The organism is Mesobacillus jeotgali, assembly GCF_031759225.1.
GTDB classification, from domain to species: Bacteria; Bacillota; Bacilli; order Bacillales; family Cytobacillaceae; genus Mesobacillus; species Mesobacillus jeotgali_B.
This window is the reverse complement of record NZ_CP134494.1, coordinates 1,743,266-1,800,936: the sequence shown is the minus strand read 5'-3', so window position 1 is coordinate 1,800,936 and position 57,671 is coordinate 1,743,266. Positions and strand designations below refer to the sequence as shown.

Sequence of the window (57,671 nt, the reverse complement as noted above, 5' to 3'; positions counted from 1 at the left end):
TTATGCGCTTGTTGACCATGAAATGTTGGAGATGGAAATCCGCGGCCGTGACCTCGTAACTGGCCTGCCAAAAACCGTGACCCTCAATTCTTATGAAATCAGGGACACACTGAAGGAATCCCTTCTTCATATCATGGAAGCGATCCGTGCTACGCTAGAGGACTGCCCTGCAGAACTAAGCGGTGATATTGTAGACCGCGGCGTGATTCTTTCTGGTGGCGGAGCTTTGCTGAACGGAATGCAGGATTGGCTTGGAGGCGAAATGGTTGTTCCAGTACACATCGCACCCAACCCGCTTGAATCTGTTGCGATTGGAACTGGTAAAGCATTGCAATATATCCATAAACTGCAGCCTGCTGTAAGATAAAATAGAAGTGACTAGAAGATCGCGAAGGAATTCGCGATCTTTTAGTTTATTTTCATCACACACATAATCAGCAAAAAAGTTTCCAACCATATTATTAGCTGCCATTTGATAAATACTTCTCTTTAATAATCTTTAGATGATGAAGTTCATGCCCGGCGATCATATAGGCGATTGTTTCCACCGAAACGTCGAATCCATTCACATTGCCGCGATATGCTAACGAGTGTTGAGGCAGGCCTTTTAACAGACTGATCGTCGCTCTTCTAACATTCTGGTAATCTTCCAAAATATCTGCCATCGTGCGTGCGTAAAAGGAAGCTTCCTTTACAAACTCGTTCTCATCAAATCCCACTAGCGGAGTTGTATCCCCTCTTGCAATACGAAGGATTCTGTAGGACATGATTCTTTCTGTATCTGTTAGGTGGCCGAGCACTTCGGACAGAGTCCATTTTCCTGCATCATAGCGAAATTCAGCTTGCTCTGCGGTGACCTCGGACAATAGTTTAAAAGTAGTCTCAAGTTGTTCATCAAGTATCCCGATAATTTCTCCTTCTGGAATCAGTTTTATATAGCCCCTTGTATACTCAGGAAACATTTCTAAACTCGGCTTTTTGAACATGATAAATCCCCCTTCACTCTTCTCTTATATAGTAATTCGTGCAAGAAGAGATTTTTCCCTTTTTAAAATGCCTCTGTCTGTTTTAACAGTGGCAAAAAAAGGGCACTGCTCTTAACAGTGCCCTCTGGTTCATTCCTTGTATTGTTTCCTCAGCCTATTAAAATACAGGAACACTGGCAAAGGAATGACAATAAAGCCAAGGCTCTTGATAATTTGATTGACTGCCCGGTCTTTTTGCCGACCCTTTTCTTCAGTAACGTACAAATCATAATTGCTGCGAAGTTCTTCCTCAGTAAGATCTGTTTGGGAACCTTCAATTTTTCCATTGTTCACCATTTGCTTGTATTCAGTAAAACTTTGATAATATCCAGTTGGGCTGACAAGATCTGCTGTCGCCATGAAAATCGAAACTCCTCCGCCAATGACCATCATCAATGTAGCAAACAATACTAGATAAGTATATAAATGTCTGACCACTTTCTCTCCCCCTTGCTCCTTATTTTTCACTGCAAAAGCAACTATAAATACCAATAAAGCTACAGGTAATATGAAAAATAATAATGATATTACAACCAATATATCGCCCCCTTTAAAAAGTATAAGAGCCAATAACACATTTAATGATTTTATAATTCTCCTATTAGTGTAATTTTACACCATTATGGACCGATTTTAAAGAATTTTTATCCATCTCAAGTAAATTTTTCATTACACAAAAAAACAGTGTCCCCTTTGGAAACACTGTTTTTTCATATATGAATTTTCACTTAGAGAATTCACCACTAAGCTGACCAATAGACACGCGCTGTTCTTATCACATTACCCTCTTGAACATTTTCTCCATTTCATATGTGGAGTAGTGGACGATAATTGGCCGGCCATGCGGACAGGTGAACGGATCGGATGAACGCCGCAACTCATCCAGCAATGCCTGGATCTCATCGTTTCTCAAATGGTGATTGGCTTTGATTGATGCCTTGCAGCTCATCATGATCGCTGCTTCTTCTCGAAGCTTTTTAAGATCCACTTTCTTCATCATGAGCAGCTGTTCAATCATATCTTCAATCAGGTCTTTTTCCTCCCCGCGAGGAAACCATTGAGGATGAGAACGTACGATGAAGCTGTTGTAACCGAATGGCTCAAGGAATACCCCAACTTTTTCAAGCTCATGCTGGTTCTCATTGATCTTAATGCACTCATCCGCTGAATATTCAAGCGTTATTGGCACGAGCATTTCCTGTAGCTCCGTTGCCACCTCGCCAACCTTGTCCCTGAAGTATTCATACTTGATTCTCTCCTGGGCAGCATGCTGGTCAATGATATATAAACCGCGGTCGTTCTGTGCGAGAATATATGTCCCATGCATTTGTCCTATTGGATAAAGAGGAGGCACTCGAGAAGTCTGTACTTCAGCAAAATCCGAATCGAAAGCTTCCGAGGCAGCAGCAGGAGCAATCACTTCTTTATCATCTTGTAAAGGTTCATCCTCAACCAGTGATCCTGATGTAGCTATAGGCTTCTCTTGAGCGACAAAAGCATTTCTCCAGTCTGGAGCTTCCTGCTGTGGATTATTTGCTAGTTCAGCAGCTTTATAGCTGTTGCTGAGATCAGGAGTTTTATAGCTATTCCCAAGCTCAACAGCCCTCTCCTCAACAAATGGCCTTCCACCATTGGTAGTTGGGACCATGTTGGGCTTATTTTCAGCCTCAGGCAGATGATCGAGATCCATAAAGGTTTGTTCTGACTTTGGTTTTTCTTGCTTCTGAGTGACCATCCCGGCCGGAATCAGTTCCTTCGTTTTAAAAGCACCTTTTATGACACTCGAGACAAGCTCATTCAATTCCTGCTCCTTGCTCAATCGAACTTCCATCTTGGACGGGTGTACATTCACATCAATCAAAAGCGGGTCCATTTCAATATTCAAGAGGACAACCGGATACCTGCCGATTGGGAGTAATGTATGATAGCCTTCCTGAATCGCTTTTACAAGAGCGTAATTTTTGATAAAACGGCCATTGATCATCGTCGAAATATAGTTTCTTGATGCCCTGGTGATTTCCGGCATCGAGATATAGCCGCTAATTTTGTAATCCAATGATTCTCCCAAAATAGGGATCATGGATTTCACCATATTAATGCCATAAATGGCGGCCAACACCTGGCGTACGTCTCCATTTCCTGTCGTCTTTAGAAGCTGGCGGCCATTATGGACAAGCCTGAAAGAAATCTCTGGATTTGCCAGCGCCAGCCGGTTTACGACATCCGTAATATTGCCAAGTTCGGTATGGATTGTCTTCATATATTTAAGCCGTGCCGGAGTATTGAAAAACAGGTCTGAAATGATGATATCCGTTCCTTTTCGGCTGTCTGCCTTCTCTAGCGACTCTATCTTCCCGCCTTCGATGACCACTTTATTGCCTTCGATACCGGTAGATGTTTTCATTTCAAGTCGTGAAACGGACGCGATACTCGGCAGCGCCTCGCCCCTGAACCCTAGAGTCCTGATTCGGAATAAGTCATTTTCATTCTTGATTTTGCTTGTGGCATGCCGCTGGAAGGCGACGAGAACATCGTCTTCCTCTATGCCGTCTCCATTGTCAGTAATCCTGATCCTGGCTAGTCCAGCTTCCTCAAGATCAATCTCAATCACGGTACTATTAGCATCAATTGCGTTCTCCAGCAATTCCTTAACAACCGATGCCGGCCGTTCAACTACCTCACCGGCCGCAATCTTGTTTGATAAGGCATCGTCAAGCTGAATAATTTTCGCCATTCCGTCACCTCCAGCATTTTATTACTCTTATAAACTGCGTTACTTCTTCAGCTTTTTTTGCAGCTCATAAAGCATATTCATGGCCTGCAAAGGAGTCATATCAAGGATTTCCAGGCCGACTAATTGGTCAAGAACTTGTTTTTCCTTCTTGTTTGCAACACTAGCTTTCTTCTGTTCAGGCTCTTCATCAAAAAATGATAGCTGAGCCGCGGCTGCTGTTTCTGCCGCCTGAAGCATGCTTTGTTTCTCTTGCTCATTGTGCAAAGCTTCCCGTACAGAGCTGATACTCTCCTGACGATTAAGTGCTGATGAAACCTGCGTGTCCGTTTGTTCAAGTATTTGCAGGATTTCAGCAGCGCGTTCGATCAGGTCTGCCGGCAATTCAGCAAGCTGGGCAACATGGATGCCGTAACTCTTATCCGCTGCACCTTCCCTGATTTTGTGAAGAAAAACGACCTTTCCATTCTGCTCAACAGCGCTGACATGCACATTCTTCAATTTACCCAAATCATTTTCCAGTGAAGTCATTTCATGATAGTGAGTCGAAAACAGCGTCTTTGCGCTAATTTTATCATGAATATATTCTATCATCGCCTGGGCAAGTGCCATTCCATCGTAAGTGGAGGTGCCGCGGCCGATTTCATCAAAAAGAATCAAGCTGTCCTTCGTCGCATTGGTTATAGCATTCTTTGCCTCTAGCATTTCTACCATGAAAGTACTTTGTCCCGAAACAAGATCATCTGCCGCCCCAATCCTGGTGAAAACCTGGTCGAATATCGGCATAACAGCCTCCGCCGCAGGCACAAAACAGCCGATTTGTGCCATGATCGCCGTCAGGGCAACCTGGCGCATATATGTGCTTTTACCAGACATATTTGGTCCAGTAATAAGCAAAACTTCTCGGTCATTGTCCATAAAGCAATCGTTTGGCACATATTCCTGTGCATCCATCACTTTTTCGACAACTGGGTGGCGGCCATCCTTCAAGACGATTTTCCTATCCGCCGAGAACTCAGGTCTTACATAGTGGCGCTGTTCACTTAGCTCTGCAAAGCCTAGAATGACATCCAGCTCACTCAATGCTCTGGCAAGCCCTTGCAATCTAGGAATAAATTCTTTAATCCTTTCGCGGATTCCGGTAAACAGCTGGTATTCTAGCTCGACGCTTTTTTCCTCGGCCGCAAGGATCAAGTCTTCCTTTTCCTTAAGCTCAGGTGTGATAAAGCGCTCGGCATTCGATAAAGTCTGCTTCCGCTCATATTGGCCTTCCTGAAGAAGATGCAGATTCGCCTTCGTTACTTCGATATAGTAGCCAAACACCCTGTTGTAGCCAACCTTTAAGGACTTTATCCCTGTTTTCTCACGCTCGTCCCGTTCCAGCATGGCAATCCACGTTTTCCCATTCCTGCTGGCATCTCGGTATTGGTCTAGCTGATGATCATAGCCATCCCGGATGATATTCCCTTCCTTCACAGAAATAGGAGGGTTATCTACGATTGCCTGTTCAAGCAGATCGGCTGCCTCCTCGCAAGGGTCAAGTCTATCTGCCATGATGGCAGCCTCTTCATGGGGAAGGCTCTCCAAAATATGTTTTAAAGCTGGTACCTGTAATAAAGATCTTTTTAGCTGCATCAAGTCCCTTGGATTCAAATTTCCAAAAGCAACCCTGCCAGCCAGGCGCTCGAGATCATAAACCTCTTTCAATTTCTCCCTTAGTTCCTGGCGTTCAAAAAACTGTCCGACAAAAAGCTGGACCAATTCCTGGCGGCGGCTGATTTCTCCTTTATCAATCAAAGGCCTGTTAATCCATTGCTTCAGCATCCTGCCGCCCATTGCGGTCATTGTCTCATCAAGCAGCCATAGAAGTGTTCCTTTTTTTGCTGTCGATCGTATTGTCTCTGTCAATTCAAGATTGCGCTTCGAAAAATAATCAATTTTCATATACTGCTGGACCTTGTAGACCGATACCTTTTGCAGATGGTCCAGGCTGCGCTTCTGAGTTCTGTATAAGTAATTGAATAATCTTGAAGCTGTGTTTTTTAACTGTTCATTCTCGAGGTCCGCAAATAGCAACGAGAAATTTTCATTCACTTTGATGTTGTCCTCAATTGAAAGGGCAAGAATAGACCGCTCCTTCAGCTTTTTCTGGATTTCCGGAGAAAGCGAGCTTTCAATGACAACTTCCTTTGCGCCTGAAATTGATAATTCGTTAATAAGATCTTCGATGCTGCCGTTTATGAGCGTAGCCCTGCTTTCCCCTGTGGACAGGTCGCTGCAGGCAAACCCATAAATGTTTCCATCAAAAACCGAGACAGTAGCGATAAAATTATTTTCTTTTTCTAAAAGCCCTCGTCCCTCCATCACTGTTCCCGGAGTGATTAGCTGGACAACTTCCCGCTTAACGACACCTTTTGCCGTCTTGGGATCTTCGGTTTGTTCACATATCGCGACTTTATAGCCTTTGTTGATCAATTGCTCAATATAGTTGGGAGCTGAATGGTAAGGAACACCGCACATCGGAATCCGTTCCTCACCGCCGCCCTCTCTGCTTGTCAGTGTAATCTCAAGCTCCTGGGATGCCTTTAACGCATCCTCGAAGAACATTTCATAAAAATCGCCCAAACGAAAAAATAAAAAGGCATCCTGGTAATCCGCCTTTACTTGCAGGTATTGCTTGATCATAGGGGTATATGTAGCCATATTATCCTCCAAAATTCGCTTTGCTTTATTGTTAAGGTAATGCAGATGTTCTGCTTTTACCGTTTTTCATCTTGTTTCTCTTTTTCGGGCAATGCAGACGCTCTGCTTTTACCATACTTCATGCTTTTGTCCGTTTTCGGGTAATGCAGCGGTTCTGCTTTTACCCAATTAGTCTATTCTTTCTTATTCGGTCAATCCAAGAATCATGTTTCGACTCTTATTCTAAATATCTATTATAACTCGACAAAAAATAATTTTCGATAGAATCCCATTAAAAAGAATTACCAGTCCTCAATAAGGACTGGTAAACATCACTCATATTTCATCCTTCTCAAGCCAATTGTGAAGAACACGAGGCTGAATACAAGCAAGACTGCTGTGGAATTACGGAGCGCAGGGAGATACAGGCTTCCACTGACGATTTCACGGAATCCTGTGATCATCCAGCTTTGAGGCACCGCTTTGGCTATTTGCTGCATGAATTCAGGGACTATCTCAATTGGCCAATAAACTCCTCCCAGCATGCAGGTGCTGACAATTAACACAGCGCTCAATGCACTTGCCTGCTGTCTTGTTTTTACGATGCCTGCCATCATGAGGCCAAATCCGACAATCGTGATGATGACCAGTGCTGCAAATGGGATGAAATAGAATAAATTCCCCCACATGGAACCATAAATTACGTACATAACGATCATGAGGACGGTTAATTGGATTGCTCCCATCAAGAAATAGGAAAATAAATAACCAGTCATCACCTGAGCTTTCGTCGTTGGTGAGGTAAGCAGGCGCTGCCATGTTCCTCCGACCTTTTCATCAAGAATGGCGGAGGCTGCTCCTGAAATTCCGAACATCATGAACATAATTGTAAAGCCGATCGCCAGCATGCCGACGGAACCAGTTTTTGATTCTTCTTTTTGGATGATTTCACTGCTGATATCCAATGGTTCACGAGCTGAAGCTTTCTCGAGTATAGCATTGAAAGCAGCAGGTTCTTGTCCGGGAGACATTTCAAGTGCTGAAGTAACAGTCCTTCCAACACCTTCAACATAACTGCTTAGTGCAAGAAACTCCTGCGTTTTCCTCTGAACCACTATTTGAAAAAGCGGCTTCTTCAGTTCATGATTCTCTGCTACTGATTCTGTAATGATTACCGCTGCCATGGCTTCTTGTTTTTCGACAGCTTCCCGAGCTTTTTTCTCATCCGCCTTAAGCCATTTATACTGGCTGTTTGAAGACATTAAATCGATAATCCTGCTGTTACTTTCATCATTTTTTGCTGCCATCATCACGACCGGTTTATCCCCTGATGTTCCTTCAGAACCAATCCCTCCAAAAATAATACTGAAAAAAATCGGCATGACAAACATCAGAATAATTGCCGATGGCGTTTTAAACATAGTTTTCAAATGTAAGAATGCAATCGGTAAAACTTTACGCATGCGAAGCCCTCCTTCTTGCCGACAGCGATAAAAACGCAATGAGGAGTGACCCAAGACCAATTGCAATTAAAATGCTTGCTTCAAGCCAAACTTTCCCCGCTCCTGCACCTGACATCAACTCCAGGAATGTTTGGAGGGCAAGGGCATTGGGAAGGACTTTCACGACCGTATTGACCCAATCGGGAAAAATATACAAGGGGACCATGCTCCCGCCGACAGCTGCCATTATTTGAGTTGCCAGCATTCCGGCCGCATTGAAGGTTTTCTCCTTTTTGACAAGGGCACCCAGGAGAACCCCTAGCCCGGACACGCTAAAAACAAAAGCAAAGCCGACTATCAAGACACCTGTGATAGAATCTCCCCAACGGACATGATAAAGATAATGTGTTCCAAGAATGATAATGAGAAATTGAATTGACGACATAAACAGTAAGCCAATAAACTTGCCGATTAAGTATTGCTGATTCGACAGTTTGGTAACCAGCAGACGGTTGTATACATCTTGTTCCTTTTCATCAATCATTGCGCTTACTCCGGTAATAACCGTCATCAGTAAAAACATGACACCCATGCCAGCAGCATAATACTGGAATGACCCCACTGGTTTTTGATCTTGTTCTACCGCCACTTCTTCGACAACGTCATAATCAGCTGCCGACATAGCAGGAAGAGTTTCGCTGTTGCCGGCTGGACCAGCAACCTCCATGGCTATTACATTCACAGCTGCTGCCTGAGTGAATTGAAGCACGACATTCTCGACGATCGATGATTGAATAGATGCCGACGGAATGGAGACGACGTGCACATCAGACTCTTCACCCGAAATGATATGATCAGAAAAATCCTGGGGAATGATGATTCCTACGGAAATTACCTGCTGCTGCAAATGATCATCAAGCTCCTTTTCCGTCATCTCCTTTGCAGAAATCAGCTCTGGAAGGCCTGTCATGAACACCTCTTGAGACAACACACTCCCTAATTGACCTTGATCATGGTTAACAATACCGACCTTGAATTTTTTTATGGAGGGTGCTTCTTCTTCATCCATCATATTACCAAACGCTGCACCAAGGATTCCGATCAATAAGATTGGCATGAGAACGAGTGTCAGCAGTGCTTTCCGGTCCCTTGCCATGAGAATGGTATCTTTTAACGCCAGCCACCAAAACCCCATATCCATCCCCTCCTTTAATCCCTTAGACTTCGGCCAGTAAGATGGAGGAACACACTCTCAAGGTTCGGTTCCACGACTTCTACTGATGTGATTTCAAAGCCGGCACCCGTGACGGTCTGAATCAATTCACTAAGAACTTTTTGTGGTTCTTTGTGAAAAATCGCCAATTCATCATGATTTATTGACAGATCATGTTCAGGGATCGATGGAGCTAATGCCATTTTTAGGTTCTCAAGCTTGGCTGCTCCGGAAAAGTTCATGACAATACGTGAGCGATCACCGATTGTCTCTCTTAACTCTGAAATGGTTCCTGATACGATGAATTCTCCCTGATCCATAATGCCGATCTTTTCACAAAGATACTCAACTTCCTCCATATAGTGACTTGTATAGATGACCGTCATCCCTTCTGCATTTAGCCTTTTTACCGTATCAAGAATATGGCTACGGGATTGAGGATCAATCCCAACTGTCGGTTCATCCATAATCAGTAACTCCGGGTTATGTAAAATCGCAGCACCTATGTTTACTCTTCTCTTCATTCCACCGGAAAACGTCTCGACTTTTTCCCCGGCCCGGTCAGTCAAACCAATGATATCAAGCACCTCTTTAATCCTTTCTTGCAAATGGCTGCCGCTTAAACCATACATTCTGCCCCAGAATGACAGGTTTTCCCTCGCACTCATCTGTTGGTAGAGAGCAATCTCCTGCGGAACAATCCCTAAAAGCCCTTGCCCCTGCTTTGGCTGTCTGACCATATCAATGCCTGCAATACGAATACCTCCTGAACTCGGAGGGAATAAACCTGAAATCATTTGGATCGTGGTCGTCTTTCCTGCACCATTGGGTCCAAGAAGACCAAATGATTCACCCTTCTTTACGGAAAAAGAAACATCTTTGACTGCTTCGAACTCTTTAAACCTCTTAGTCAATTGCACTACTTCCAAGACTTCCATTCAGAACACCTACTTTCGTCCTATCATAATTTAATTATCTCAGAAACTTTTGTTCCATGAAATAAATTCCAATAAATATATGAATATATTTAGAAAAGATTCTCATGGATTAACCCTGGGACCCGCAAATGCCGAGACCATGGCTTTCTTGTGACAGAATGAAAAATTCGCCCATATAAAAAAGCAAGACATGTTTGTCCTGCTCTAAGGTTGGAATACATTATATTTTCGTGCTGTTTCGACCCATTCATACCGTTTATGGGTACCTAGCTTCTCACCGATTTTTTGACGATGGTTTTCCACGGTCTTCACTGAAATATCCAGCCTTTCAGCGATATCTTTTTGGGAATATCCTTTAACAGTCAGGATGAAAACTTCCTTTTCACGCTTTGTGATCGGGAGGTCGACAAGATTGACTTGGTCACCATCCGAATCATCTTCCCATATATGTGTATCGAACACTTTCTGGTTGGCCAGAATTTTATCAAGCGATTGGATTAGATCGTCCCGCTTCAGCTGTTTGATTAAATAGCCGTCTGCCCCTGCCTCATAAGCCTTCTTTTGATACATGATATCATCATGCATCGAAAAAATGACTATTTTGGCATCCGGAAGCAGTTTCCGCAGCCTTTCCAGGGTTGTCATACCGTCCAGGCCGCCTGGCATTGAAAGGTCAAGCAGTACGAGATCGGCGGGAAATTCAGCCGCAGCTTTAACAGCTTCATAGCCATCGCAGGCACAAATCCTGCCATCAATGCAAAAAGATTGCTGCAGCAGCATGCTTAAACCGTCACGGACGATTTCATGATCATCGATAATCATCAGGTTCATATTCTCTCTCCCTCCGCTTTTATTAAAGATACAAACCCTTCCACCCTAGTTGGACCGCCTTCTTTACTGATCCACTTGATGTCGCCATCAAGCATTTTGCAGCGTTCATACATATGCTTCAGACCGAGCCCTTTCGTTTTGCAACCCTCTGAAATAAAGCCATTACCATTGTCGTATAATTGGAAAAAGATATATTGATAGTTGCTTTTTAAATGAATCGAAAAATAATTGGCTTTTCCGTGGCGGACTGAATTTGTGATACTTTCCTGGATAATCCTGAATAGATGCAGTTCTTTTTCAGGATCCAAATCATGCTCGCGATTTATATCCATATCCAGGAAAATTTCTATCTGGTACAGCTTTTTCCAGTCCTTCACGGCCTGCACCAGGGACTTTTCCAAACCGATATCATAGACGATTTCAGGTCTGAGGCTTTTAGTCAGGCGTTTAATATCTTGAAGGGTTTTTTCCATGACATTGACCATATTGGTAACATGATTTTGATATTTATCAACGCTTATATTCTGTTTGATAACCTCGAGACCAAGGAAAATGCTATAGACACTCTGGCCGATATGATCATGAAGTTCCATGGCAATCCTTTTACGCTCAGCCTCCTGTGCCAGCAACGTTTCTTGAACAAGCAGCTCATGAAAGCGGGCCCGTTCACTATTTTCATTCTGTACAGGCGGCCGGATCCTTAGCACATAATATATCTCTTCCGATATAGTCATCTTTTTCAATGACATTTCAAACTCTTCAAGTCCTTCATACACTGCCAGATGAGAGTTGAAAAAAGGAATCGGGTCATCGGTAGTCAGAATACAGCGATTTTCATTCTCTTCCACTTCCCGTTCCTGGCAATAGGTACAGTACGGCACCGTCTCTCCAAGCTTCCAGCCAGTCATGTCAAAAGCTTTTTCATTAAGGTAATGAATTGTCCGATTTTTATCCATAACAATCATGCCCTCGGGCAGATGGTCAACAATCTCTGATAAAAACTCAGTTTGCATCTCCATGAACTAATCCCTCACTAACACATTCCTTCTTCGCACCTCCATTTTAACCCCTTTTCTTGCCGTCACCCCGCCACGTTTATTAACATTAAGTGAAATCTATGCTTTATTTATCCGAAAAAAAAAGACCCTATAAGGGCCGAGGCCACTGAAAAAGTCCCCACTGGATAGCTTGTTAAATAGGACCGGTTGATTTCCACTCCAGGTTGCTTCGCTTTCCGCGGGGCGTGCGGTGAGCCTCCTCAGCGCTAAAGCGCCTGCGGGGTCTCACCTGTCCCGCTGATCCCGCAGGAGTCTACGCACCTTCCGTTCCAATCAACCTAGTGCTACTAAACCTTATTTAGACAAACTATAAACCGTTCAAATCCTGACTTTTTTAAGGGATTTGGGCGGTTTTTATTTTATAATAGAATTAATTTAGCTGAAATGGGTGGTTCCAATGATGTCAATGCAACAATCAATCAAACTAAGTCCTTATATGGGTCTCTATGACCTTATCGTGCCAAAGGATAATATGTTGCGTCAGATTAATGATCTGGTTGACTTTACCTTTGTTTATGAAGAGCTCAAGGATAAGTATTGCCTTGATAACGGCAGGAACGCAATCGATCCCATTCGCATGTTCAAATATCTATTATTAAAAACCATCCATGACCTTTCGGACGTGGATATTGTTGATCGTTCGAAGTATGATATGTCGTTCAAATATTTTCTGGATATGACTCCAGAAGAGGAAGTTATAGACCCGAGCTCCCTGACCAAATTCCGTAAATTGAGGTTAAAGGATATTAACCTCCTGGATCTGCTTATTAATAAAACGGTGGAGATTGCTTTAGAAAAAGAGATCATCAAAAGCAAATCCATTATTGTCGATGCCACTCATACAAAAGCCCGTTATAATCAGATGAAACCGAAAGAAGTTCTGATGGAGCGTTCCAAGAAGCTAAGGAAGGCAATTTACCAAATCGATGAATCCATGAAATCCAAATTTCCTTCCAAGACAAAGACTGATGTGTTGGAGGATGAAATTGCCTATTCACAGAAACTCATTGAAGTGATTGAAAAGGAAGAGACCCTGATTCAATACCCGGTAGTAAAAGAACAGCTTAACTTATTGAAAGAGACGGTCGCAGATGACCTTGAACAGATCAAATGCTCAAAGGATCATGATGCGAAAGTGGGACACAAGACGGCAGATTCCTCTTTCTTTGGATACAAGACCCACCTGGCAATGAGCGAGGAACGAATCATAACGGCAGCTGTCATTACGACAGGCGAGAAAAACGATGGCAAGCAACTTCAAACTCTTATTGAGAAAAGCGAAGACGCAGGTATACAGGTTGAGACTGTGATCGGCGATGCGGCGTATTCAGAAAAAGACAATATTAAGTACAGTAAAACAAACAAAATAAACTTGGTCGCAAAATTGAATCCAAGTGTTACCCAGGGATTCCGCTCAAAGGAAGACGAATTCGAATTTAATAAGGACGCTGGGATGTATGTCTGTAAAGCAGGACACCTCGCAATCAGAAAGGCTCGAACCGGAAAGAAAAACACTGGAACGAACCAGGTAGATACCTATTATTTTGATATTGATAAGTGCAAGCGTTGCCCCTTAAGGGAAGGCTGTTATAAAGAAGGTGCGAAAAGTAAGACGTATTCTGTTTCCTTGAAGTCAACTGAACACCTAGACCAGGCAGAGTTTCAGGAAAGTGAATACTTTAAGCAGAAGTCCAAGGAGCGCTATAAGATTGAAGCGAAGAATAGCGAGTTGAAACACAGACACGGGTATGATGTAGCCACATCCTCGGGTCTAATTGGCATGGAAATGCAAGGCGCCATGGCCATTTTCACGGTCAATTTAAAAAGAATTTTAAAACTGAAAGGGCAACAATAGAGGCCAAAGGGGACAAGAAACTGGAAAAAAAGCCGATTCAATTCCAAAAATATGGAGTTGGATCGGCTTTTTTGTTTGGTTATCATGAAAATCTAAAAAATCGGCAGATTTTCAGTGGCCTGATAAGGGCCTTACAACTTTTTTTGATATTTACTGTGTTGGTCTGTTTCACCGAGGTATAGAAATCCATTTGCCAAATAAAATTGATTCAATTTGCTGTTGTCAGCAACACAGTCTAATTTAAGGTAGTTCTTGTCAGTTGAATAATTTTGCTCAATCCATTGCAATATTTCTTTTCCCAAACCTTTGCCCATATGTTTTGGTAAAATAGCAAGCCTATGGAGATAGACCGAGTCTTCTTCATTTGACTCACCAAATATATGTCTGTCCCATTCACTTTGGGTATTCGAGAGGGTGAAGGTAGCGATTAATTCTTCATCTGACTGGACAATATATGTTTCCTGGTGTTTTACAGCTTCCAAAATTTCATTATCATCGCCACCACTTAGTAAGTATTGCCATTGATTGATGCCATGGCCCTGCATCCATTGCGCAATAGTTTTAAGCAACTTAATGATTCGCTGTCCGTCATCACTGACAGCAAGTCTTACGTTTGCTGTTTCAAGCAAATTCCCACCCACTTTCCAATTATTCAATAAACAATTCGGTATTTTCAGCGATATTCCTTCATGGAAAATGGCAATTTCGTATCTTAGAACATGTGATGTAAGAATTCACAAAAAAACAGGCTTAAGTTAGCCTGTTCTGACGTAATAATATCATTTCAACGTGTTGAGAACTGCCTCGATATCTTCATCGATCATTTCCGTTGCCTGAGCCATGGTCCTGACATCCTTGGATGCCCAGTAATCATATAAACGGGCGAGGTCATTGCGGTTATATACCTGTTTTCCGTAATGGCTGTAAAAATAAGCAACGAGAAGATTGACTACATTGGCCGGAAGTTTGCTGCGGGTTGAAATCGACCTTAGTGCAATATTCTCAAGTCCGCGGATATTATTATCAGTGAATTTTTCCACTACTTCAATTGGCATGGCGTTCTCACAAAAAGTAAGGAATTCTGGATCGGTTAATTTTTGTTTATTCATAGAAAATCTCCTGCTTCATTTACTTAATCAAATGGCTTCCAGCGCATTCTCTAAAAGTTTGATGTCCATCGATATAAATTTCTTTATAGTGGCATCTTCACAGCGCTGGTACTCTTTATAAAGTCTCTTCAATTCTTCATAAAAGATCCGGTATTCATAGTTGTTAATCATAATCTCCCTCATTATTTACTGTTCTAAGAAATATTTTCCCATTTTTACCTATGGTCAAACAAATTTTATAAGGAGGATTGTGATTAAGCTAACATTACCATTAAGAAGGCCAGAAAGGAAAGAGTATTTTGGTTCATTTGCTATTTCCCAACAATAATAGACAAATTCAGTCTAAATGCGCTGTTCCTTATTTTCAATCATAGCCAAGGCCTTTTGAAGGGCCCAGCGCTGATGGTCATGAAATATCTTACTCACAGCTTCCCCAGTTTCAAGCCACCTGAGATAATGGTCAGGCTCAGTAGGTTCTTCCGTGTCACCAACTATCTTGGCAAAATAAAAATCCCCTTGAACTTGATAATATGCTGAATCCTTCTTAGAGTAAAAATATTGTTGTGCTTTGCCGATCCATTCACCGAGTTCAAGAAGCTTTCCCATTTCTTCTTTGCCTTCTCGTATTAGACACTCCTCATGACTTTCATTTTCTTCTATTCCACCGCCTGGAAGAAAATATTTTCCGGCACCCGTATCGATTAATGCAACCAAATTTTCCTCTTTCTTTAATATGATTCCATACACACCTGGCCGCCATGTATAGCTTATACCTGATTTTATTTCACCGAACGTTATCATTTTTGCATCCCTTCATTCTAAAAAGTTATCATCATTGTGAAAACAAAAAATGTATATATTATAAATCGAACTTAAAATATGGAATATTTTTCAATACTTTACTTTTCGTGTTTTTTTAAGAATCTCCTTCCTTTTTGTCTGATTACTTTTAAAGTTATTTTTCAAGGGTAAAAATATTGAGACTTGATATTACTAGGAGTGAGATTATGGAACAGTATAAAGATTTGAATAAACAATATATTAATGGTGAATGGCGGGATGGCACTGGCCAGAGCAACTATATGGATACTAACCCGTATAATGAAGAAGTTCTCGCAGAATTCAAGATGGCTGGCATTGAGGATATTGAAGAAGCGTATGCTTCTGCCAGGAAAGCGCAGAAAGAATGGGAGAACGTCAATCCATTCGAGCGTTCTACGATCATGGAAAATGCTGTCCGCATTATGTCAGAAAGAAGAAAAGAACTGGTTGAGCTACTAGTAGCCGAATCAGGCTCTACCCATATCAAAGCGAATGTGGAGGTAGATTTCTGCATCGCCATTACAAGAGAGTCAGCATCATTTCCTTTAAGAATGGACGGCAAGATGGTGCCTTCCCTCGTTCCAGGCAAGGAAAACCGCGTGTACCGCAAACCACTTGGTGTCGTTGGTGTCATCAGTCCTTTTAACTTTCCTATGTATTTATCCATGCGTTCTGTTGCACCAGCCCTTGCCGTTGGAAATGGAGTCGTTTTAAAGCCGGATGAGCAGACGGCTATGAGTGGCGGTACTGTTATAGCGAAAATTTTTGAAGAAGCAGGTCTGCCAAAAGGCTTGCTTAATGTAACTGTAGCCGACATTGGTGAAATTGGTGATTCATTCGTAGAGAACCCTATTCCACGGATGATTTCGTTTACAGGATCCACCGGTGTAGGGCGGCATATCGGCGCCCTTTGTGGCAAGAACATAAAGAAGGTCGCCTTGGAGCTTGGCGGAAACAATGCACTTGTCGTCCTAAAGGATGCGAATATCGAGCATGCGATAAATTCCGCCATCTTCGGTAAATTCATGCACAACGGGCAAATTTGCATGGCAGTAAACCGGTTGATAGTCCACAAGGACCTCTATGATGAATTCGTTGAAAGGTTTGTGGAAAAGACGAAAAGCCTGAAAGCTGGGGATCCGAGTGAGCCTGATACGCTAATCGGTCCATTGATCAACCGCGGGGCAGTCGATCGCATTCTTGGCGAGATCGAGAAGGCGAAATCCGAAGGAGCTAAAGTGGTGTTGGAAGGATCAGCAAATGGCACTCTGATGACCCCCTACGTGCTAACCGGGAGCAATGATGTTGCAACAGCGAAAAACGAGATGTTCGGCCCAGTTGTAACAATCATTCCTGTCGAAAGTGAAGAAGAAGCCATTACTGTCGCCAATGACACATCATTCGGACTTAGTGGAGGCGTGCACGCAGGATCTGTTGAAAAAGGTGTCGAAGTAGCCAAGCAAATCCAATCCGGAATGGTCCATGTTAATGACCAAAGCGTAAACGACGAACCGCTCGTAGCATTTGGCGGCGAAAAGGATTCAGGTCTTGGAAGGTTCGGCGGTGAATGGTCGCTGGAAGAATTTACGACTGTACAATGGATTTCCGCACAGACCAACCCGCGCAAATATCCATTTTAACATACTTAAAGCTGAACCTTGATTAAATGAGGTTCAGCTTTTTTAGTGAAGGCAATCGAGTTTTGATAAGACAGTCAATAAAAGAAAAATTCTGTATCCTTTGGTGTTACCGACTGGACCCAAGCAGCTTCTTCGGCATTTTCTGCGGTGACAGCAAACTCCGTAGCCCAGTGGCCAGAATGAAAAATGATTTCTCCATGGCGAATAAGATTAACGGTAAACCATTTGAACTTATTTTTCATTTCATACTTATTCAACAGAATATCTGGTAAGGTTTGAACATTACTGCCTTTAAAAATAGTCATGTTGTCACCAACATGAACAGAACAATCAAGTTCAGATTGAATTTCCTTGATCGCTTCCTGCTCTTCATTCCAGCAATGAATCTCTATAGAATCTGTTTTATTCAAAAAATGCGGGACTAAAGCTCTCCAATACTCATAATCATCGGGAAGCGGAAAGGCACTGGGCCCCTCTTCTGAGCTCCATGCTATTGTAAAATGTATCTCCACATACATCCCTCTTTTACACGAACGTTGAAAATATAATTCTCTAAACTTGCCTTGTCTACCTTCTTTTAAGTACTCACTCTTTTAAAATATGTTTATATTGCATACCTTCAGTAACACTCGGCGTAAAATCCACAGCTGGAAAATTCATAATGTACATCCCTTCTCGCTCATTATAGACATGATAGTCAGAGGATTTCGCTAAATTTTATAGAATTACTATAGTAAATTATTGGAAAGGAAAACTGTTATGTTAGAAAAATCAGAAACCTTTACACGTAATATTTTTATGGTTATTTTTATATTTTCTGCAATTGAGAGCTATTTTAAGCTAGACTGGATCAATCAGAAAAGTCCATACTTTTTCTGGCCATTTTCTCTGCTTATTTTCAGCAATATAATTTTGCAGATAATTAACTTCATTAAAAAGAAAAAAAGAAAACGAGATAATGCTATCAATGCTTAAAGACCTGGACATTGTCCAGGTCTTCTTTCCATTTACTTATAAGAATATTACCGGAACTGCTGCTGCAAGCAACAAGTAGCGGAGAATGAAACCGCCTGCCAGTACGGCACTTTCAGTGATCATAGTTGCGGCGATTCCGTGTGAGCCTGAAGCCGCTACTTCCAATCCTGCCGGTGTGTGGTGAAGTTTTTTTGAATTCCATAATTCCAGAGCCTCGATTGCAATTGGTACGATCAACCCTACAACAACCAGTCCCAGCCAGAATAAAATGCTGTACTCTCCTGAAAGGATCATGGATACAGATTGTGCAGCAGATTCATTCGTTGATGAAGTAATCAGGAACATTGTGAAAATCAGCAATACTTCGGCAACCAATAATGTTAAGTGGATTTTTTTGATGGACATTACCATATGGACCACCTTTTTATCCATTATGGCTGACACCAGCATAGTGCCGGCAATACCAGTTGAAAACGCAGACACGACGAACAGGATTGGCAAGATTGCTGTATTCCATAGTGGCACAGCCCCGATGACACCAATCAGGAAGCCAGTGTAAATGGCTGTTGCTACTGCAAATATGATGCCGACATACTCCACAATTTTGCTTGTATCTTTTTTCAGCAATTCCATCAAGGCGATATAGGCTGCAGCCATCATGAAAAAGCTGATGAAATAAGTACCGATTGTCATGACAGAACTGAAATTTGTAAACAAATAGATGAACCGCAAAGGATCCTTAAGACCTGCTTCTGCATCGACAATAAGAAGCAATAGACCTATCCCCATCAGGATGGGGCTGATTAACCTTCCGACAAACCTGACTGTCTTTGCCTCAGGATACCTCCTTGCTGCATAGGAAGATGTTAAAAACGCACCGGCACTTAGTCCAGCAAGGAATAAATAGGCAGCGATAATTGTTCCCCAAACCATTATAATCACCTCACGTAATAGATTTTTGCCTTTCCTAGGTCCGGCCTTAACGGCTGGGCATTCATTTTCACGATTGCTTTAGAAACTTCGCTATTCGGATCATCAAGATCACCAAATATCCTGGCGTTGCTTATGCATGTGCTGACACAGGCCGGCTGCTTACCTTCTGCGACCAACTCGGCGCAGAAGCGGCACTTCTCAACAACTCCTGTATTATGATCCTGTGTTCTCGCGCCATAATGGCATGCCACCATGCAATACTTGCAGCCGATACACTTATCTGCGTCAACTAGAACGATGCCTTCTTTTGTCGTGTAGGTTGCCTTGGTCGGGCAGACACTTACACATGGTGCATCCTCACAGTGCTGGCATTGTACAGGGATGATTTCATTCTTGACGTTTGGGAAAACCCCTGTTTCCTTTTCATAAAACTTAATATAAGATTCTTCTACCGGAAGCTCATTCTGCATCTGGCAGCTTACCCGGCAAGCATAACAGCCGACGCATTTCCTTGTGTCAATTACCATTCCATACCGTGCCATCAGCCATTCACCTTCCTAACCTTCACGATTACTTCGTGGATATTTCCCGATCCACTCCATTTTTCAAAATCAAAAGGGACATGTTCCATATATCCAAAGCCAACACCGTAACCAGTCTTCAAGTCTTTAGACGTAATGCCATAATGACTTGGGACAAAAATTGCCTCTGGATGGATTCTTTCAGTAACTTTAACCCTTATCTTGCTGGTTGCTTCACTTGATTTCAACTCAACCATATCGCCATCCTTGATTCCCAGCGCTTTTGCACGGACTGGGTTGATCCAGATTCTCTCTAAATCATAATCCTTAGTAATCTGCATCAAGATTGGTATGTTCGCAGTCTGAGTATGACTGTGAATCGCCTGTTTACCTGTAATCAAACGGAAGGAATCATCAGCAGGGCTGACCTTCGGCTCAATCCATTCGACAATCGGCTTGAAGCCAGCTGCTTTATACGTTTCACTGTAAAATTCAACTTTTCCTGAAGGAGTCTTTAATTTCGGCAATTCCCCAATTGTAATTTCCTCGTTCGGGAACATGATTGTTCCTTTTTCCCTAAGCTGTTTGTACGTTATACCTGTCGGTGCGAGCATCGTTTCATTCAATTCATCAAGGGTAAAATTGAAATACTGACCTACTCCGCAAGCTTTAGCTAACTCAGTATAGATTTCATGAATTGGTTTTGTTTCCGGATGTACCTTATCTACCATTTGCTGGCGAAGTGCGATTCCGGGCACCTTTCCGGATAACCCTTCAATTACTTCATCGCGTTCGATATACGTAACTTCCGGAAGTACATAATGTGCCAGTTGCGCTGTTTCAGACATTTGCACATCTATCGCCACAACAAGATCCATCTTAGAAAGAGCTTCCTTCATTACTTTAGGGTTTCCATACCCAAGCGCAGCATTAGAATGATAATAGATGGCAGCTTTCATCTTGCCTTCCAGTGCTTCTTTTGCCACAATTGTTGCAACACCATTCTCTGGATAAGCAATAGGGAATTCCTTGGAACCAGCTTTTGGAACTTCTGGTTCCTTTGGACTTGGATGTTTTGCCTTATCCAGTTTTCCTAGCGTTGGTTTTCCGCCAAAAATGCTTCCTCCTTTTTGCTGGTAGTTTCCTAGCAAAGCATTGAACATTGCTACTGCACGCCCGGTTTCTGTACTATTCTCATAGTTGCATCCGAAGGCTCCTCTCCACGATTGCTCAATCAGTGCCTTCGGTTTGGCTTTCCCCATGTCAGTGGCAATACGTGTGATCGCGTCTGCAGGGATACCTGTGATACCCTCTGCCCATTCTGGTGTGTATTTTTTCAGTTCTTGCGCATATTCCTCAAAACCCACTGTAAAGTTTTTAATGAATTCCATATCGTGAAGATTTTCTTTAATCAAAACATGTGACATAGCCAGCACAAGAGCCAAGTCAGTGCCTGGTCGTATTGCCAGCCACTCTGTCGCAAGATTACCTGTATTGTTCAAACGGGGATCGACAATGACAATCTTGGCTCCATTGTCTTTCGCAGATGCCAATGATTGTACGGAGCTTGGTCTAATTCCGTCTCCATAGCTTCTGCCGATGAACATAATGTATTTTGCATTACTGATATCTGCACTCGTTGCCGTTACGCCTACTGTGTGAAGGAAACCGGCATCCCTTGCATTAGAGCATACTACATGGTGTGTATAATAGTTGGCAGATCCAAGCGCATTGATAAAACGAGGGGAATAGAATTTCCCTGAAGCACGAGGATCCTCGGTTAGTGCCACAGATTGTGGACCATGCGCTTTTATAATCTTGTTTAACTTTTCTGCAATTTCCCTGTAAGCTTGTTCCCAAGAGATCGGCTCGAACTTCTTTTCACCAATCCTTTTTAAAGGCTGTGTCAGCCTATCCTTTGAATAAACAACAGTAGCGTAACCATGCCCTCTGGCACAAAGCTTTCCTTTCGAATAAGGATGATCAGGATGCCCTGTCAGTTTCCATAAACGGCCGTTTTTGACATGGCCAATCATCCCACATTTACTGGAACATGCATTACATGTACTAGGAATCTCCTTGACTACTGCGTTTGCTCCTGCTTTTACATAATTCTTGGACCATTCATTAAAGCCTACTGTTCCTGCAGATGCCAAAGCAGCAGTAGCAGCAGAAGCCTTGATAAATCCACGACGTGATAGTTTTGTCTCTACCATTTTAACTTGCCCTCCTTTTACTCCCGAACGATAAAACATTTTGGTTATATGCCTTTAAGTATGTTCAAGACAAGCTTCGATATCTTGATGCTTCCTCCAGCATTGCTAAAAGGAAACTTCTTGACGCCTCCACACAGTACCTGGCTGATGGAATTGATTCTATTACAATAGTTTTTTTCAATTGTTTATCCATCACTAAAAGCATCACCACCTTTAAAATTGCAGGATTCACAGATAAGTGTTTCGATATGCCTTCACAGTTCCGATCAATAATCTCGTCATTCTCTGATAAAAGAGATGCTCTGTTGCTTTCGAAAGCTGGGATTCGAATTCCTCCAGCCAATCGAAATGATCATCAATAAATTCTGCAATAAACTGTTCTGGAGCATGTTCTATGAAATAGGCCAGCAACTCCAGCAGGATTGCCAAGTGATCCGGCATGCCCTGTAGTTCAACAGGAATCTCGATCTTCAGCTTCTCTAACAGATAGTTGATATGTAACGCAGAATCACCCAGGACGTAGCCCTTATCCCTTGCAAAGGGGAGAGTGCACGTTTCATCCTGTGTCCACGGTTTATACAGCGATTCAATCGGAAGTGCCGCATCTGTTTGCGTGCTACCAATTGAGCTCTTGTATATTTCCTGAAATTCAGCATAATTTTCAGGCAGAAATTCCTCTAAAGATAAAGCAATATTGTAATGATCCTTGATAGATGCTTCCAGCCTCTTTAGAAGATCCTGTTCTTTAATCTCATCCCAGATATCTATAGTTGGAAGCTTATATAAATCTGCAAGGATTAAAAAATCGTTCGCACACTCTGTTTTGTTATTTAATCCAATCACCGGGATTCACCACCTTTCGATTACACCTTCACTATATGGCATTAGAGTTTGTGAAACAATATACATTCTGTGGCTAATCCCCCTATAGTATCTGAAGGATTTCACCTAACAACGTGTAAGACTTTTTACACAAGTTCAATGGACAAGGCTGATATTTATTGGTTTTATTGATGATCCATCAGTTTTACTGTTCTATATTTGTGAACTTTCTTTTACATAAGTTTGAATATCCGGCAAACTCGCCTCATTTTCATAGGTTTAATCGTAAAATGAAAGTAAAGAATAATGCACTTGAGGTGACTATAATGTCTCTGTTAACTAATTGGCTTGAAAGCCTTAGCTACGAGCTCGATATCTCGGAATCCTGCACAAGGAAGATCAGTCCGCTAAGTACCTGCTCTGCTTGTATGGACGAATGCCCAGATGAAGCCATCATTTTTGAGGATGGCAAGATACTCATTGATGATAAAAGATGCTCATCTTGCGGCGTATGTATCACAGCCTGTCCAGTACAGGCGGTCAAAGGGCAATCGCCTTCAAGAAAGGTCATCCAGAAATATCTCCTGCTCGAGCAGAATTCACCACTTCCAGCCATAATGGAATTGCTTTACTACCATAAAAAAGGAATACGCTTTATTCATCAGCATGCATTAAATGCGGATTTAGTAGACAGGATTAGCCAAGTCAATGAAATCCTTGGTGCAATGCAGCTCGAGCAGCTTCAGGCTACAAACCAGATTGTCTTGGAGGAAAAAGAGCAGCCCAGATTATCAAGGCGCGATTTTTTTGCAAAGCTTTCATCAGACAGCAAGAAAACCGTCCTCTCTTCTGTGACACCTGTAAAATGGCGTTTCAACGAGAACAATTTTAAACCATCAGCCCTTTTTAAAGATTGGTCATTTTATAAAGTGAGGATTAGCGAGGATGAATGTACATTATGTGAAGGCTGTTTTAATGTCTGTCCGCCTGGCATATTCAGCCTCGGTGAAAAGGAGCTAATATTGAACGAGAACCAATGTATTGGGTGCAATCTATGCATGGACATTTGCGGTACAAGTGCAATCAAAGTGGAGCTAAAGATTAATCAGGCGCCACCTGTCTCTTACAACCTGCATCAGAACACATGCACACAATGCAAAAGTGGCTTCCATGCCTGGGAGGAATCTGATTGCTGTCATGTTTGCAGTACAACTGAAAAGCCTAACTTCTTCCTTTAGGTTAAGGTCCACAATAAAGGCACTGTACATGAGAAGGACGGTTCTTCACCCGCTTCGATATCCCGTGCCTCTTTATACTATGGAACAAAAAAAACTAGGAAGTGCAAGCTTCCTAGTTCAAAGTTATTCTTCCTCTCCTAGAAGGAAGTCTGGGTTCAAATCTTCAAATTCGTCATCATCGACACCATGGCCCCACTCATCATCATCGCAGTCGCATCCGCCTGGATGAGTGACAACACATACCTTTGTTTCACCGATGACCTCTACAAGGAATTCCCTCTCGACGTGAACGATGATTTTATTGCCATTAGGCGAAATGACCGCTTCTATGCAGTTAGGCTGCTGCAGAACCTCGACCAGGACATCATGGTCATCCAAGCAATCAGGATCACGGTACTTCAGTTTGATGACATCGCAGTAAGTTACTTTCTCCGTCACTACTTCAGTTCTTGTATTATCATCAAAGGAGTACCAGATATTGGCCTCGTAAGACCCGTTTACTTCGACCACTTTCCCTACTTTTTTTGCCTTATACTTATGGTTTATGACCCAAGCGCCCAGAATGCTGCTCGGATTATGCGCTGGGTTGATCGTATGATTGGACTGCGTGAACTTGCGTCCTTTCGCTACGACGGCTTTCGTAATAATCTCTCTGTAATCTCCCATTGCGAGCGAAACCTCCTCAATCTTTTTCAATTCATCCTATGCGTGATATTAGACTAGTGTGCGATTAATTTTAGAACCGCTGGTAAAAACTTAGGCATAGTTCATTGTATGCCCATATAGCTCGAATGTTCCCAATTGAAGAAAGTTGATGGGGAATTTAAGATTGAATTGGTTTCTAAATGGCAATCAAAAAGGAGAACTTGAATGGATAAAAAGGGGTATATAGTCAACAGCTCAGAAAATATAAAGTAATGAAAAAATGGCACCCTATATCACAGGGTGCCATCTTCTATTCAATGATTAATGGTTATGTGTATGGCAGCTTTCTCCGTTTTTCAAAGATGCTCCCGTTTCACCGCGAAGCACATCTCCACCAGTTGATGCAACCACTTCATCTGTTACCGTATTGGAAATAGTTGTTGCCACTAGCTGAAGCAATTCATTCACATCGAGCTGTGATTGCTTGAATTCCTGGACCACCGGAATCTCGTCTAGCTGCTGCTCTAATTGAGCAATTTTTGCTTCAGTCTTCTTCAGCGCCTCTGTTTTTCCGTAATGCTGGAAGTTAACAGCCTGTTTTTGAAGGCCTTTAATAGAAGAAATAAGTGTTTTCACTTTTTCATTCTCATGGATCTGTGCTTCTGCACGTTTGAAAAAGTCAACTTCTTCTGTTTCCGCAATCATTCTTGCGATTTCTCTTGAGCGCTGGATAATGTCATCTTTATTGTATTTTGCCAACTTACTTCACCTCAACTGGTTGTATTTCTTCTACCATTTCCCCGTTTAATGACCATGTTTTTGCATCTGTGATTTTCACCTTGACGATTTTGCCGATTGCAGACTTCGGACCGACGAAATTGACAAGCTTCAGCTTGCTGGTATACCCTGCAAGAACATCTGGGTTGTTTTTGCTTTCGCCTTCAACCAGAACTTCAACAATCTGATCCTGATACTTCTTCATGGACTGCGCGGATTGCTCGTTCACAAGTGCATTCAGGCGCTGCAGGCGTTCTTTTTTCACTTCCATCGGGACATTATCCTGCATTTTAGCAGCAGGTGTGCCCTCCCTTGGAGAGTAAATGAATGTATAGGCTGATTCATAGCCTACCTCACGGACAAGAGACATTGTTTCTTCGAATTGCTCATCTGTCTCGTTCGGATATCCTACGATAATATCTGTTGTCAATGTAACATTAGGGATTGCTGCCTTGATCTTGCGCACGAGCTCCAGATATTGTTCCCTGGTGTACTTTCGCGCCATAATCTTCAATACATCAGTAGAACCTGACTGTACAGGCAGATGGATGTGATCCATCAAGTTTCCGCCTTTAGCCAGCACTTCAATCAGGTGATCGTCAAAATCACGAGGATGGCTTGTTGTAAAACGGACACGCGGGATATCGATCTTGCGCATTTCATCCATCAGGTCACCTAGACCATACTCGATGTCTGTAAAATCTTTACCATACGCGTTTACATTCTGGCCAAGCAGGGTAATTTCCTGATAGCCCTGGGCTGCAAGCTGGCGGACTTCCTGGATGATGTCTTCCGGGCGGCGGCTTCGCTCTTTGCCTCGTGTATAAGGAACGATGCAGTATGTGCAGAACTTGTCGCATCCATACATAATGTTGACCCATGCCTTGATATTCCCTTTGCGGACCTTCGGAAGGTTTTCAATGACGTCTCCTTCCTTGGACCAGACTTCAACAACCATTTCTTTGGACATATAAGCTTCCTGCAGAATATTCGGCAGGCGATGGATATTATGTGTACCAAAAATCATATCAACCTGGTTATATGTTTTGAGAATTTTATTGACGACCGATTCCTCCTGGGACATGCAGCCGCAAACTCCCAATAGGAGATCAGGTTTTTCTCTTTTTAGATGCTTTAAATGGCCTAGTTCACCAAACACCTTGTTTTCAGCATTTTCCCTGATTGCGCATGTATTCAGAAGGATGACATTTGCATCCTCGACGCTGTCCGTAGGCTCATAGCCAAGGCCAAGGAAAATACCAGCCATGACTTCTGTATCATGCTCATTCATCTGGCAGCCATATGTGCGGATGTAGAATTTGCGTCCCTGGCCCATTCCAATGAATTCTTCAGGGATATCGAAGTCCTTGTGGTACTTGACTTCTTCCTTGCCGCGTTTTTTCGCATCCTTCAGGGAAGGAGCTGTATATACCGATTCAAAGTACTTGCTGTAATCCTTGCTGGATTTTTTGTCCGAAGAATTCCCAGTCTGTACTTGCTGTCCTTCCAAGCGTTGATTCTCGTTCATTATAGATCTCCTTTCATTAGAAAGCGAGCAGGCAACTATGGAATCTGCACTGCTGCTCGTCACTGCTTTCTACTTTTAAAAGGGCTATATTTCACCCTGAAAATATTAAATATACACATTATAATAGTATAAACTCTTGAACTTATGAAAACAATAGCAGGCACTGGAAATACAGCTTTCCTGGTAAAAAAAGCTGGCTTAGTCTTCTATATTACCTTAAAGCTAAGCATATTGGCGTGATGCTTGTCACTAATTATCCCAATTTTACAAGAATAATAAAACCCCAATCCTGGACGATTGGGGTTTTATTGAAATACACTCTGCTTTTATTACATGAATTCAGCAACCAGCTTATCAAAATGAGCTTGATCAAGCTTAAGGTCTGCTTTTGACAACGGAGTTTCAGAATAACCGCTTACCAGATCCTGATAAGACTTACGCTCTGTATTTTGATAGATTAGTCCTGTAACCAATCCATTATGCTGCATCAAAGTCTGCATTGCTGCTTCACGGTTTGATGGATCGTATCCTTCAATATCGCTAAGCTTTGTCAGGTTTTCTTTGAACCAATCGTAAGTGTTTACCTTGTTGTAAGTTACACAAGGGCTGAATACGTTGATCAATGAGAAACCCTCATGCTTGATTCCAGCTTCGATCAGCGCTGTCAAGTCTTTCAGGTCAGTCGAGAAGCTTTGTGCCACGAAAGTAGCGCCAGCTGTCAAAGCCAATTCCATTGGAGAAATGGCCTGCTCGATGGAACCTGCAGGAGTTGATTTTGTCTTGAAGCCAGCAGCCGAACGCGGGGATGTTTGTCCCTTTGTCAGACCGTAAATCTGGTTGTCCATGACAATGTATGTGATGTTGATGTTTCGGCGGATTGCATGGACTGTATGTCCCATACCGATTGCGAATCCGTCTCCATCACCACCAGAAGCGATGACTGTCAAATCACGGTTGGCCATCTTTACGCCCTGTGCAATAGGTAGTGCACGTCCATGGATACCATGGAAACCGTATGAATTGATATATCCAGAGATACGGCCTGAACAGCCGATACCAGAAATTACCGCGAGATCTTCAGGTTCTAAACCCACATTTGCAGCCGCACGCTGCATGGCCGCCTGTACAGAGAAGTCGCCGCAGCCTGGGCACCAGTTTGGTTTTACATTATTGCGAAATTCTTTAAAAGTCGCCATCCTAGAACAACTCCTTGCATTTTGTGTGGACTTCCTGCGGCAAGAATGGATTTCCGTCATACTTGAGGATCTTATGGATCTTCTCATGACTTCCGACATTCATTTTCATGATGTTTGCCAGCTGTCCTGTCGCATTATTTTCGATAACCGCAACTTTCTTTGCAGATTGAACAAGCTGCATCATTTCATCAGCCGGGAATGGATGTATTAGGCGCACATGTGCGTGGTTCACTTTCAAACCATCCTTCTCAAGCCTACCCATTGCTTCTTCAATTGCACCTCTTGTAGAGTTGAAACCTACGATCAACAGATCAGCTTCCTCATGCGGAGCATTCTTGTGGATAGGCGTATTGAATTTCAGATTGCTGATTTTGCGCATACGCTTATCCATTTGCGCAATACGGTTAGCAGCAGATTCTGATGGTTTTCCTGTTTCATCGTGCTCAACACCAGTAACGTGGTGGATTCCGTTCTTCATTCCAGGAATCACTCGTGGTGAAACACCATCTTCAGTTACTTCATAACGCTTGAAGTAGCCTTTATTGTCAATTTCAGGGAGTGCTTCCGTAGCCAATTTGCCGCGGCGTACTTCCACTTTGTCGAACTCAAGCGGTTCAACTGTCTGCTTTCCTAAAGATAACTGAAGGTCAGTCAGCATAATGACAGGGCACTGATATTCTTCAGCGAGGTTGAATGCTTCAGCTGCATCGTAGAATGCTTCCTGAACAGTACTTGGAGCAAAAACAATTTTAGGAATCTCACCATGAGTACCATAAATCATTGCCATTAAATCTGACTGCTCCTGTTTTGTAGGAAGTCCTGTTGACGGACCGCCACGCTGTGTGTCAACAATGACAAGCGGAGTTTCTGTGATACCAGAAAGACCGATTGCTTCCATCTTCAATGAAAGACCAGGTCCAGCTGAAGCTGTAAGGGCACGTACACCACCGTAGTTAGCGCCGATCGTCATAGTGACAGCAGCGATTTCGTCTTCCGTCTGGATTACTGTTCCGCCAAGAGCAGGAAGCTTCTTGATCAAATATTCCATGATTTCTGAAGCAGGTGTGATTGGGTATGCAGCCATGAAACGGCAGCCGCCTGCAAGTGCACCCATAGCAATTGCGTCGTTACCAATCATGAACATGCGCTTCTGTCCATCAGCTTTTTCAAGCTGCATTGTCTCAGCGCCGCCTAATTGTTGTTTCGTATATTCGTAGCCAGCTTTGATAGCTTCCATATTTTTATCGACAACTTGTTGTCCTTTGCGTCCGAAAATTTCCTGGACGACTTCTTCGAAAACCTGGATATCCAAGTCTAAAATTGCACTAGTCGCACCAATGGCAACCATGTTTTTCATAAGAGATGTTCCCAATTCTGTAGCCATTTCCGTAAATGGAACCGCATACATCGCAGCTTGAGTGTCCTCAGGCTTTTTTGGGTCAAACTTAGAATCAGCAATAATTACGCCGTTCTCATGCAATTCTTTGTAGTTTACATCGATCGTTTCCTGATCGAAAGCTACAAGAATATCTAAATCGTCAGAAATAGATCGAACCTCTGTAGTGCTCACTCGAATCTTGTTATTTGTGTGTCCGCCCTTGATACGTGATGAAAAGTGACGGTAGCCATACAAGTAGTAGCCTAGACGGTTCAATGCAATAGAGAAAATTTCCCCGGTAGATTCAATTCCTTCTCCCTGCTGTCCGCCAACTTTCCATGAAAGTTGATTGATCATCTCTTACACCCCTTTAGATACGTAAAAAAATATGTAAAAACGCTTCGTTATTAAGTGTAGCACTTTTCCAAGTAATTCACTAGAATTAAGCGGTTTATATCTTGCATTTCATGCTGAAATCTAGCAAATGGATGGTACTAAACGCTTACAATTCTAGACCTATGTGAATAAAAAAGCAACCCTTTAAGAATAATTATTGACCAAAATATGAATATTTTTTTATTTATTAAAATATTATAAGTCTTTCGCAGAGATGGCCGTGGTTCCACGGGAAGTAATTGTCCTTCCTCGCTGGATTCAGCGACTTTGCACAGGCAGTCTTGAAGCCATATTCTTATATAGGAACTTATTCACTTGTATATCAGAATAATATTTTTGCAGTTCGTTCCAAAGGTTTTCATACTGCTCATTGCCTTCGAGATTCCTCACTGAAAATTCAATTCCATCAAAGTCCGACCCAAAACCCACATGATTTTCTCCTCCGAGAGAACAAATGTGATCAAGATGGCGGAGGACATCCTGAATGGAAGCAGAATCCTTTTTACCTGACAAGAACTCTGGCACAAAGGTAACACCTATTACGGAATCCCGATCAATTAGTGCTTTGATCTGATCATCCTTAAGGTTTCGAGGATGCTGGCAAAGCGAATAACAGTTTGAATGGGATGCAAACACATGATCAGCTCTATCCATAACATCCCAAAATCCCTGTTCAGATAAATGTGAAACGTCACAGGGTGTCCCTGTTTCATTCAGCAGCTGGACAACCTGACGGCCAAACCTTGAGAGGCCCGCTCCCCGCTCTTCCAGGGCCCCATCTGCCACATAGTTTCCATAGTTCCATGTCAGGCCTACAGAACACACTCCAAGCCTCAACAAGGTTCGCAATTTCAATAAATCTTGTCCAATTGCATCACACCCCTCAAGTGTCAGAACAGCCCCTATTTCATTCTCAGCAAGCTGGTCAATGTCTCCTCTGTCTTTTACCAGCTTTAAGTGAGGATGGGGCTTCAGGACTCTCTCATAAAATAAATCTGCCATTCTTAGTGCAGCTTCAAATTTCAGGTCAGGGTGAACGGATTCAGGAACATAGATGGCAAATAACTGGACTTTGGTATTCGAAACCTCCAGCCTTTCAAGATTCACCTGCAGTTCCGTAGATTTAGAAAAATCAAGCGTTGGATCAACGAATAATTTATATAGAACATCACAATGAGCATCAAAGATTTTCATGGGATACCCTCCTCTTTATATTCATCATTATACTCCAAAAAATAAAAGAAACCTGCTTGCTAGTAGCAAACAGGCTGAGATAACCCTTGCAAATTCTTGAAAGAACTTAATCTATCTATAGGTGCGCTGGCGCTTTCATCTGGGTTCAACAATCAATTTAATGGCTGTCCGTTCCTCGCCATCAATCAGGATATCAGTAAATGCCGGGATGCAAATTAAATCGACTCCGCTAGGTGCTACGAACCCTCTTGCGATCGCTACTGCCTTAACGGCCTGATTCAATGCACCCGCCCCGATAGCCTGAATTTCTGCGCCCCCTCTTTCGCGCAGTACTCCAGCAAGCGCACCAGCTACAGAATTAGGATTAGATTTTGCTGAAACTTTTAATATCTCCATTCCTGGCTCCTCCTTATTTTATCCCGTCCCGGACACCTTACTTGGACATCCAGGTTAGTCTGTTCCACTGCTACTATATTCAGGAGGAAGCCCACATATGACCTTAAGCAGAAAAAAGCATTGAGTGACGAAGATGATTTTTGTTGTTAGAGCTGATTGCTGAGTAATATTATTGGGAAGGATTTTTTTTTATTGATATATCTGCGGAAGCAATGTTTGGGTTCTATGCTAGGATGCGTTACCGGGTTGATTGCACGCACCCTTATGTTGTCCATTTCCTCTTCATAAGGGTATCTTTCTACCTTAATGATGCCCTTTCGAAGGATATCCCATCATCATAAGGGTATCTTTCTACCTTAATGGTGCCCTTTTGACGGCTCCTCCCTCTTCATAAGGGTATCTTTCTATCTTAATGGTGCCCTTTTGACGGCTCCTCCCTCTTCATAAGGGTATCTTTCTATCTTAATGGTGCCCTTTTGACGGCTCCTCCCTCTTCATAAGGGTATCTTTCTATCTTAATGGTGCCCTTTCGAAGAATATCCCATCATCATAAGGGTACCTTTCTTCGAGTATCGTGCCCTTATGATCCGTCTTTCCTCGGCATAAGGATACCTTTCCTTAAGTTGGTAGTATCCTCAGCCTATGGAATTCCATAAGCCTTCGATAACCAAGTAAAATAGACTGCAGAAAAACTCTAATGAGCTTTCCTGCAGTCTGAAGGATTGTTAACCAAATATTTTACTCATAAAAAGGATGATCTTCATTAATCAGGATTTTCTGGATTTTCACTGCCTTGCCAGTTTTCTTGTCCAAATCTATCAATACTGCAGATAGCTGGTTTCTTCCATCCTTGGCTACTTCAAAGCGTGTTGGCAGGCTTGTCATGAACCTTCTAAGTACTGCTTCTTTTTCTACTCCCAATATACCATCATAAGGCCCGGTCATGCCTACATCGGTCAGAAAGGCTGTACCAGAGGGCAAAATCCTCTCATCTGCTGTCTGGACATGAGTATGCGTCCCGACCACGGCGGAAACTCTTCCATCAAGATACCAGCCCATCGCCTGCTTTTCGCTAGTTGCCTCGGCATGGAAATCGACGAAGATGAGGGAAGTGCGTTTTCTCGCTTCCTCAATCAATTCATCTGCTTTTTTAAATGGGCAATCTATTGGCGTCAAGAAAGTACGGCCCTGCAGGTTGATTATTGCCAGTTCCTCCTGGTTGATCTTTAAATAGACTATCCCTTTCCCAGGTACTTCTTCAGGAAAATTGGCTGGCCTTACCAGATATTTAGCAGAATCGATGAATTCAAAAATATCACGATTATCCCACGCGTGGTTGCCTAAAGTCACTGCCTGGGCGCCCTGCTCGAGAAACTGCCTGTAAATCTTCTCTGTTATTCCTTTACCGCTCGCTGCATTCTCACCATTTATGATGGTAACAGTCGGTCGAAATTTTCCTTTTAGCTTAGGCAAATATTCCGTAACCATATCCCTGCCAGGGGAACCTACGACATCCCCTACAAATAAAATTCTCATTTATCCTCATTCCTGCCTTCAAATTAAGTTATTTATGTAAAAATTGTATCATAACATCGAGACTATAGGAAAACCAGCTAAGTGAGCATGCAATATAAAAAGCGGCGCCGAAGCACCGCTTTATTTTGCATATTCAACTGCCCGTGTCTCACGAATGACTGTAACCTTGATATGTCCAGGATAATCGAGCTCTTCCTCGATTTTCTTGCGAATATCCCGTGCGAGGCGGTGTGCCTGCAAGTCATCGATTTGATCTGGCCTAACCATGATCCTGATTTCTCTCCCTGCCTGAATTGCGAATGATTTTTCGACTCCTTCATAGGATTCAGAAATCTCTTCCAGCCTTTCAAGACGGCGGATATAGTTTTCAAGCGCTTCGCTGCGGGCACCTGGCCTTGCAGCTGATAATGCATCAGCAGCAGCAACAAGTACTGCAATGATCGAAGTCGGCTCAGTATCACCATGGTGAGAAGCAATACTGTTGATAACAACTGGATGCTCCTTATATTTAGTAGCGAGCTCTACGCCGATTTCAACATGGCTTCCTTCTACCTCATGGTCAATAGCCTTTCCGATATCATGCAGGAGTCCTGCGCGGCGAGCTAGAGTTTCATCTTCACCTAGTTCTGCGGCAAGCAATCCGGACAATTGGGCTACTTCCATAGAATGTTTAAGTACATTCTGTCCGTAGCTTGTACGATATTTCAAGCGGCCAAGAATCTTGATAAGATCTGGATGCAGTCCGTGTACTCCCACTTCGAAGGTAGTCTGTTCCCCAACCTCACGAATATGTTCGTCAACTTCACGGCGCGCTTTTTCCACCATTTCCTCGATTCGAGCCGGATGAATACGTCCATCCTGGACAAGCTTGTCTAGAGCTAGACGGGCTGTTTCACGTCTGATAGGGTCAAATCCAGAAAGGATAACTGCTTCCGGAGTGTCATCAATAATGAGATCAATTCCCGTCAACGTTTCCAGGGTGCGGATATTCCGTCCCTCACGACCGATAATACGCCCTTTCATTTCGTCATTCGGAAGGTTTACGACCGATACAGTCGTTTCTGCAACATGATCTGCTGCACACCTTTGAATGGCAAGTGAAAGTACTTCTTTCGCTTTCTTATCGGATTCTTCTTTCGCCCTGTTTTCGTTTTCCTTAATCATTAGTGCAATGTCGTGAGCAAGTTCTTGCTCAGTACGCTCCAAAATGATGGATTTAGCCTCATCACGCGTTAAGCCCGAGATGCGTTCTAGTTCAGTCTGCTGATTTCGTACCATCTCGTCCACTTTGCTTTCCATCTCTTCAATATGCTGTTGTCTTCTGGAAAGAGCGTCATCTTTCTTCTCTAAAAGATTTTCGCGTTTGTTCAACGACTCATCTTTTCGATCAAGATTCTCCTCTTTTTGCAATAAACGATTTTCTTGTTTTTGCAGTTCATTTCTTCGTTCACGAATTTCACGTTCTGCTTCAGTACGCAGCTTGTGATTTTCATCCTTAGCCTCCAGCAGGGCCTCTTTCTTCATAGCCTCTGCCTCACGCTTCGCATCTTCAACAATTTGTTCTGCGGCGTTTTTGGCACCTGCAATTTTTGCTTCCGCAACGGATTTACGATAAAAATAGCCAACAACTGCACCGACGAATAGGCCAAGCAAAATGGAGATGATTGAAATAATTAGATCCATCATTTTCACCTCCTCTTGCTATGAACTTGTGTTACGTTTTTTAAAGTGTCGGCATGTACATTGTTACAAGCATCAATATACAGCTCAAATGCTTTTAAACGTTTTTAATACCATGAAAATGTAAAATATACATTTTTAATTGTAAAGCTGCCATATTTTATTGTCAAGGGTTTGTCCCATCTGTATTCCAACGGTTTGATTAATTATTCAATTAATTCTTATTTTTCCGGATGTATGTGTGGTTATTCGTCCCATGCCCAACTTCCCTCAAGAATGAAAAAATTAAGTTTCCTCAATATTATTAACAAGCGAAAAAACGCAAACAAGGCCTCCTGGCTTACAGGAGACCTTGTTGACTAGTATAGCTAAACTATTAATCTAATGGGAGTTCTTCCTGGTCATCTTCACTCTCTGTTACAGTGAACTCGCCGTCAAGGCCGTAGTGATTACGGATCTTCTGCTTGATTTCAAGACGGATGGACGGGTTTTCTTTAAGGAACATTTTTGCGTTTTCCCTTCCCTGTCCAAGACGCTCACCATTGTAGGAATACCAAGAACCGCTCTTATCGACGATATCAAGGTCTGATCCCATGTCGATGATTTCTCCCTCTTGGGAAATCCCTTCACCGTACATGATATCCACTTCAGCTGTGCGGAACGGAGGAGCGACCTTATTCTTGACGACTTTGATCCTCGTTTTGTTACCGACCATATCATTGCCCTGCTTCAATGTTTCAGCACGGCGCACTTCAAGACGCACGCTTGAATAGAACTTCAATGCGCGTCCGCCAGGTGTCGTTTCAGGGTTACCGAACATAACGCCGACTTTCTCACGAATCTGGTTGATGAAGATCGCGATTGTCTTGGACTTGTTGATTGCACCTGAAAGCTTTCGCAATGCCTGGGACATCAAACGGGCCTGAAGACCAACGTGGGAATCGCCCATCTCTCCTTCAATTTCGGCCTTTGGAACAAGAGCTGCAACGGAGTCAATAACAATAATATCAATTGCGCCGCTTCGCACAAGCGCTTCTGCGATTTCCAGTGCTTGCTCTCCCGTGTCTGGCTGGGAAAGAAGAAGTTCATCGATGTTCACTCCAAGCTTCTGTGCATAAACAGGATCAAGAGCGTGTTCAGCGTCAATGAATGCCGCCTGGCCGCCATTAGCCTGCACTTCTGCAATCGCATGAAGGGCAACTGTTGTCTTACCGGAACTTTCAGGTCCGTAGATTTCAATCACACGTCCGCGAGGATATCCACCTATTCCCAGTGCAGCATCCAATGCAAGGGATCCACTTGGAGAAGTAGAAATCTTAGTGTCTGTCTTTTCCCCTAATTTCATAACTGAGCCTTTACCAAATTGCTTTTCAATCTGTTTTAACGCCATATCTAAGGCAGCTTGACGATCACTCACTCAAATTTCCTCCTTTTATATAAAAACGAACCAGCATACTGCCTGGCCGCAAATCTCTTATTTAAAGCCTACTATTACTATACCTTTTTCAAGGGTGTTTGTCCATTAAAAAATCGAACATTTATTCGTTTTTTTTAGAAGGAGAAAAAGCTTCAAAAATGAATTTTCGATACTTCATTCTCTCATTTTACTATGGTATATACCCATTAAAATACGATTTCAGCAAAGAATCTGCCTATTTTAAACACCGGATGAAATTTTCCATTCGGCATAGTCAGGAGCACAAAAAAACACGGAAGTGCATCACTTCCGTGTTCCTGTCAATCTATTAATTATGATCTGGCAGCCAAACTTTACTGACCTTTTCCTGATGGCCGACCGCGATCCACTGAGGCTCAATCTTTCCACATGTAATGGCAAGCCTTTGATATGTACCCCGATGAAAACTGTTCCAGCTGGATGACCTTCCAGGCTGTCAGGGCCAGCGACTCCCGTGAAGCTGATGCCAATGTCAGAATTCGTAACTGAAGCAATATTTGCCGCTAGCTCTGCAGCACATTCGCTGCTTACTGCCCCATGATTTTCAATCGTTTCAGGCATCACCTTCACCAGTTCTATTTTAGCCTCGTTCGAGTAACAGACCACCCCGCCATTGAACAAACTGCTTGCACCAGAAATTGAAGTCAATTCCTGCTGGAACATGCCCCCTGTCAGGCTTTCTGCCGCCGATAAAGTCATGTTTCTATTTTTTAGCAACTTAGTAAGCTCTATCATTAACGAAGTCTCGTCGTACCCATAAAAATGTTCACCGACTCTGGCCATGATTGCAGCTTCCACTTCATCAATCAATGCCTGTGCAGTTCCCGTTGAGTCATCCCTCGCTGTAAGCCTCAGGGTAACTTCCCCATCTCCAGCCAGTGGTGCGATGGTTGGATTGCTTTGTTTGTCAATCAAATCTTCTATTTCCGATTCCAGAGCTGCCTCGCCAATCCCAAAGAACCTCAAGACTCTAGATTCAATTTTAGCTTTATTGCCAGACAAGCCTGCAATTGCATTCTGACCATATTTCAAGAACATTGGCTCCATTTCGGAAGGGGGACCTGGGAGAAGCATGTACTTGTTCCCGCCAGTCACAAGGAACATCCCTGGAGCCATTCCGTGATCATTTTTCAGGACAGTGGACCCCTCGATCACCAGAGCCTGCTTCCTGTTATTCTCAGTCATTACCCTGTTCGTTTTTTCAAAATATAATTCGATAGACTTCATCGCTTCTTCATCAAGCACAAGCTGCTTTCCAAGCTGTCCGGCAATTGTATCTTTCGTCAGATCATCTTTCGTTGGACCCAAACCGCCTGTAAAGATAATGAGATCTGCCCGCTTCTGGGCGATTTCCATTGCGCTTTTCAATCTATCCGGATTATCCCCGACGACTGTATGATAGTAAACATTGATTCCCAGGTCGGCAAGCTGCCTGGATAGGAATCGGGCGTTCGTATTGACAATTTGCCCAAGGAGCAATTCAGATCCCACGGCGATGATTTCGGCATTCATTTCTCGTCCCCCTGATTACTCAATTATTTGGAATTACTGAATACCTGCTTATTTTTAGCAAAGTAATCCCAGCCAGACCAAATAGTAAAGAACATCGCCACCCATAATGCAATGTCTGCAAATGGAATGGAGAATGCTTCAAAAATGATATTGTGCAGCAAGAGGGCGGAAATGGCCACTGTCTGTGCCCACATTTTAATTTTACCAGGCATTTTTGCTGCAACAACCTCACCACCGCCTGCCAACAGCAGACGAAGTCCTGTTACGGCAAACTCACGGCTGATGATAATGATGACAATCCACGCTGGGGCATACCCCAGTTCAACCAACACAATCAATGCAGAAGAAACAAGCAGTTTATCTGCAAGCGGATCAAGGAATTTCCCAAGATTCGTAACTAAATTGTGCTTTCTCGCAAGATAACCGTCAACCCAGTCTGTCACAGACGCAAAGATATAGATTAACGCTCCTACAAAATGAGTGACCGGCATGGTTGTACCAAGAAGGGAGATATCCCCCCATGAAAACGGAATAATCATGATGATCATGAATAACGGAATCAATAAAATTCGTGAAACCGTAATCTTATTTGGCAAATTCATATTCTTTTCCTCCAAGGTGCAAAATTGCAAAGCCATTAGTATGACTTCCTTCATTATATCCAATATGTAAAAATCATCATTAAATATGCCTAGTATAATTTTAGCCCGTATAAACAAAAGTCCATACGGGCATTTTGGTAAATCATGCTTTTAAATGGCTATACTCGGCATAAAGGGCTATTTAACAAAGTTGATTGTGATCACCTGGGTCATATCTTTATCGGGTGATATTGCGTACTCTAACTTTTGGTCATTGACATAGATTTCGGTATCAGGTGCTCGTCCAATATTAATGACTGCCTTGGTTTCGTTGGATAAGTCCTCTGTACGGCTTTCATTCTTTCCTTTTACAAGGGTTTCTTGAAAAATGGATTTGGAGCCATTTGATAGACCGACCCATGTCTGACCAAGTGATACAATTTTTATGACAAATGAATCGGCACCTTTGAGTTCATATACCGTGTTGCTGCCGCTGTTTGAAGCAACAGTAAGCTCCTGTGCAGGTGTATCAGGCTCAGTTTCCTCTTCTTCGGCTGGTTCTTCCTCATCTTCGGCCGCGCCGTCTTCCTCTCCTGTGCCCTCATCCGCGGAATCATCTACAATGTCTTGTGTTTCTTCTATGTTCGGTTTGCTTTTATCAGTATTTGCAGGCTGTTCTGCTCCATCACCTGCATTCTGCACAATCAGATACCAGACCAGGGCGATCGCACCTATTATAAAGACTCCAATCAATATCTTCGGAAGTAAATCCAGGATCTTAGATGTGTCAGGAGAGATACTTTTCCTCGACTGTACACGGGAAAGCTGATCTGGCAGCTCTTCGTTGTATGTAGATGGGATTTCATTTTTATGCTGCTCAAAAAGCTGTTCCGGATCGAGCCCAACAGCTTCTGCATATTGTTTTATGAATGCACGAACATAAAACTTACCTGGCATCATAGAGTAATTGCCCTCTTCAATACCAAGCAGATAGCGCTTCTGTATTTTCGTGATGGACTGCAGTTCGTCCAGGCTGAGGCCTCTAGTTTCACGTGCTTCCTTTAATATATTTCCTAACTCAGTCACGATAACACCTTCCAATACTGTTAAAAATCAAATCCGCCGAAATCAGAGTCGGTAAACATGTGATTCTTCTGAACCATGTCATACACGATTTCTTCATCGGGGTTATTGCGCAGTTCAATAATATAATCAAAGTCATCCATTGTGTATTCCGTGTTTTGGACAAAAATATCCGGATGTTCAACAACCTTCACTGCAGGCAGGCGCATGATTTCCCTGACAAGCTGCCAGTGCTTTTCATTTGCCCTCCTAGTGGAGACGATTCCATCAATGATGAATAAGTTGTCAGCGTTGTACTCGTCTTCAATCAGCTGGTTCCGGATTGTCTGTTTTAATAATGTCGAAGAGACAAACAGCCATCGCTTGTTTGCACAAACACTTGAAGCCACGACTGACTCAGTCTTGCCGACTCGCGGCATCCCGCGGATCCCAATCAGTTTGTGTCCTTCCATCTTAAACAATTCTGCCATAAAATCTACGAGTAGTCCAAGTTCATCCCTTACAAACCGGAATGTTTTTTTATCATCTGCATCACGCTGTATGTACCTGCCGTGTCTGACCGCCATTCGGTCACGAAGCTTCGGTTCACGGATCTTTATTACCTTTATTGTATCCATTGTATTTAAAATTGACTCTAATCGTTCAATTTGGTCATCATCTTTTGCTAGAATCAACAAACCTCGTCTTCCTTCGTCGACTCCATTGATCGTTACAATATTTATTGACAGCATACCAAGCAAAGAAGAAATATCACCTAGCAGTCCTGGACGGTTAATCATAATCTCATATTCCAAGTACCATTCTTTCTTTTCCATCGTTCTCCTCCTCTGCTATAAGGTCACTTGAATGCGACACATTTTGACATCGAATATCTAGCTACTATATTATATGATTTTCAAGGAAGATGAAAGGAAAAACAAGCCAGAAGCAAAAAGTTGAAAAATGCTTTGTTCTAATTGAAAAATCACAGCTCTTTGCTCCAGTATAGAAAGCTCACTTTTTGGAGACTTCTCAATATTGATTGAATTAATACTTATAAATCCTCAGCTATAATATCACAAAAAAAAAAGAGAGGAAGCTGTAGGTCCCCTCTCAAAAGCTTACTTATTATTTTGTACCGTTGTTCTGAACCAATTTAACCATCATAGTAGCAATGGCATGCTGTTCTTCCGGGCTTGCAACTGACCAAAGGTCTGCAAGGACTCTTTCCTGCTCATTTTTTGGATCGACATTCTTGGCAAGATAATCCCCGATTTGATAAGCGAGGTCTCCCATTACTCCTTTATTCATTCCCTGGTCCTGCGCCTGATGAAGGCGGTCTCCCAAGAAATCCTTCCACTGATTCCAATTATCCAATACGGACATATTGACAACCTCCTTGTCTAAAATAGTACAAGGTTATTTTGCATACGTACGCCGATTATTATTCATTGACGAAGCTGATTTGAAAAATTGTCACACCTGTATTACGTCAGCCAGCCACCATTCACCGCCAGGACCTGTCCATTTATATAAGAGGATTTATCAGACAGCAGGAATTCAACACTATCCGCTACTTCCTCAGCTTGCCCTAAACGGCCTGTGGGAATATCCGCGGTTATGGCCTCGATTTCTTCCTGAGAAAAGTCTTCAACCATAGGAGTATGAATGGCACCAGGCGCTACGGCGTTTACCCGAATGCCGGAACTTGCCAGCTCTTTGCTCAGCGCTTTGGCAAAAGCTATCTGGGCTCCTTTAACAGCTGAGTAGGCTACTTCATACGATGCACCAGTCTGCCCCCATATAGAAGACACTAGGACAATTCCCCCTCTTTCTTTTTGCCGTAATTTAGGGATCAGTTTCTTTGTCAGCATCATAGGTGACATTAGATGAACCTGGATAAGTTCATCTGCTTCAGACTCCTCCAGATCCTCGAGAAGCCCATAATGGGCATGGCCAGCATTATGTACAATCGCGTCAATGGAAAAGATGTTGGCCGCCACATCCAAATAGCCATTTTTTGTGGCCAGGTTAGCCTTGATCGGTATATATTCTCCGCCAAAATGTTGAATCTGACACACAAGTTCTTCTATCCCTTTGTCATTCTTATTATAGTGCAAGTACAGTGAATAACCTTTTGATGCTAGCTTCATGGAAATGGCTCTGCCTATCGCTCCACTTGCTCCTGTTACGAGTGCGAATTTTTTCATGTTTCCCCTCTCCGATTACCCTAATGAAATAATGCGCCGGCAAGGGCCGGCGCATGGATTAATTGTTGTTTTATTGCTTATCCTTTGGAACTACCTGGCAGACTGTGAACCGTTCTTCAGCAATTAGCTCGCTGGCAGCCTGCTTGAGATCCTCTAGTGTAAGGCTTTCAAGTACCGGCACAACATCAAACAGATCCATATCATTAAAAGCATAGCGTGTGAACTGGTTGGCTATATACTCCGGCGAGTTCACAGCCCTGAGGAAAGCGCCAATTTTTTTCTTTTTGGTCCGCTCGAGGTTTTCAGCTGTCAACCCTCGACCAGCTTTTGCTTCCATCAGCATGGCTTCCAGCTTGCTGGCCAGGACATCGGGCTCGTTCGTATCGCCTCCTACCATCGCAAAACCAAAGCCTTGCTCTTCTGTGTAATCGTATGAAAATGTATCGTCGATTAACCCGGATCCATACAATTCGGTATAATTCTCGGAGCTTTTGCCAAAAAGAATATCCAGCATCACATTGATAGACAGTTCTTTTTTCAGCATCTCCCTGCCCGATTCTGTTGGATTGGCCGCCTTGATTCCTACCAGGCATTTTGACGTCTGGACATTCATTTTAAGAACCTGTTTCTTTTCTGCCACTCCAACCTGTTCCTCATCAAACCTCCGCTGGATTTCAGGAAGATTTTTGTATTCCTTTTTTCCCTGGTTCTCTTTTATCAAGCCCATGATTTCTTCTGGACTAACAGGGCCCACTACGAACAATAGCATATTGCTTGGATGGTAAAAGGTTTCATAGCATTCATACAGCATATCCTTCGTTATATGTGAAATCGACTCAATTGTACCAGCAATATCGATGCTTACCGGATGGTTTTTATACATATTCTGTATCAGGCCAAAATACAGCCTCCAATCAGGGTTGTCATCATACATTGTGATCTCCTGCCCAATGATCCCCTTTTCCTTTTCAACTGTTTTCTCTGTGAAATAAGGTTCTTGAACGAAGTCAATCAGCGTTTCAAGGTTTTTCTCCACATTGGAGGTACTGGAAAATAAATAAGCGGTCCTCGTGAATGATGTGAATGCGTTCGCAGAAGCACCCTGCTTGCTGAACTGCTGGAACACGTCACCATCTTCCTTTTCAAACAATTTATGCTCCAGGAAATGAGCAATGCCATCGGGCACCTTTACAAAATCATTTTTCCCAGGAGGAAGGAAGTGATTATCGATCGAACCGTATTTCGTCGTAAATGTAGCATATGTTTTATTGAAGCCCTTTTTCGGAAGAATGTAGACATCAAGTCCGTTACTCAGTTTTTCGTAGTACATTTCTTCCTGAAGCTGTTCAAAAGTGATTTTCTCCATTATTTGTCCGCCTCCAATCCAGTTAAGAAGTAGACCGTATCAAGCTGTACCTTTTTGGCAACATCAACGATTTCTTCTTTTGTGGTTTTACTCATGCCCTGAAGCCAGTCATCGAGGCTGACATTTTGACGCGATACAACATTATGATACAGAACCTCTACCATCCCTCTTGCCGTATCCATAGTTTCAAGCATTTGGTTTTCGATCACAGCTTTCGTCTGTTCGATTTCCTGATCGGTAAAATCACCGGCTTGCATTGCTTCCATTTGTTCACGGATTATTTTTACAGCCAGCTCGAAATTTTCAAATTCAATGCCTGACATGACCATCATCAAACCTTTGTGGCTTTCAAGGCGGCTGGCGACATAGTAGGCAAGGCTATTTTTTTCACGGACGTTCAAGAACAACTTCGAATGGGAAAAACCTCCGAAAATTCCGTTGAAAACCTGGAGTGCATAATAGTCCTTATCGCCATAAAGCACATTTGTCCTGTAGCCGATATTCAGCTTCCCCTGCTTGACATCTTCTTTGTCCTTGACGGTTTTTTCTTCCACATGAACACTTTTCGAAGCTTCAACAACTTTTGGTGTACGCTGTTCGAATTGCAGGAGATCTTGCGCTATCGACTGGACTTCTGCCTCATCAACATCTCCGATAATAAACAGGTCAAGCTCATCTTCCGCAAAAGCTTTCTTGTAGTATTCGTAGAGATTTTTCTCGTCAATTTGCGGAATATCATCTATCTCGCCGTTAACATGTAGGGCATATGGTTCATCCTTGCACATTTCCTGTACGAGCCTGAAATTGGAGTATCGCATCTTATCATCATAGACAGCCTGAATCCGCTGTTTTAATGTCCGTTTTTCCTTTTCAACAGTATCTTTGTCAAATGCTTCATTTTCAGCCAGTGGATTCACCAGAATCTCAGCCATCAATTGCATTCCTTTTTTCAACAAAGGATCTGGATCACTCAGGAACTTTTCATTGGCAATTTCCAGAGAAAAACTCAGGACCTGATATTCTCCCTTTTTTGAGACATCAACAAATAAATTAGCACCGTAGAGCTCATCAAGGTAGGAACGGAACTTTGAAGTTGACGGGTAAGCCTTTGAACTGCTTTGCAGCACGTAAGGAAGCAGCGCCCTTTTCGTGACATCCTCACTGGTAAGCGGCGCCTTCATCTTCCAAACAATTGTATTGGTCTTGAATTTTTCGGTTTTGACGATATGAAGCTTGTAGCCCTTCATATCCTTGATACTTTCTGAAATGACAGCCATTGAAATCCTCCTTTATTTATAACACCATGACTTGTTTACAGTCTTTCTTCTTCACATGATTGATGTAAATGAAACATTCTTCTTTTATGTATACGTTGTGAAGTCTATATTTAATATTCCAATAAATATACTCTAACTATACCTTTCACATTCAAGCTAATTCAAGGAATTGGCAGCTGATATGGAAAAAGCTTCCCGAATAGGAAGCCTTTATTGCCTGGAAGCAGCTATTTCATCTTTCGCTTGAGAGTAAAAATATGTATAACCAGATTCAAATTTAGCCTGGTTTTTCCCATTTGCCTTTGCGCTGTATAGGAGCTGGTCAGTGTATCCAAGAAGCTTATCCGGCAAGGCTGCACCTTTTGAAGAAGCAATCCCAAAACTCATGGTGACACTCTCGCATCCCTCACTGAATTTTTCAGCTGACAATCTTTCATAGAGGTCATCAAAAAAGCGAATCTGACTGGTTTCTTCGATAGCTGGCAAAAGAAAGGCAAATTCTTCTCCGCCATAACGAAAAGCCTGTGCATCAAATTCCGTTGCCAGTTCCTGGAAAATCCTGCCAATTTTTTTCAGGATTTCGTCGCCGGCTAAATGGCCGAACTGATCATTGATTTGCTTAAAATGATCAATATCTCCCATGACCAGCAGGAAATTCTGCTTACCGCTAGTTAGAACCCTTAATTGTTCCTGGAAATGCCGATGATTGTATAATCCTGTTAAATAGTCAGTGAACATCAGCTCGTGAAAAATCTCTTTCTGTCTTAAATGCTTCCTTTCGCGTATGACGATTAGTGATCCAAAAACACCAATGATCCAAAGGAAGATGAGATTTAAAATAAAAACAAATGTAGTATTAAAATCAAATTGAGCATGTACGTAAAAAATAGTTGAATATCCTATCGTCAATGAGATGGAGGATATTATGGCACCTTTTGTCCTCCAGTAAATCGTCGCATGCATGACGACCAGATAAGCAATCGGAAAAAGTGGAGAAATAACTCCATTAGTCAAGGCAAGGAGCCACATTAACGCAATATAATCGAAAACAATTCCAGCCTTCGTCAGTAAATTGAAATACTCGTTTCCCGCCGACATTTTAACTAAAGCAGTCTGGGTTACGGCCATGTAGACAAATCCTATTGTAAGCAATAAAGGAAATGTTTCTTTCGTAAAATTCAGCCTGTCCGCCAGAGGAGGATAATAGAATACTAGAATCCCTACCAAGAAGAATATCCAGCGCAAATAAGAAAAAATCTTTTCCGTTTCACGATCATCCATATATAATGATAGCTTCATGTGCATGCCCTCTTGACGATATTATTTTTAGAAAACTTTTCCTTTATATTATCACATATGGAAGATTTAATCTAAAAAGAATGTTCAAATTCTTATGATAATACTATGATTAATATTTTCGCACATAAAAACAAAAGAGGCACCCCTTCGAGGTGCCTCTTTTCGCAATATACAATATTAACGTTTTCCACTGTCGAATGTTTCACCAACAGCTTTTGGAGCTTGTGAGGATTTGGAGAAGATTACGAGCGCGATTAATGTCACGACATAAGGGAAAATTTTCAATAAGATTGGCGGAATAACAGCCAACTCTGGAATTACTTGTGACACGTTTGCGATCGTACTTGCAAATCCAAAGAAGAAAGTTGCTGCCAGCACGCCTAGCGGTTTCCATTGTCCGAAAATCAAGGAAGCCAATGCCAGGAAGCCCAGACCTGCAACTGTTCCTGTGAATTCTCCTGACTGTGTGACAATGATCAAGGCACCGCCCAATCCGGCGAATGCTCCTGAAATAAGAACGCCGCTGTATCGGACTCTTCTTACATTGATCCCTGCTGCTTCTGCAGCCTGAGGGAATTCACCACATGAACGTAAACGGAGACCAAACTTTGTTTTGTATAAAATGAATGAACTTACAAAAAGAATGACTAATACAAACCATGTTGTTGGATACGTTTTTGTGAAAAACAAATCTCCAATCACTGGAATATCCGAAAGGAATGGAACGTTGGACGGTGAGAAACCGCTTGAGATTCGGATGTTTCCACTTCCAGTCATATTACGTGCAAGGAATACCGTAAGAGCAGTCGCAATCAGATTGATTGCCGTACCACTGATAATCTGATCGGCATTCAAATTTATGCTCGCAAACGCATGCAAGATGGAGAATAGCATACCAGCAATAATTGCAGCCAGCAATCCAAGCCAGAGGACCAAAGTGTGGTTGTCCAATACACCGCTCAGGAAATGGATGGATAGAGCGCCAGAGAATGCACCAATGACCATCAATCCCTCGAGGGCAATATTTACAATACCGCTTCTTTCACTAAAAAGTCCGCCGAGTGCCGTAATAAGAAGAGGAATGGTAAAGATAATCGCGTAAGGAAAAATTTGTTCTATTATTGACCACATCTTATGAATCTCCCTTCTCGACTACAGGACCACTTTTATCTTTGTTTGATTTTTTTGCCTTGAACTTGTTCAGCAAACGCTCAATCATTACACTCGTCGCAGCGAAGTAAATGATGATCGCGATAATAGTATTCGCCAATTCAGGTGGAATTTCGGTCATAGCATTCATGAATCCAGTACCAGAGTAAAGGATCCCGAACAGCACTGCTGCGAAGAATACACCAACAGGATGGTTTGCACCCAGTAGAGCAACCGCGATGCCGTCGTATCCCTGTGCAGGCAGAATACCAATTTGAATGCTAGAAGCATTTCCTGTGTACAATGCTACACCGCCGACTCCAGCAAGAGCACCTGAAATCAACATAGATAAAATGATGTTGCGGTTAACTTTCATACCTGCATATTCTGCAGCAAATCTATTGAATCCAACTGCCTTCAATTCGAAGCCTAGTGTTGTCTTATCGATGATAAAGGCAATAATGATCACTGCAATGACTGCAAGGAACAGACCTAAGTTGATATATGATCCATCGAACATTTCTGTTAAGAATGGTGTTCTCAAAGTTTCTGATTCTGCAAGTTTCTTAGATTCTGTTTCAAGGAATTCACCCTTGAAATAACCTGGTACAATATAGTAGATTGTCCAGTAGGCAATCCAGTTCATCATGATTGTCGAAACAACCTCATGAACATTGAACTTAGCCTTCAATAAACCAGGAATGAAAGCCCATAATGCACCTGCTACCAGTCCTGCAAGGACCATGACCATTAAAAGGATTGGCCGTGAAAAATCAAAAGTCAGGGCGACAGCAGTAGCAGCAAGGCCCCCAACCAGCATCTGTCCTGATGCCCCAATGTTAAAGAGTCCTGTACGGAAAGCAAAAGCGACAGACAAGCCAGTGAATACAAGCGGAGTTGCTGTAGCAAGAGTATTCCCGATACGCTCTAGGTTCTTCAGCGCTCCTTGAAGCAAATAGGAATAACCTTCAATCGGATTGCTGCCGATGAAAAGCATCAAAATGCCCCCGGCCACAAGACCTAGAAAAATGGATATTAAAGATACGATGGTATTTCTCATATACTTCTCTCCTTAGCCACGCCTGCCATCATAAGACCAACTTCATTTTCATTTGTTTCCGCAGCGATTACTTCGCCAACCAGCTCACCATTATTAACGATGGCAATGCGATCTGAAAGCTGTAGAACTTCATCAAGCTCCAAAGAGATCAGCAATACTGCATTCCCTTTGTCGCGATGCTCAATAATCCTTTTATGGATGTATTCGATGGAACCAACATCCAATCCACGAGTCGGCTGAACAGCAATCAAGAGTTTAGGATCAAGTTCAAGTTCACGCCCGATGATGGCTTTTTGCTGGTTACCGCCGGAAAGAGTCCTGGCAATCGACGCAGCACCTTCACCTGAACGCACATCGAAGTTTGTGATGATATTTTGAGCATACGCTTTCATAGCAGAATAATTTAATAATCCACGCTTAGAGAAAGGCTGTTTGTTGTAGATTTGAAGTACCATGTTTGAAACAAGTGAGTAATCAAGAACAAGACCGCGTTTTTGCCTGTCTTCCGGTATATGGCTGATGCCTTTTTCATTCCTTTGGCGGATTGGAAGGTTGGTGATCTCTTCTCCACCGACCAGGATCGTCCCCGACTCAGCTTTTCTCAAGCCAGTGATTGCTTCAACAAGCTCTGTCTGTCCATTGCCTTCAACCCCGGCAATCCCGACTATTTCACCAGCACGGACTTCCAATGAAAAATCTTTTAATCCCATAACTTTTCTATTATTTTTTACTGATAAAGAATCTATTTTAAGTACCACTTCACCAGGAGTACTTTCTTTCTTATCCACTTTGAAAGAGACATGACGTCCGACCATCATTTCGGCAAGACTAGCCTCACTGGTTTCTGCCACATTGACAGTCCCAATTCCTTTTCCGCGGCGAATGACTGTACAGCGGTCCGCAACGGCTTTAATTTCTTTTAGTTTATGAGTGATAATAATAATAGACTTGCCTTCATTAATAAGATTACGCATGATTTTCATCAATTCATCGATTTCTGCTGGTGTAAGGACAGCTGTTGGCTCATCCAAAATCAGAACATCTGCTTCTCGATAAAGCATTTTCAAAATTTCTACCCTTTGCTGCATACCTACTGAAATATCTTCGATTTTTGCATGTGGATCTACATTCAAACCGTAGTGCTTTGATAACTCTTCAATTCTTTTTGCAGCTTTATCAATATCTAGCACCATGCCTTTAAGCGGCTCACTGCCCAAAATGATGTTTTCAGTTACAGTGAAGTTGTCTACCAGCTTAAAATGCTGATGCACCATTCCGATTCCTAAACGGTTTGCGACATTAGGATTCGTAATCTTAACTTCTTGGCCATTAACTTTTATTACGCCGCGTTCAGGCTGATACATGCCGAACAGAACACCCATCAAAGTTGATTTTCCCGCACCGTTTTCACCTAACAGTGCATGTATTTCCCCTTTTTTAAGGGTAAGGGTAACATTATCGTTGGCTACGATACCCGGAAACTCTTTCCGGATATTCAACATCTCAACTACATAACTCATAGTAGCACTCACCTTTGTATTAGACTCTATACCTATAAGAATAGCGTAAGCGCCCTTGTCAGCTTCCCAAGCATTCACCGGGCACCTGGGGAAGTGATGCAATTACTTCCTTTTGAAGGCCGATTATTTGGAAGCCAGGCTCTGGAGCTGTACATTTCCATTTCGAAAAAGTTCAAAATTTTTCCTTTTTGAGTTCGATAGACAAAAGAGACGGAAGAGACCGTCTCTTTTGCACTATTTTACTTGAATAAATCTCCCTGTTCAGCAGAGACCTTGATTTCTTCAGATTTAACTTTTTCGTAAACTTCTTTAACCTTGCCCATAGTTTCGTCGCTTAGGTTAGGGTTTTTCTCAGGAAGACCAATTCCATCGTTCTTAGCATCGAAAGTCAAAGTTTCTCCGCCTGGGAATTTGCCGTCAAGTTCAGCTTGGACCATATCGTAAGCAACTTGGTCAAGCTTCTTCATAGCAGAAGTAAGGATGACTGACTTATCGCCATCATATTTACCATCTTCAAACTGGTCTACGTCTACACCAACGATCCAAACCTTTTCTCCAGCCTTAGCACGGTTTTTCGCTTCGTTGATCGCACCAACACCAACACCACCTGCAGCAGTGAAGATAACATCTACGCCACGATCATAGAATTGAGCTGCGATTTGTCCGCCTGCAGCAGCGTTGTCAAATGAACCCTGGTAAACTACGTTTTCAGCTTTGATTGTTACATTTGTATCAAGGTTTTCATTTGCATATTTAAGACCTTGTTGGAAGCCCCAGTTGAACTTTTGTACAGCAGGGATCTCCATACCGCCGATGAATCCAGCTTCGCCTTCTTTCAGTTCAACCGCTGCAGCTACACCAGCAAGGAAGCCTGACTCGTGCTCTGCAAAGAATACAGCTACAGTGTTATCTTTAACAACTGGGTTGAAATCTCCATTGTGCGGATTTCCATCAAGAATGACGAATTTAGCATCTTCATATTTATCCTGGGCTTGGAAAACAGCTGTTTCGAATTTAAAGCCCGGTGTAACGATGAACTTATATTCTGCATCGTATAAGTTACCAATTTCTTTTAAGTATTCTGCTTCAGTAGTTCCTGCTGGCTTTAGGTACTTTGTCTTTACGCCGAATTCTTCTTCAGCCTTAAGGATTCCTTCCCAAGTACCTTGGTTGAAAGACTTGTCATCAATCGTACCTGCGTCAGTGACCATACCTACTCTTAAGTCTGACTCCTTGCCCTTAGAACTGCCGCCTTCGTCGTCGCTTCCGCAACCTGCCAACATTGTACCTGCTGCTAAAAGCAATGACATTACCAAACCAAATTTACGCTTTTTCAAGGTTTGTACCCCCCAGAGAATGTTTGTGATTTCGCAGGAATGTTCTGAAAAACCAATCAGTTAGCGTTTTCATTTCCTTTAAAAAAATTAAATTCTTTTTCTAAGGACATGAAAACTGAACTTGTCGGCTTTAAAGTAATTAACCGAATAAAGAATCGGAACATCGTTTTCATCGAAATGCATCTGTTTTAAAACAAGCAGTGCAGTTTCCGGCTCGCATTCAAGGATGGGCGAAATCTTCTCGTGATAGCCAATTGGCTCAATTTGAGCTACTGCGTAAGTTACCTTCCGGTTCGATTTAACTTCAAGTAGATGAAGCAATGACTCATCTTCAAAAGAAGAATCTTCCGGCAGGATGCTTGAAGGAATCTTGTCTAGACAATAGACAACAGGTTCCCCGTTAGCAGTTCTGACCCTTTCAACCAGTGTGATTTCATCATCATGCGAACATGAAAAACGTCGGATATCTTCTTCGGTTGGCCCAGTAGTCGTTGAGTTCAAGAAGATTGTACCAGGCTTCATCCCTGCATGCTCAATCATGCCCGTCACGCTGTTCAGCTGTTCAATTCCTGACTCAAACAACGGTTTGGCGTTGACAAAAGTCCCTACACCATGCCTGCGAACTATGACATTTTCTTCTTCAAGTATTCGCAATGCTTCCCTTAGTGTAGCCCTGCTGACTCCAAGCTGTTTGGCAAGATCGAATTCTGAAGGTAATTTTTCTCTTTCTTTATATATACCTTTTTGAATATCTTGCTTCAGGTGATCGATTACTTGTAAATACAGGTGCCGGTTATCTGACTTGATCGACATGAGGCGTTCCTCCAACCTTTGCTCAAGACATCAGACATCTGATGTATAGCATTCCTACTAATCGAAAATACTATAACACTTTTTTCGAGATAAATAAATAGTGTTTCAACAATTTGTCGAAAAAAGCTAGATTGACCAAAATTGTCATATTTTCCGGGACGATAAACCTATTTTTTTGCTATAATAAGATTTTGTAAGCGGTTTTAATAGTATGACACTATTATTTTACCTATAGGAGTTTTATCCTGCATACACAGCAAAAGTCGGGTGTGAGCACCCGACTTTTGTCTTTTTTAAATGCATGATTTTATGCCTCTTCAGACTTAGCCACAAGGACGGTCCTCGGCTTGCTTCCTTCATAAGGCCCAACGACGCCGCGCAGCTCCATTTCATCAATCAGTCTTGCTGCACGAGAATAACCTATCCTGAACCTTCTCTGAAGCATCGAAACAGAAGCGGTTTGCATTTCCACTACAAGATCGACAGCATCTCCGTACAAATCATCCTCTACCTCTGATGTGTTCTCAGGAACATCCTCAGGTATCATTTCCTCCTGATACTGGGCTTTCTGCTGGCCAATGACATAGTTTACAACCTCTTCCACCTCTTCATCCGACAAGAACGCTCCCTGCACCCTCACAGGCTTCGATGACCCGACAGGCAGGAACAGCATGTCCCCTCTTCCCAGCAGCTTCTCAGCACCGCCCATATCAAGTATTGTTCTTGAGTCTGTCATTGAAGAAACGGCAAAGGCAATTCTTGATGGGATATTCGCTTTGATTACCCCTGTAATGACATCAACAGACGGTCTTTGAGTAGCTATGATCAAATGGATCCCGGCAGCACGGGCCATTTGAGCCAGCCTGGTGATGGAATCTTCTACATCTGAGGACGCGACCATCATCAAGTCTGCCAGCTCGTCCACAATTACTACAATGAACGGAAGCAATGGTTGGTTCGCTTCTTCCTCGCTATTATACCTCTTGATATATTCATTGTAGCCTTCTATATTCCTTGTTCCCGTGTGTGAGAAGAGCTCATAGCGCCTTTCCATCTCACTGACCACTTTCTTGAGTGCCTGCGATGCTTTCTTTGCATCTGTCACAACCGGAGCCAGTAGATGCGGGACACCATTATAAACATTCAACTCTACCATCTTGGGGTCAATCATCATCAGTTTGACTTCATGTGGCTTCGCCTTCATCAGGATACTGGTGATAATTCCATTAATACACACACTCTTACCGCTTCCTGTAGCACCGGCAACAAGAAGGTGAGGCATTTTATTCAGTTCGGCAAGCACTGCTTCACCCGTAATATCACGTCCCAAACCAATTTGGAGTTTGGAACCTGGTTTGTTATGCTGCTTCGACTCGATCACTTCTCGTAAAGAGACCATTGCTACTTCTGAATTCGGAACTTCTATGCCAATTGCTGATTTTCCCGGTATTGGAGCTTCAATCCTGATATCCTTGGCAGCCAATGCTAAGGCCAAATCATCATTAAGACTTACAATTCTGCTTACCTTGACACCGACATCAGGGTGGACTTCATATTTCGTTACCGCCGGTCCTAGATGAACCTGAGTCACTCTTGCTTTTACTCCGAAGCTGTGGAATGTGCGTTCCAGCTTGGCCGCATTGGCGTGAATCATTTCATATTCACCGCTCTGGTCTGTTTTATTCGGCAGTTTCAATATATCGATTGGCGGAAGTTCATAAGAGGTATTCTCAACTTCAGTAAAAGTAATATTCTGCGGCAACTCTTCCGCCTCATCTTCTGTATCACTTGCAGCTTTTGTCTTCTTCTCTGTCTGCTGAGGTTGAGAATCAGCAGGATTTGCATAAGCTCGCTCCGCAAAGCTGGAGATGATAGGCTCCGGAGCTGGCTCATCGGCGAGTTCAATAGTTTTTTCAACAGGCACTTCCTGTGCAGCTGTTTGGCTGCTCTCGCTTTTAGCTTGCTTCGCCTGTTGTCTTTCTGTCTTTTTATGCTGTTGATTCTCTCTCCAGTGCTTAAGGTCTTCGATGAATGAAAACCATTGGTCCCTGATAAAGCTTCCGATTGGTGTCAGGATTTTGCCGGCAACTTCACTGAATGTTTTGCCTGTGACAAGAATGGCACCAATGATGATTAACAGGAAGGCAATCAACTGAGATCCCGCCGCATCAAACAAAAAGTAAAACAGAGCAAACATCACAGCCCCAATCATCCCGCCTCCGAGATCATTCGTGCTAGTCTCTCCTTTTGCCTCCATCACATATAATTCAAAAGTGTTTTTAATGACACTTGGATCCTCAAACTTGCCGCCATTGGATAAAAGTTCGAATAATGTCACATGGCTTAAAAGCAGGATTGCACTTACAATCAGGTATGTACCAATCAATTTAGTGTGGAATATAAAAGGCAAGCTTCGTTTCCACATGATGAAAATACTGAACACGACCAGCCCTACGAGACTGAGCATATACCATTCTCCGAAGAAAAAGCGGAAGAACATCACGACGGCTCCTCCGACAGCTCCCAAATCCGCCATCGCTATGATGGCTAATGCGAGCAGCGCTAGCCCGGCAAGTTCATATTGAACAGTTGTTTTCAATGTATTCTTCTTTCTCGATTGCCGTCTTTTCTTTTTGGCCATTTTATCACCTGAACTTTTATAGCTTCACTATCAGCATAATCAACTAGCCTATTCTTCAAACTTTAGTAAGAAGAAAAGCAGCCTTATTCGGCTGCTGATGCTTTAGTGTATCCATATTATATCATATTTGCCAGTTGAAACGGCACAATCGATTTTTTAAAATAGACAGCGCTGCTGATCTTTTCGCGGGGTGCTTCGGTCGTGCGGAAAGGTTTTCCATTGCAGTCACGTCAAACAATGTATAGCTAAGAGAGAGTAATGGTAGAACCAGGCAAACAGGAGGGCTCCATATAATGGTTTGGGTCAGTACTCATTACCCTGACTACCCGGTACTCGTGATTCTCTGTATATTCAGCCATGATAGGAATTCCGTTATAGCTGATCATGACCTGGTTAACGGCTCCCTCTTCACTCGGCGGGAATACCTGTTCATGTGGCATCATCGTGTAGAGGATCATTGTACAATCACTTCTGACTCTTGTTTATTCATATCAATTAATTCATTTAATTTTTTCATCGCCTGGCCTATTCCTCCGACTTCATGGATCAAACCGGTCTTCACTGCATCATGGCCGACAACATTCGTTCCGATGTCCCTTGTCAGGTTACCTTTGGCAAACATCAACTCTTTGAATGTTTCTTCAGTAATATTGGAATGTTTCGTAACAAAATTCACAACTCTATCCTGCATCTTATCGAGATATTCAAATGTTTGCGGAACACCGATGACAAGTCCAGTCAGCCTTACTGGATGAATTGTCATTGTCGCGGTCTCAGCAATGAACGAATAATCACAGGAAACTGCTATAGGCACTCCGATGGAATGACCGCCACCCAGCACGATAGAAACGGTCGGCTTGGATAAAGATGCCAGCATCTCTGAAATTGCCAGCCCTGCTTCCACATCGCCGCCCACAGTATTCAAGATGACAAGCAGTCCTTCAATATTCTGGTTTTGTTCAATTGCAACTATTTGTGGGATCAAGTGTTCATATTTTGTCGTTTTATTATGTGGTGGAAGCTGCATATGTCCCTCGATTTGTCCAACAATTGTCAAACAATGGATCTTCGAATCTTGGGAAAGCTGGGGGACATTTGTCTGACCAAGCTGCTGAATCTTTTCAAGAAGGCCTGATGGTTTTTCCTTATCCCCCTGCTGGCCCTCCTGGTTTTCAGAACTGAATTTATTCATATCGTTATCCATCCTTTTATGCTCCCTTCAGGCATGATAATTTTAGTATGAACATCATCATCAATTTCATTCCGCGTCCAAAGGTGGCTGAAGAATAAAGTCGGGAAGCAAAAAAGATACTGGTGTTTGAGCCAGTATCTTTTCCAATAATTATTTAACCTCCATGATGATCGGCATGATCATTGGGCGGCGTTTTGTTTTTTCATATAAATATTGGTGAAGGGAGTCCCGGATATCCTGTTTTAAACTATTCCAATCGAAAGAGCCTTTATTAGCATTTTTCTCGACGATTTCTCTTACAAGTGCAGCAGAATCATTCATCAGCTTCTCTGATTCGCGCACATAGACGAAGCCGCGCGAGATAATTTCCGGTCCGGCAATAATCTTCCTGTCGGTTTTATTCAGTGTCACCACTACAAGTAAAACGCCGTCTTGAGATAGCAGTCTTCGGTCTCGGAGAACAATGTTTCCTACATCTCCAACCCCGATTCCATCAATCAATGTATTCCCGGCGGGCACCTTCTCCGTAAACTTTAGTACCCCCCCTGAAATTTCAATCACGTCTCCGCGATCGGGGATAAAAATATTTTCTTCCGGAATCCCGCATGCTTGTGCTAGCTTTTTATGGGCCTTCAGCATTTTGTATTCACCATGTACTGGAATGAAGAATTTAGGATTCATCAGATTGATCATGAATTTCAATTCTTCCTGGCTTCCATGGCTTGAGACCTGGACACTATTTTTGCTGGATACTACATTCGCACCCGCACGGTAAAGCATATCCATGGTCTTATAAATAAACACTTCGCTTCCCCTTAAAGGAGATGCAGCAAACAATACTGTGTCCCCTGCCTGAATATTTACTTGCGGATGCACTTGTTTAGCCATTTTCTGCAGAGCTTCAATGGGCTCACCCTGACTTCCTGTGGTTAAAACCACCACCTGGCTGTTATCGTAATCCTTTAGTTCATTAACCGATATGATCAGATCTTCTTCTACCTGTAAATAGCCGAGTTGCAATGCGATATCAAATATCCGTTTCAAGCTATTTCCTGCCACTGCCACTTTTCGGCCATTTGCTGATGCACTGTTAAATAGGTGCTGGATCCTGTTAAGGTCAGATGCGAAGCAGGCAGCAATGATCCTGCCCTGTGCATTATAAAAGACGTCGGATAGTTCAGCGACTACGGTTGATTCAGAAGGTGTATGTCCAGGTCTTTCAGCCTCAGTACTGTCAGAAAGCAGGCAGAGAACACCTTTTTCACCTATTGCAGCCATCTTGCCAACTTCAGGTTTGTATAGCGGAGCTGCTGCCTGGTCAAATTTAAAGTCCCCTGTATGTACGATTGCACCTTCAGATGTATGAATGCTAATGCCGACTGAACCAGGGATGCTATGATTGGTTTTAAAAAAGGAAACAGAAACTTTGTCGAAATCCACTACTGTATCTGCATTAATTTCACGAAAGTCAGCCGAACCAGTGAAATCCTGTTCTTTCATTTTTTCCTTTGCCAGGGCGATCGTTAGCTTTGTTCCGTAAACCGCTACATTGATTTTGCGTAAAATATAGCCTAATGCACCTATATGGTCTTCATGCCCGTGCGTAAGGAAAATTGCTTTCACCCTATCACTATTCGAAACCAAATAAGTAAAATCAGGTATGACCACATCAATCCCGAGCATCTCATCCTCAGGAAACATCAAGCCCGCATCAACCACAAAAATATCACCGTCCACTTCGGTGATGTACATATTCTTGCCGATTTCCCCCACTCCACCAAGTGGAATAATCTTAATACTCTCGTTTTTTGCTATCAATTCCGTGCTCCTCCTGTGCTGTAAAAATCCGAACCATTATCAGTTAAAATCATTATACTTGATGACAGAAAATCTTTACAACTTTATTCAATCGCCTCTGGTGTAGGAATTAACATCTCTCTCTTTAGAAGGATTACTGCTTTTACCGTTCGGGCTCTGTAACCTGGTTTTCGGGCAATGCAGGGACTCTGCTTTTACCGTTTGAGCTCTGGAATCCAGTTTTCGGGCAATGCACTGGCCCTGCTTTTACCGTTTGAGTTCTGGTATCCAGTTTTTGGGCAATGCAGGGGCTCTGCTTTTACTTTTAAATAAAAAAAGGCCAACCCACTGGCTGGCCTTATGTTCTATTGAAAAAGTTTGGCTACTGCTGATCTTTCTTGTTCTGTTAAAGGCACCATTGGTAAACGAACGGAACCGACATCAAGGCCTTTTAGCTGCAATGCCGTTTTGACAGGCGCCGGGCTTGGAGCAGCGAAGAGTCCTTCCATGATCGGAAGCAGGCGTTGATGCATTTTTGCAGCGTCCGCATTTCTTCCGCTGAAGAAAGCATCGACCATTGCTTGCATCTCGTTTCCAATCACATGTGATGCAACAGAGACAA

Annotated in this window: 51 protein-coding genes (2 of these 51 running past the window's edge); 4 read left to right on the top strand and 47 right to left on the bottom strand. The window is 42.7% G+C overall.

Annotation, left to right across the window (positions count from 1 at the left end):
• Nucleotides 1–367 carry the final stretch of a rod-share determining protein MreBH gene (mreBH, locus tag RH061_RS08855; RefSeq protein WP_311075476.1) on the top strand. Its footprint begins 641 nt before the window's first position, so only the last 367 of its 1,008 coding nucleotides appear in the window; the start codon falls outside the window, past its left edge; the stop codon is at nt 365–367.
• Nucleotides 368–461: 94 nt separating this feature from the next.
• Here mreBH and RH061_RS08850 read toward each other — a convergent pair whose 3' ends face one another.
• The 9 genes from RH061_RS08850 to RH061_RS08810 all read right to left on the bottom strand — a co-directional run bounded on the left by RH061_RS08850 (nt 462) and on the right by RH061_RS08810 (nt 11,881).
• Nucleotides 462–986 carry a DinB family protein gene (locus tag RH061_RS08850; RefSeq protein WP_311075474.1) on the bottom strand — a complete coding sequence of 175 codons (525 nt, stop codon included), beginning with the start codon at nt 984–986 and terminating at the stop codon, nt 462–464.
• A 129-nt stretch (nt 987–1,115) separates the two neighbouring features.
• A complete protein-coding gene (locus RH061_RS08845) occupies nt 1,116–1,463 on the bottom strand; it encodes a hypothetical protein (RefSeq protein WP_311075472.1) in 348 nt (115 codons plus the stop codon).
• Between the two features lie 337 nt (nt 1,464–1,800).
• Nucleotides 1,801–3,759 carry a DNA mismatch repair endonuclease MutL gene (gene mutL, locus RH061_RS08840; protein ID WP_311075470.1) on the bottom strand — a complete coding sequence of 653 codons (1,959 nt, stop codon included), beginning with the start codon at nt 3,757–3,759 and terminating at the stop codon, nt 1,801–1,803.
• A 39-nt stretch (nt 3,760–3,798) separates the two neighbouring features.
• Nucleotides 3,799–6,459: a DNA mismatch repair protein MutS gene (gene mutS, locus RH061_RS08835; protein WP_311075468.1), complete on the bottom strand. Its 2,661-nt coding sequence runs from the start codon at nt 6,457–6,459 to the stop codon at nt 3,799–3,801.
• A 311-nt stretch (nt 6,460–6,770) separates the two neighbouring features.
• A complete protein-coding gene (locus RH061_RS08830; protein ID WP_311075466.1) occupies nt 6,771–7,901 on the bottom strand; it encodes an ABC transporter permease in 1,131 nt (376 codons plus the stop codon).
• On the bottom strand, nt 7,894–9,075 hold the full coding sequence (locus RH061_RS08825; protein WP_311075464.1) for an ABC transporter permease: 1,182 nt from the start codon (nt 9,073–9,075) through the stop codon (nt 7,894–7,896). Before RH061_RS08825 ends, RH061_RS08830 begins: the two co-directional genes overlap by 8 nt.
• Nucleotides 9,076–9,089: 14 nt before the next feature.
• A complete protein-coding gene (locus RH061_RS08820) occupies nt 9,090–10,031 on the bottom strand; it encodes an ABC transporter ATP-binding protein (RefSeq protein ID WP_311075462.1) in 942 nt (313 codons plus the stop codon).
• A 204-nt stretch (nt 10,032–10,235) separates the two neighbouring features.
• Nucleotides 10,236–10,862 carry a response regulator gene (locus RH061_RS08815; RefSeq protein WP_311075460.1) on the bottom strand — a complete coding sequence of 209 codons (627 nt, stop codon included), beginning with the start codon at nt 10,860–10,862 and terminating at the stop codon, nt 10,236–10,238.
• Nucleotides 10,859–11,881 (bottom strand): sensor histidine kinase, encoded by a 1,023-nt coding sequence (locus RH061_RS08810; protein WP_311075459.1) that lies wholly within the window; start codon nt 11,879–11,881, stop codon nt 10,859–10,861. Before RH061_RS08810 ends, RH061_RS08815 begins: the two co-directional genes overlap by 4 nt.
• Before the next feature lie 436 nt (nt 11,882–12,317).
• Between RH061_RS08810 and RH061_RS08805 the strand changes: the two genes are divergently transcribed.
• Nucleotides 12,318–13,775 (top strand): IS1182 family transposase, encoded by a 1,458-nt coding sequence (locus tag RH061_RS08805; RefSeq protein WP_311070855.1) that lies wholly within the window; start codon nt 12,318–12,320, stop codon nt 13,773–13,775.
• A gap of 131 nt (nt 13,776–13,906) precedes the next feature.
• On the opposite strand, the gene RH061_RS08800 is transcribed toward RH061_RS08805, so the two are convergent.
• The 4 genes from RH061_RS08800 to RH061_RS08785 form a co-directional block, all read right to left on the bottom strand.
• Nucleotides 13,907–14,404, bottom strand: a complete 498-nt coding sequence (locus RH061_RS08800; RefSeq protein WP_311075458.1) for a GNAT family N-acetyltransferase — start codon at nt 14,402–14,404, stop codon at nt 13,907–13,909.
• A 150-nt stretch (nt 14,405–14,554) separates the two neighbouring features.
• Nucleotides 14,555–14,884 (bottom strand): hypothetical protein, encoded by a 330-nt coding sequence (locus RH061_RS08795; RefSeq protein ID WP_311075456.1) that lies wholly within the window; start codon nt 14,882–14,884, stop codon nt 14,555–14,557.
• Between the two features lie 27 nt (nt 14,885–14,911).
• Nucleotides 14,912–15,055 carry a hypothetical protein gene (locus RH061_RS08790; protein WP_311075455.1) on the bottom strand — a complete coding sequence of 48 codons (144 nt, stop codon included), beginning with the start codon at nt 15,053–15,055 and terminating at the stop codon, nt 14,912–14,914.
• A gap of 171 nt (nt 15,056–15,226) precedes the next feature.
• Nucleotides 15,227–15,685 carry an NUDIX domain-containing protein gene (locus tag RH061_RS08785; RefSeq protein WP_311075453.1) on the bottom strand — a complete coding sequence of 153 codons (459 nt, stop codon included), beginning with the start codon at nt 15,683–15,685 and terminating at the stop codon, nt 15,227–15,229.
• Nucleotides 15,686–15,891: 206 nt separating this feature from the next.
• On the opposite strand from RH061_RS08785, the gene RH061_RS08780 reads away from it, so the two are divergent.
• Nucleotides 15,892–17,346, top strand: a complete 1,455-nt coding sequence (locus RH061_RS08780; protein WP_311075451.1) for an aldehyde dehydrogenase family protein — start codon at nt 15,892–15,894, stop codon at nt 17,344–17,346.
• 74 nt (nt 17,347–17,420) lie between these two features.
• Here RH061_RS08780 and RH061_RS08775 read toward each other — a convergent pair whose 3' ends face one another.
• The 5 genes from RH061_RS08775 to RH061_RS08755 form a co-directional block, all read right to left on the bottom strand.
• Nucleotides 17,421–17,858, bottom strand: coding sequence for a hypothetical protein (locus tag RH061_RS08775; RefSeq protein ID WP_311075450.1), 438 nt, complete (start codon nt 17,856–17,858; stop codon nt 17,421–17,423).
• Between the two features lie 499 nt (nt 17,859–18,357).
• Entirely contained in the window at nt 18,358–19,254 is an 897-nt protein-coding gene (gene nrfD, locus RH061_RS08770) for an NrfD/PsrC family molybdoenzyme membrane anchor subunit (RefSeq protein WP_311075448.1), read from the bottom strand.
• Between the two features lie 5 nt (nt 19,255–19,259).
• Complete coding sequence (locus RH061_RS08765; RefSeq protein WP_041966653.1) at nt 19,260–19,796, bottom strand: 4Fe-4S dicluster domain-containing protein; 537 nt, start codon at nt 19,794–19,796, stop codon at nt 19,260–19,262.
• Nucleotides 19,796–21,991: a molybdopterin-containing oxidoreductase family protein gene (locus tag RH061_RS08760; protein WP_311075446.1), complete on the bottom strand. Its 2,196-nt coding sequence runs from the start codon at nt 21,989–21,991 to the stop codon at nt 19,796–19,798. The genes RH061_RS08765 and RH061_RS08760 overlap by 1 nt, the downstream gene beginning before the upstream one ends.
• A 228-nt stretch (nt 21,992–22,219) precedes the next feature.
• Nucleotides 22,220–22,834 (bottom strand): molecular chaperone TorD family protein, encoded by a 615-nt coding sequence (locus RH061_RS08755; RefSeq protein ID WP_311075445.1) that lies wholly within the window; start codon nt 22,832–22,834, stop codon nt 22,220–22,222.
• A 305-nt stretch (nt 22,835–23,139) separates the two neighbouring features.
• Between RH061_RS08755 and RH061_RS08750 the strand changes: the two genes are divergently transcribed.
• On the top strand, nt 23,140–24,051 hold the full coding sequence (locus RH061_RS08750; protein ID WP_311075443.1) for a 4Fe-4S dicluster domain-containing protein: 912 nt from the start codon (nt 23,140–23,142) through the stop codon (nt 24,049–24,051).
• Nucleotides 24,052–24,174: 123 nt separating this feature from the next.
• Here the strand turns inward: RH061_RS08750 and RH061_RS08745 are convergent, their stop codons facing one another.
• The 29 genes from RH061_RS08745 to dapA form a co-directional block, all read right to left on the bottom strand.
• Entirely contained in the window at nt 24,175–24,717 is a 543-nt protein-coding gene (locus RH061_RS08745) for an outer spore coat protein CotE (RefSeq protein ID WP_311075441.1), read from the bottom strand.
• Between the two features lie 300 nt (nt 24,718–25,017).
• Entirely contained in the window at nt 25,018–25,455 is a 438-nt protein-coding gene (locus tag RH061_RS08740) for a YlbF/YmcA family competence regulator (RefSeq protein WP_311075439.1), read from the bottom strand.
• Between the two features lies 1 nt (nt 25,456).
• Complete coding sequence (gene miaB, locus RH061_RS08735; RefSeq protein WP_311075437.1) at nt 25,457–27,001, bottom strand: tRNA (N6-isopentenyl adenosine(37)-C2)-methylthiotransferase MiaB; 1,545 nt, start codon at nt 26,999–27,001, stop codon at nt 25,457–25,459.
• Nucleotides 27,002–27,330: 329 nt separating this feature from the next.
• Nucleotides 27,331–28,197 carry a 2-oxoacid:ferredoxin oxidoreductase subunit beta gene (locus tag RH061_RS08730; RefSeq protein WP_311075436.1) on the bottom strand — a complete coding sequence of 289 codons (867 nt, stop codon included), beginning with the start codon at nt 28,195–28,197 and terminating at the stop codon, nt 27,331–27,333.
• A gap of 1 nt (nt 28,198) precedes the next feature.
• Nucleotides 28,199–29,932 carry a 2-oxoacid:acceptor oxidoreductase subunit alpha gene (locus RH061_RS08725; RefSeq protein ID WP_311075435.1) on the bottom strand — a complete coding sequence of 578 codons (1,734 nt, stop codon included), beginning with the start codon at nt 29,930–29,932 and terminating at the stop codon, nt 28,199–28,201.
• Between the two features lie 297 nt (nt 29,933–30,229).
• On the bottom strand, nt 30,230–31,165 hold the full coding sequence (locus RH061_RS08720) for a dipeptidase (protein WP_311075434.1): 936 nt from the start codon (nt 31,163–31,165) through the stop codon (nt 30,230–30,232).
• Nucleotides 31,166–31,300: 135 nt separating this feature from the next.
• Nucleotides 31,301–31,561: a stage V sporulation protein SpoVS gene (spoVS, locus tag RH061_RS08715; RefSeq protein ID WP_010193268.1), complete on the bottom strand. Its 261-nt coding sequence runs from the start codon at nt 31,559–31,561 to the stop codon at nt 31,301–31,303.
• A gap of 738 nt (nt 31,562–32,299) precedes the next feature.
• Nucleotides 32,300–33,097, bottom strand: coding sequence for a TIGR00282 family metallophosphoesterase (locus RH061_RS08710; RefSeq protein WP_311075415.1), 798 nt, complete (start codon nt 33,095–33,097; stop codon nt 32,300–32,302).
• Between the two features lie 120 nt (nt 33,098–33,217).
• Complete coding sequence (rny, locus tag RH061_RS08705) at nt 33,218–34,780, bottom strand: ribonuclease Y (protein WP_311076327.1); 1,563 nt, start codon at nt 34,778–34,780, stop codon at nt 33,218–33,220.
• 373 nt (nt 34,781–35,153) lie between these two features.
• On the bottom strand, nt 35,154–36,194 hold the full coding sequence (gene recA / locus RH061_RS08700; RefSeq protein WP_311075414.1) for a recombinase RecA: 1,041 nt from the start codon (nt 36,192–36,194) through the stop codon (nt 35,154–35,156).
• A gap of 303 nt (nt 36,195–36,497) precedes the next feature.
• Nucleotides 36,498–37,745: a competence/damage-inducible protein A gene (locus RH061_RS08695; protein WP_311075412.1), complete on the bottom strand. Its 1,248-nt coding sequence runs from the start codon at nt 37,743–37,745 to the stop codon at nt 36,498–36,500.
• Nucleotides 37,746–37,768: 23 nt separating this feature from the next.
• Entirely contained in the window at nt 37,769–38,347 is a 579-nt protein-coding gene (gene pgsA, locus RH061_RS08690; protein WP_311075411.1) for a CDP-diacylglycerol--glycerol-3-phosphate 3-phosphatidyltransferase, read from the bottom strand.
• A 177-nt stretch (nt 38,348–38,524) separates the two neighbouring features.
• Nucleotides 38,525–39,412, bottom strand: a complete 888-nt coding sequence (locus RH061_RS08685; protein WP_311075410.1) for a helix-turn-helix domain-containing protein — start codon at nt 39,410–39,412, stop codon at nt 38,525–38,527.
• Between the two features lie 20 nt (nt 39,413–39,432).
• Complete coding sequence (locus tag RH061_RS08680; RefSeq protein WP_214777055.1) at nt 39,433–40,224, bottom strand: DUF3388 domain-containing protein; 792 nt, start codon at nt 40,222–40,224, stop codon at nt 39,433–39,435.
• Between the two features lie 292 nt (nt 40,225–40,516).
• Entirely contained in the window at nt 40,517–40,774 is a 258-nt protein-coding gene (locus tag RH061_RS08675) for a DUF3243 domain-containing protein (protein ID WP_311075407.1), read from the bottom strand.
• 101 nt (nt 40,775–40,875) lie between these two features.
• A complete protein-coding gene (gene ymfI, locus RH061_RS08670) occupies nt 40,876–41,598 on the bottom strand; it encodes an elongation factor P 5-aminopentanone reductase (RefSeq protein ID WP_311075406.1) in 723 nt (240 codons plus the stop codon).
• Nucleotides 41,599–41,668: 70 nt separating this feature from the next.
• Nucleotides 41,669–42,964, bottom strand: a complete 1,296-nt coding sequence (gene yfmH, locus RH061_RS08665) for an EF-P 5-aminopentanol modification-associated protein YfmH (RefSeq protein WP_311075404.1) — start codon at nt 42,962–42,964, stop codon at nt 41,669–41,671.
• Complete coding sequence (yfmF, locus tag RH061_RS08660) at nt 42,964–44,241, bottom strand: EF-P 5-aminopentanol modification-associated protein YfmF (RefSeq protein WP_311075402.1); 1,278 nt, start codon at nt 44,239–44,241, stop codon at nt 42,964–42,966. The genes yfmH and yfmF overlap by 1 nt, the downstream gene beginning before the upstream one ends.
• A gap of 210 nt (nt 44,242–44,451) precedes the next feature.
• Nucleotides 44,452–45,540: a GGDEF domain-containing protein gene (locus RH061_RS08655; RefSeq protein WP_311075401.1), complete on the bottom strand. Its 1,089-nt coding sequence runs from the start codon at nt 45,538–45,540 to the stop codon at nt 44,452–44,454.
• 177 nt (nt 45,541–45,717) lie between these two features.
• Nucleotides 45,718–46,671: an ABC transporter permease gene (locus RH061_RS08650; RefSeq protein ID WP_311075399.1), complete on the bottom strand. Its 954-nt coding sequence runs from the start codon at nt 46,669–46,671 to the stop codon at nt 45,718–45,720.
• A 1-nt stretch (nt 46,672) separates the two neighbouring features.
• Nucleotides 46,673–47,749 carry an ABC transporter permease gene (locus RH061_RS08645; RefSeq protein WP_311075397.1) on the bottom strand — a complete coding sequence of 359 codons (1,077 nt, stop codon included), beginning with the start codon at nt 47,747–47,749 and terminating at the stop codon, nt 46,673–46,675.
• A complete protein-coding gene (locus RH061_RS08640) occupies nt 47,746–49,269 on the bottom strand; it encodes an ABC transporter ATP-binding protein (RefSeq protein WP_311075396.1) in 1,524 nt (507 codons plus the stop codon). Before RH061_RS08640 ends, RH061_RS08645 begins: the two co-directional genes overlap by 4 nt.
• A gap of 239 nt (nt 49,270–49,508) precedes the next feature.
• Nucleotides 49,509–50,606: a BMP family lipoprotein gene (locus tag RH061_RS08635; RefSeq protein WP_311075394.1), complete on the bottom strand. Its 1,098-nt coding sequence runs from the start codon at nt 50,604–50,606 to the stop codon at nt 49,509–49,511.
• Nucleotides 50,607–50,693: 87 nt separating this feature from the next.
• The gene (locus RH061_RS08630) at nt 50,694–51,419 is read right to left on the bottom strand and encodes a GntR family transcriptional regulator (protein WP_167832865.1); all 726 of its coding nucleotides are present in this window, start codon (nt 51,417–51,419) and stop codon (nt 50,694–50,696) included.
• A gap of 307 nt (nt 51,420–51,726) precedes the next feature.
• Complete coding sequence (locus RH061_RS08625; protein ID WP_311075391.1) at nt 51,727–54,060, bottom strand: FtsK/SpoIIIE family DNA translocase; 2,334 nt, start codon at nt 54,058–54,060, stop codon at nt 51,727–51,729.
• A gap of 245 nt (nt 54,061–54,305) precedes the next feature.
• Nucleotides 54,306–54,518 carry a YlzJ-like family protein gene (locus RH061_RS08620; protein ID WP_311075389.1) on the bottom strand — a complete coding sequence of 71 codons (213 nt, stop codon included), beginning with the start codon at nt 54,516–54,518 and terminating at the stop codon, nt 54,306–54,308.
• Nucleotides 54,515–55,264, bottom strand: a complete 750-nt coding sequence (locus RH061_RS08615; RefSeq protein WP_311075387.1) for a ClpP family protease — start codon at nt 55,262–55,264, stop codon at nt 54,515–54,517. Before RH061_RS08615 ends, RH061_RS08620 begins: the two co-directional genes overlap by 4 nt.
• A gap of 138 nt (nt 55,265–55,402) precedes the next feature.
• Nucleotides 55,403–57,067, bottom strand: coding sequence for a ribonuclease J (locus tag RH061_RS08610; protein WP_311076326.1), 1,665 nt, complete (start codon nt 57,065–57,067; stop codon nt 55,403–55,405).
• A 347-nt stretch (nt 57,068–57,414) separates the two neighbouring features.
• Nucleotides 57,415–57,671: the end of a 4-hydroxy-tetrahydrodipicolinate synthase gene (dapA, locus tag RH061_RS08605; protein WP_311075385.1), read on the bottom strand. It continues 610 nt past the right edge of the window; the window shows 257 of its 867 coding nt (coding positions 611–867); the start codon falls outside the window, past its right edge — the gene reads right to left on this strand; it ends in the stop codon at nt 57,415–57,417.

Excerpts from the sequence above, each read along its gene's own strand:
- RH061_RS08850 (WP_311075474.1), bottom strand. The coding sequence starts at position 986 with ATGTTCAAAAAGCCGAGTTTAGAAATGTTTCCTGAGTATACAAGGGGC.
- mutL (WP_311075470.1), bottom strand. The coding sequence starts at position 3,759 with ATGGCGAAAATTATTCAGCTTGACGATGCCTTATCAAACAAGATTGCG.
- mutS (WP_311075468.1), bottom strand. The coding sequence starts at position 6,459 with ATGGCTACATATACCCCTATGATCAAGCAATACCTGCAAGTAAAGGCG.
- RH061_RS08830 (WP_311075466.1), bottom strand. The coding sequence starts at position 7,901 with ATGCGTAAAGTTTTACCGATTGCATTCTTACATTTGAAAACTATGTTT.
- RH061_RS08825 (WP_311075464.1), bottom strand. The coding sequence starts at position 9,075 with ATGGGGTTTTGGTGGCTGGCGTTAAAAGATACCATTCTCATGGCAAGG.
- RH061_RS08820 (WP_311075462.1), bottom strand. The coding sequence starts at position 10,031 with ATGGAAGTCTTGGAAGTAGTGCAATTGACTAAGAGGTTTAAAGAGTTC.
- RH061_RS08815 (WP_311075460.1), bottom strand. The coding sequence starts at position 10,862 with ATGAACCTGATGATTATCGATGATCATGAAATCGTCCGTGACGGTTTA.
- RH061_RS08810 (WP_311075459.1), bottom strand. The coding sequence starts at position 11,881 with ATGGAGATGCAAACTGAGTTTTTATCAGAGATTGTTGACCATCTGCCC.
- RH061_RS08805 (WP_311070855.1), top strand. The coding sequence starts at position 12,318 with ATGATGTCAATGCAACAATCAATCAAACTAAGTCCTTATATGGGTCTC.
- RH061_RS08795 (WP_311075456.1), bottom strand. The coding sequence starts at position 14,884 with ATGAATAAACAAAAATTAACCGATCCAGAATTCCTTACTTTTTGTGAG.
- RH061_RS08790 (WP_311075455.1), bottom strand. The coding sequence starts at position 15,055 with ATGATTAACAACTATGAATACCGGATCTTTTATGAAGAATTGAAGAGA.
- RH061_RS08785 (WP_311075453.1), bottom strand. The coding sequence starts at position 15,685 with ATGATAACGTTCGGTGAAATAAAATCAGGTATAAGCTATACATGGCGG.
- RH061_RS08780 (WP_311075451.1), top strand. The coding sequence starts at position 15,892 with ATGGAACAGTATAAAGATTTGAATAAACAATATATTAATGGTGAATGG.
- nrfD (WP_311075448.1), bottom strand. The coding sequence starts at position 19,254 with ATGGTTTGGGGAACAATTATCGCTGCCTATTTATTCCTTGCTGGACTA.
- RH061_RS08765 (WP_041966653.1), bottom strand. The coding sequence starts at position 19,796 with ATGGCACGGTATGGAATGGTAATTGACACAAGGAAATGCGTCGGCTGT.
- RH061_RS08760 (WP_311075446.1), bottom strand. The coding sequence starts at position 21,991 with ATGGTAGAGACAAAACTATCACGTCGTGGATTTATCAAGGCTTCTGCT.
- RH061_RS08750 (WP_311075443.1), top strand. The coding sequence starts at position 23,140 with ATGTCTCTGTTAACTAATTGGCTTGAAAGCCTTAGCTACGAGCTCGAT.
- RH061_RS08745 (WP_311075441.1), bottom strand. The coding sequence starts at position 24,717 with ATGGGAGATTACAGAGAGATTATTACGAAAGCCGTCGTAGCGAAAGGA.
- miaB (WP_311075437.1), bottom strand. The coding sequence starts at position 27,001 with ATGAACGAGAATCAACGCTTGGAAGGACAGCAAGTACAGACTGGGAAT.
- RH061_RS08730 (WP_311075436.1), bottom strand. The coding sequence starts at position 28,197 with ATGGCGACTTTTAAAGAATTTCGCAATAATGTAAAACCAAACTGGTGC.
- RH061_RS08725 (WP_311075435.1), bottom strand. The coding sequence starts at position 29,932 with ATGATCAATCAACTTTCATGGAAAGTTGGCGGACAGCAGGGAGAAGGA.
- RH061_RS08720 (WP_311075434.1), bottom strand. The coding sequence starts at position 31,165 with ATGAAAATCTTTGATGCTCATTGTGATGTTCTATATAAATTATTCGTT.
- spoVS (WP_010193268.1), bottom strand. The coding sequence starts at position 31,561 with ATGGAGATATTAAAAGTTTCAGCAAAATCTAATCCTAATTCTGTAGCT.
- RH061_RS08710 (WP_311075415.1), bottom strand. The coding sequence starts at position 33,097 with ATGAGAATTTTATTTGTAGGGGATGTCGTAGGTTCCCCTGGCAGGGAT.
- rny (WP_311076327.1), bottom strand. The coding sequence starts at position 34,780 with ATGGATCTAATTATTTCAATCATCTCCATTTTGCTTGGCCTATTCGTC.
- RH061_RS08695 (WP_311075412.1), bottom strand. The coding sequence starts at position 37,745 with ATGAATGCCGAAATCATCGCCGTGGGATCTGAATTGCTCCTTGGGCAA.
- pgsA (WP_311075411.1), bottom strand. The coding sequence starts at position 38,347 with ATGAATTTGCCAAATAAGATTACGGTTTCACGAATTTTATTGATTCCG.
- RH061_RS08680 (WP_214777055.1), bottom strand. The coding sequence starts at position 40,224 with ATGGAAAAGAAAGAATGGTACTTGGAATATGAGATTATGATTAACCGT.
- RH061_RS08675 (WP_311075407.1), bottom strand. The coding sequence starts at position 40,774 with ATGTCCGTATTGGATAATTGGAATCAGTGGAAGGATTTCTTGGGAGAC.
- ymfI (WP_311075406.1), bottom strand. The coding sequence starts at position 41,598 with ATGAAAAAATTCGCACTCGTAACAGGAGCAAGTGGAGCGATAGGCAGA.
- yfmH (WP_311075404.1), bottom strand. The coding sequence starts at position 42,964 with ATGGAGAAAATCACTTTTGAACAGCTTCAGGAAGAAATGTACTACGAA.
- yfmF (WP_311075402.1), bottom strand. The coding sequence starts at position 44,241 with ATGGCTGTCATTTCAGAAAGTATCAAGGATATGAAGGGCTACAAGCTT.
- RH061_RS08655 (WP_311075401.1), bottom strand. The coding sequence starts at position 45,540 with ATGAAGCTATCATTATATATGGATGATCGTGAAACGGAAAAGATTTTT.
- RH061_RS08650 (WP_311075399.1), bottom strand. The coding sequence starts at position 46,671 with ATGTGGTCAATAATAGAACAAATTTTTCCTTACGCGATTATCTTTACC.
- RH061_RS08645 (WP_311075397.1), bottom strand. The coding sequence starts at position 47,749 with ATGAGAAATACCATCGTATCTTTAATATCCATTTTTCTAGGTCTTGTG.
- RH061_RS08640 (WP_311075396.1), bottom strand. The coding sequence starts at position 49,269 with ATGAGTTATGTAGTTGAGATGTTGAATATCCGGAAAGAGTTTCCGGGT.
- RH061_RS08630 (WP_167832865.1), bottom strand. The coding sequence starts at position 51,419 with ATGTCGATCAAGTCAGATAACCGGCACCTGTATTTACAAGTAATCGAT.
- RH061_RS08625 (WP_311075391.1), bottom strand. The coding sequence starts at position 54,060 with ATGGCCAAAAAGAAAAGACGGCAATCGAGAAAGAAGAATACATTGAAA.
- RH061_RS08620 (WP_311075389.1), bottom strand. The coding sequence starts at position 54,518 with ATGATCCTCTACACGATGATGCCACATGAACAGGTATTCCCGCCGAGT.
- RH061_RS08615 (WP_311075387.1), bottom strand. The coding sequence starts at position 55,264 with ATGGATAACGATATGAATAAATTCAGTTCTGAAAACCAGGAGGGCCAG.